Genomic DNA, 48,547 nt, shown 5'->3' with positions numbered 1-48,547 from the left:
CATGAATCGGCGGTTTCGAGGTGCAAGGTTTTTGGGGCTTTTTCAGGCTTTTCCTTGCACATAAGATACGAAAAATACCGCTTAATTCATTACCATAAAATGATTTAACTATTATTCAGCAGACCCTAAATAAGAACAAACAACAGACGGAAGTTCACGGCATCGATCGCAGATCAAGTTCTGACGAATGCAATGCATAGGTCTCGAAACAGCAGGGCAACAACCGCTTCTGAACAAAGTTCATCTGCTTTCGTGCCCTATGATGCGTATTGAATACCCCTTTCGGCCGCTCATGGGCGATATCGCTTGATGCGTGCCGCTGAAATGCTTCCGCAGCGACAATCGGCCCCAATCCGTTTGCCGTTCTGAGCAGTGGATCGACGTAGAGGCTGCGGTAACAGATTGCATCGCTGGCGACAGGCGAACGCTGAAGGCACATCCAGGCAACGACTCGGCCACTCTGGCGAATACCGACGCTCAATTCCGGAATCATAGCGTCGTCTTCGCCAAACGGCGACAGTCTCCGCGGAATGTCACCGGAATCGATCCGCTCCTGCAGTTTCAGGCGCTCCTCGCCCTGCATGCTGTCGAATGCAAAGAGCTCATAACCCGACGGTAGCGACGGAACTCTTTGCAGCCACCAGAGCGAACAATTCTTCCATGAACGGTTTCGGATTACTCCATCCACTGGAGGCGAGCAACCGCTCGAAGGGCTGGATCGACTCAAGTTTCGGGTTGTACTCCGTATGGATTGCGTGGTATCCGGCATCGCGGGATCCGCCTGTCAGGGTATCGAGCAGCCATCTCCCGATTCCTTTATGCTGCCACAAGAGATTGGTGAAGATTGAACGCAGCCGCAAGATCTTTCGGGTTCCTGCAGCCACTTCATCCCCGCCACGTATCTTCTCGGCCAGAACCAGCCCGACAGGTCGTCCATCAGTCCGGGCAACAAACGCCAGAGCGTCGCCTTCATCTCTCTGGCCGGCAACGGCCCTGTCAAGAAGATTCCGGCATGACTTGAACGTCAAGCATCCAACAATAGAAACATCTTCATGACGCAAGCGGTCGACAACGACGTCCGCCTCCGGCGAATACGGCGTTGCAAACATCTCCTCCCAGGAACCCGGAGCGTAGGCTCCCGCTTCAATCATTCCGTTTCCTTACCTGATTAAGGAAAATGCCTTGCCAAAACAACCCTCCTTCAAACTCATGATCAGCAAACCGAAAACGGCTTTATCGTTGTTTTCGCGAGATCAGTGAGTTCTTTGGATGTTGTGAAATACTCCCCGGCCGTCCCCCCGCACACATCCGGAGGAAGCATCTCTGCGCCGGCCTCGGCGATATCCTGCAGGGAGCAAGCATATCCTTCGCTCTGGATGCATGCGATCCTCCCATCTGCATCCTCGATGGCCATGACCTTCCGGCGGAACGCCTTGTCCGTCTTCATCCGTTCGATGAATGCTTTGGCCTGTTCTCTCGACATGAGGGTCTCCTTATCTTGATTGTAGCATCATCATCAAATAAACAACCCTGCGCCGCCCCTGGGGAACGCGCACGCCGCCGTTACCTGGCAGGGGGCCTCCCCGCAGTACGCCACCCGGTGGCGCCGCGGGCTCATGGGCGGCTTGGACGATCTGGTCTCGAAAATAGGCGGCTCGACCAGGTGCCGGGTTACCGCCGCTCAGGGATCCAATGCTCGACCTGACGAATCTGAAGCCCTGTACGAGGGAGGCTTGAGGTGCGGGCAGAGGAGCGGGATGATGGTCTTATAAATCATCCATGGTTAAGCTCCCGCACCAGCTGGGTAACGCCCCGGCCATTACCGAACCGGGATTGCCGCTGCCATCCTGAGCAACGTCATTTATCTCGTCCGCCGTGCACGAAAACCCTTCGCTGCGGATGCATGCGATCCTCTCTTCTGGATCCTCGATGGCCATGATCTTCCGGTGGAACGCGTCGTCCGTCTTCATCCGTTCGATGAACGCTTTGGCCTGTTCTCTCGACATGGGGGTCTCCCTGGTTTTTGGTTTGAACTATCCGGCTTTTAGTGCAGCATTACACCATAAAGATAAAAAAAACCAACAAGCGTTCATACATCCTTCCACAACCCTGCGCCGCCCCTCGAGGAGCGTGCCCGCCGCCGTTACCGCCGCTGGCTCATGGGCGGACCGGGCGAACGGGTAAGGGGCGGCACACCCAGGAACTGGGGCCAACTCCTCAGGTCCCTCCTCGTCGCCGGAGCCAGGGTACGACCTTGGTCCCGGAACGGTTTACGGCCGCTCAGGGATCGTATGGCCTGCCTGACGAATCTGCAGCCCGGTATGAGGGAGGCTAACGGTTCCCAAGTCCTGCATCTTTGGCCAATACGGTGTTGCAAGCAGCTCCTTCCAGAACAACCCCCGCGCAAACCTCCTGATCAGCAAACCGAATGCGGCGTGGTCGTTGTTTTCGCCAGATCACGGAGTGGATCAACCCAATACTGCGTTGTACATGAACGGCAGATTCCCAGGGGGCGGTCATTGGGTTTGCAGCCGTTGCCGGGGTTGCCGGTTCCGGCTCGCTTGCCGGTAGCCGTAACCCACAAACAGCAGGGAGAGCAGCTGCTGGATCAGCAGTATGTTCTTTCCCTGAAGGTACATGAGTGATGCCATGCTCGTATTCATCAGCATAAAGAACAGGTAGCCTTTGCGATCATGCTGCGTCATGAGGTAGCTCCCCATCAGAAAGCCGATCGTCACACCGATTTCCAGGCACTGGGACGCCGATACGATGCCTCCGTACTCCCGTATGCTTATGAGGCAGCCGAACAAAACGGCTAGATAGGTGAGGTATTTCACCCCTTGTTCAAGAGAGGGTGGTGCTTTGGGCGTGGAATATGCTTTATACAGTCCGAGCAGCATGGCCGGAATGCCGCTGGCTTCAATCGAGGCTGCTATCCAGTCGTTTTTGGCGATGAGCAAGAAAACCCAGGCCGGCACGCCGATCAGGTAGGCAAGCCATGCCAGGAGCGTAAGCTGGTTGTTCTTGATTTCATGCTCCGTCTCGGAGAGGGAAAAGAGGATTTTGTTGAAGAGGTACCATCCCCCTCCCCAGAGTTGCAGAAAAATGTCCACGGTTCTCGGTCGTTATGTATGTTGAGCCAACAACAAGCATCTGTCGTGTTCTATGGCGTGTGCGCCCGTCGCGCATTCTGGCCGTGTTAGAGGGGCGTTGGCTGAACAGATGCCGGAACAGATTCCGTTCATATGCGTCGTCCTGCGCGAGGAATCTGAGGGGGCGCTCAACGGGTTAATAGCAGCCGCAGCGCGCTTGGGCGTACTGGATGAAGTTCTTGCCTGAAAGACAGGTGCAGTTGTACGGTCCGTATGAGCTGGCTTCTCCGGCTCCCTGGACGCCGTCTGCGTCAATCGATACCAATTCGTTGATCTCCTCGGGTGTACATGCGTAGCCTTCATGCTGGATGCATGCCATCCTCTCTTCGGCGTCCTCGATGGCCATGACTTTCCGGTGGAACGCTTCGTCCCTCTTCATCCGTTCGATGAATGCTGTTGCCTGTTCTCGTGACATGGGGGTCTCCTTGTGGTTGGATGTGGTGAACGCCTGAGCGTTCGTAGTGTGCGATATTCGGACCTCACCTCCTGGCGGACTTCTCTAAAGAGGCGCCTCTTCGGCCCTCTGAGGGGAGGGCTTTCGGCTCAGCTCCATGCCGAACCGTTTGGCCGGGTCGGGGTTCCTGCGGTCCCAACCGCTCATCTCTTTGTGCAGGATCGAATGGTAAAACTCGCGCAGGGCGTTCACGTCCTCGTCGCTCAACTCTTCAATGGCCAAACGCCCGCCAAAGGCCCTGCTTATGGGCGGCTCGGCACGAAGGGGGGCGTGCATTGCCGAGAGATAGCGCCGGGCATGCGCCATGCCGGCCTCCGTGCCATTGACCGAGCCGCAGACGATGAAGGTGGCTGCGAGTTTTTCTTCGAGCCGTGCGTTCTCCGCCCCGAAAAATTCAAGCACCTTTTCATGGGCGCCCCCGATCCAAATGCCGGATCCGACAATAACGCGGTCGTACCGGTCGAGCACCGTTTCAGTCGAGACCTGCTCGATATCGACAAGGTCGGGCTTGCTTGCCATGCCCTCGCCGATCCATCCCGCCGTTTGCTTCGTCGCCCCGTATCGGGTGGCATAGAGTATCGCGGTCGAACGGCCGCTCTCCCGCCCGAAAGCCGCGGCCAAGTCAGCGCCGAACAAGAGCGCCGACAGGGCAAGCGTGGAATAGCGGGCCGTCCTCTTGAGGAACTCCCTTCTTGAGCAGGTATCGTTCTGCATCCGTACTGTTGTTGTGTTGTCGGTCGATAGCCGCCCAAAACGAAAGAGCCTCTCTCGGCGGCCGGAGGCAAATATACGCATCTTTGACGTTTTTTACACAATCGCGCGACGAAGGCGCGGAGGGAGGGGCGGCGGTACGGCCGAAGAAATCGAGGCCCTCTTCCGGGGGGCGGGTTGTTCGGCGGGTCTAGGGTGGGCTGGGGCGTTTCGGCTGTGTTGGAGCTCGAGCGGCAGCCGGGGCATCCCTGCTGCCGCGCCTTCTAGCATTCTGAGGCGCTTCGGCGAGGGGCGAGCAGTCCCGCTGCCCGCTCAGCCTCCGTAGGCACCCGATTCCATGGTGGGATGCGAGGGTGGCCTGCAGTGCTGAGGATGGCCGTGTTCGCGGTTTTCTGAAGCAGATGCCATTCATATGCGTCCGTTACAGAAGAAATCCGAGGGGCATAAATGGGTTACTCTTATCCCTGCCGCAAGCTCTATATGGTTGTTTGCGGCCTCATTGATCTCCTCCAGCGTGCACAGGAAGCCTTCGCTATGGATGCATGCGATCCTCTCTTCTGCATCCTCGATGGCCATCACCTTCTTCTGGAACGCTTCGTCGCTCTTCATCCTTTCGATGAACGCTTTTGCCTGTTCTCGTGACATGGGTCCTCCTTGGTCTCTATGGTTTGTGTCGTCGCGATATGTTGCGCTGCGACAGGTGACATACGGTAAACAACATCAAAACCCTGTCGCATCCTGAGCGGTGCGGGGGGCGGCGGAGGGCGGGAGTTCCGACGGCGGCGACGCTTCAGGAGGGGGCGTCTGGGGCAGGCGGAGCGTGAAGGTCGCGCCTTCGGCGAGGGTGCTTGTCACCTCGATCGTTCCGCCGTGGAGCTCGACGAGCTGCCGGACGATGGCGAGCCCCAGTCCCGTTCCCTCGTGGCTGCCGGCCGAGCGGCTGGAACGGTAGAAGCGTTCGAAGATCTTCTCCAGCTCCTCTTCCGCAATCCCTATGCCGGTATCGGCGACCCTCACTATGGTCTGCCGGCCGCTCTCCTGGAGCTCGATCGTGACGCGTCCCCTTTTCGGGGTGTATTTGAGGGCGTTCTGCAGGAGGTTCAGGAGGACCTGCTTGAAGGCGCCATTGTCGAAGGCGACGGGCGGGGCGGGCTCGGGGATCGTGGCGCTGAGGGCGATCCCGCTCTCGCGGGCGCTCCGCTGCAGGAGCCTCAGCGTCTCCCTGACGAGCGGCGCGGGATCGAGCCGCTCGGGCCGGTAGCGGTCCGTGCCGGCGTCGATCCTCGAAATGGTCAGGATGTCCTCGATGAGGATCGAGAGCCGGGTGCTTTCGGTGTGGATGATCTCGAGGAACTCCCTGCGGGTCTCGTTCTCGATCGTCTCGTTGCCTTTCAAAAGGGTGCTTGCGAAGCCCTGGATCGAGAAGAGCGGGGTGCGCAGCTCGTGCGAGATCGTCGAGATGAAGTCGTTCTTCAGCTGGAGGTTCTCCTTGAACTGGGCCTCCTGGCGCTTGCTTGCGCTGATGTCGCGCATGACGCTCATGAGGCACCGCCTGCCCTGGTAGCCGATCCGGGAGCTCTTGACGCTGACCGGGATCGTCCGGCCGTCGGGTGCGAGGAGCCGGGCCTCGGCGACCTCCAGCTCCCCCCGGGCATGGAGGGCGAACTCCTCGAGGATCCGCTCGCGCTCCTCCGGCGGGTGGAGCTCCTCGACCCTCATCTTCCGCAGCGCTGTGGTGCTCCTGCCCGTCGCCGTTTCGGCCAGGGTGTTGCACTCCATGATCCTTCTGGTTTCGATGTCGGCGATGAAGACGATGTCGGTGAGTCCCCCGTAGAGGGCGGCCAGTTCGCCCGTCTTTTCCAGGAGGGAGGCTTCGAGTGTTTTTTTGTCGGTGATGTCGAAGATCGCTCCGAGGTAGGAGAGCACGGCGCCCTCGCTGTTTCGGACCGCCTTCGCCCTCGAGAGCAGCCAGCGCGGGGCGCCGTTGGGTCGATGGACGCGGTACTCCAGGGAGATGTCCCGTTCTTCGGCGGTGGCCTCCTTGATGGCGCGGCAGGTCGCCTCCCGGTCTTCGGCCCAGATCGTGCTTTCCCAGAGTTCGTAGGAGGGGGTGGCGCAGCGGAAGCCGAGGCCGTAGAGTTCCCAGAGCTCGTCCGACCAGGTGTTGCGGCCACTTTCGAGGTTCCACTCCCAGATGCCGGCGCGGGCGGCCTTGAGGGCGAAGGCGTTCCTGGCGTCCCGTTTACGGAGCGCGGCTTCGAGCCGGTCGCATTCCGAGCGGAGGTGGGCGTTCTCCCTTTGGAGCTGCTCCTTGGAGGGTTCCGGGGCCGGGGCGGCGGGGTCTGTTCGGTCGGGGTGCGGCCTCATGGGTTCGGGGGCGTGGGGTTGGGATGGTGCTGCGGTCCGCTTCGGCGGCGTTGTTTGGGGTAATCTACGTAATCTTTGCCTGAAAATCCATGGTTGCGGCGGGAGGTTGTCGACGTCAGGGGCGAGGGGAGTGAGCGGCTTTTGGGGGGGGCTTCGGAGGGGCTGCACATTCAGGCATTATCAGATGCGGCGCCCGGGGTCTCCTCTTTCCGGGCGTTTCGCCTTTCCCCTCACCCGATAGCTCCCCAACCCCCTCCCCCCAAAAAACCTGTCGGAGCTGCCACCCGATGCCATACTGCGGGGAGCCGCTCTTTACTGGCCCCTTGCGTTATGAAACCGGCGGATGTGCAGGTTCCTGCGCCTGATGCTGTCCGTGGATGGCTGCAGGCTTGCGGTGGTTGAGAGCCTCTAGCCACAGGAGGTTGAACCCTCCTTCGGTTCTGCCGATGAAGCGTTTCTGGTTGGTATGGCCGGTACGCTTGGGTTCTTCCTGCAGCTGCTACATCTCCTTGATCGCTTTTTTCAGTTTCCACCGTGTATCGGCGAAGATGAAGCGCTCGTCGTTCACGGCGCGGCGATCGATGACCCCGGTTCCCCCCAAGATCGCCACTCCTGCTGAAGAACGGCTCCGGCGCGGGTATGCGCCCGAGCCGTGCGCGGCCCGAACCTTCCGCGCTCCGACCGAAACTGTCGCATCGCTTGCGGCTGCACCCTCCAGGCCCGCAGAACCCCAAGAGCGGGCCTTCTAGGCGTCAGCTGGCAAGCCGTGCTCCCTGCAGGCCGAACCTCCGCTTAATAGGCGCCCAGCCTCCGTGTCCTCGCCTTCGGGACCTCGCTAACGCTCCGGGGTGCGGCGCTGCGTGCCTTGCTCCGTCCACCCTTCCGCTGCCGCTCGGCCCTGCGGCTGCGGTACTCGGCACGGTGGCCTTCGAGTCCGGGGCCCGCAAACGCCGCATCTCCGGGGCCGAGTCCCTCGGGGGAGAAGCCGTTCTGGTTCCCGCAAGGCAGTTCTGGCGCGCACACCACCGGGCAGTTCGAAGAGGCGGCCGGGCACCGGGGGATCAGGAAGCGCTGCATCTGCAGCACGTAATGGGGGTGGTGGTGGCCGGGAGGGTTTTGGGCAACCGTGCGCATCGAACGATAGCGAGCCGTTCTGAACATCAGATGGCGTCCATGACTCGAATTACCGTGAACGCGGCCGACCTGGGGAGCGTCACCCGGAGGATCCGGCAGACGGAGTTTCAGGGGACCACCTCCATGCCGCTGCCCGACGAGGCCGCCATCGTCCGCATCATTGGCGAGGTGCAGGGCGAGAAGGTCATCGAGCGCGCAAACGAACCGCGCCGGGGGTTCGAGCCGGAACCCATCGACATGAGCGAATACGCGGGCATGTCGGAAGATGAACTCTGGAATGCGCTCATGGAGAAGGCCCGGCGGAAGTTCGGGCGGTGACGTGTGATTGCGATGAAATAGTTGTACTATAAATCGCCGAAGGTGTATGTCGCAGACAGCGGTATTCTTCACAGTCTCCTGAAGATCGGCAATCGGGACGATCTTCTCGCCCACCCGAAATGCGGCGCCTCGTGGGAGGGGTTCATGGTGCAGGAGCTTCTCCGGAGGACCGGAGCCGGGCGGGGCGAGGCTTTTTTCTGGGGCCTGCATGCAGGGGCGGAACTGGACCTCTTGATCGTAAAAAACGGCCGGCGGATTGGTTTCGAGATCAAGCTTACCCGCTCACCGAAGGTTACTGCTTCGATGCGCTCGGCCCAGAGGACGCTCGAGCTCGACCGCCTCTTCGTCATCTGCCATGCCGAAGGCCTGCCGTGGGCTATGGCCGAGGGGATAGAGGCCGTGCCCGCAACGCTGCTTGCCTCGCCGGAATGGCAGCCGCTGGAGCCTTAGCCGGCGGGTTGCCTCCACCCCATTGCCGCCGCCGTCACCGGGAACTGCTCCATGAAGATCTTGCGCACCGCATCTGCGATGTCGCGGTGCTCCTTCTGGGTCGAAGGGTCGGTGCGCACCTCGAGGTAGTGGATCCAGCTCCGCACCGACCCCTTCATGTAGAGTTTCGTTCGGGTGGCGAGCGGCAGGAGCGCCCGTGCGCACTCCTTGGCGATTCCCTTCTCGAGCGCCTCCTCGTAGAGCGCCATGCTGTCCGCAGCCATCTTCTCCTGCGCCCGGTCGAACCACGCCACCGTTTCAGGGGGAAGGTCGTCGAGGGAGTTCTGGCGGTTCTTCACGTCCTGGCGGCGCGGTTCGTAGCGCTCGATTGCCTGCGCCTGCGCATATCTTTGGCTGTTGTGGGTTACGATGCCGTTGGCTACATAGTTGTGGGACGGGTGGTCGACTTCCATATCGAAGGTCATCATTTCTCCGACATATTCCACTGACCTGACGTTGCTCCAGCGGATGGTCAGCGTGTTGCCCCTTCCTTTCTCCCGCCACTGCTTCGCATGGCCGGCAATGCGGTGGACTTCGTCATGGCATTTGGCGCAAAGCACTTCGATGTTGCTTTTCTCCCTGGCCAGATCGGGCCTTTCGGCTACCGTTTTGACGTGATGGAGTTCGAGGCGCTCATGGCTTCCGCATCTTGCACAGGCATAGGCTGCCGCTTTGAGGAATTCCGAACGGTTGGCGCAGCACCAGTCCGCGATGGCCAGTCGTTCCGTTCGATCCACGCCGCCTCTCCATAGGTTGGAGGCCGGTCCGCGTCGGGCAGAACGCCGCATTTTTTCGATGGTTTCCATGCTATGGCGCCCCCTGGTCCAGCGTATTCCTTTGTTCCAGATCGGGGTGTAAGAGGCAACCTCTTTTTTTGTGAACTGGAGCTTGTTGATCTTGAGCCACTTCCGGACGGTGTGTGTCGTCACGCCGGCGGCATCGGCAATGCCCTGCAGTCCGGTTCCTTCATGTATGGCCGTTTTTTTCTCTTCGCGCAGCCAGTCCGGGTCCTGATGGGCGGGGACGCCGTTGCAGGCAAACGCAGCTTCGGTGTTCGTCCATGTGGCGGAGTTGCCGATCAGGCAGAGTCCCAGTGCGTCCTCCATGGACTCAAACCCTTTTGCTGTAAGGAACCTGTGCTCCTTGGTTGCCGTAATGGTTTTTCCGTTTTCAAGGGTGAGGCGGAATACAGGTTTCGTGCCGGTTTTGACTACCTCTTTGATCGGTGCTGTGACGAACGTCCGGGTTGGTTCGTCGAACACTCGTACGCATCCCGGCATGTTCAAGCCTTTTTCCTGCAGCGTATACAGGTGTTCAATCGTACGCCGGTATGCGGCCCTTTTGCCTGTTCTTCTTCCGCTGGGAAGTTCAAGAGTGATTTCGGTGTCGCCCGTGATGCAGAATTCCTGGAAGCAGAACGATTTATGCCGGAGGATCTGTGGTGAAATGGCCCGCGAGGTGACGATCTCGACCGTCATGTCGGCCATCTCGAAGATGCTCCAGTGGCGGTTGCGGATGCAGTAGGCGAGCAGCTTCTCGTAGTCGGCGCTCTCCTGGTGCGGGCTCGATACCCTCGCGCAGTAGGCGATGAGTCCTTCCGGGGTGGTGTTCTGTCCTTCGAGGGCGATCAGGGGGGTGGTGACCGAAATGAGGCGTACCTGCATGGCGGGAACGGGTTTCGTGTTATGGAGGCTTGGGGAAATATAGGCAAACGGGGCGCAACCGGGGCAACGGCCCCCTGTTTTTTATCGCGGGCCGGGCCTGTCGGGTCGGCGCAACACGACGCTCCGCTTGCCATGGGGCGCGGTGGGATGGGGGCCTTTTTCGGGCGTGTCGATGAGCATCGGCCGGCAGGGGGCGGGGCGAAAGGCGCTGCGACGTCGTAGGCGGTTTGTGCCGTCCGGTTCGTGCGCCGGTGGGGTCATGCGGCTTCTCTCAGCCGGCGTTTTCTTGTCGCAACAAGTGCGGCGCCGCCGAGGCCGATGAGGACGAGGGAGGCGGGTTCGGGGACAGGGGAGGCGTAGAGCTGTATGTCGTCGAGGACGACGCCGGCGGAGCCTGATGTGCTGAGGCTTGTGAACGTCAGCGTCGTCAGCTCGGAATCCGCAACGAAGGTCGTGGTGTAGACGCTGAAGCGCATGTCGTCCGTTGCGTTTGCTGCGCCGGGTCCGGTTACGGTGACCGTGCTCAGCTCGCTGTCGCCTGTGGCGGTGGCACTCATGCTAGGGATATTGCCGGCCCATGGGTTGTCGGAATAGGCGAAGCTGAAGGTGTACTCCTCTCCGATGACGGTCGCGATCTCCTGGCTGATGGCGCCGGGTGAGGCGCCGTCGATGTCGAGGGCGTCCGTCCCGTTGTATCCGTATTCGATGATATCCACCGATCCCGTTGTGATCGTCCAGCCGGTAAGTTGGGTCGAGCCCGCGTAGTAATTCGCAGAGTAGTCATAGGGATGGAGGCTGAAACTGCCGTTCACGACGAGGTTCGTCACCTCGGCACGAGCATCCGTCGCGCAGGGGAGACTCAGGAGGGCAAGGGCGATGCGCCTGAGGGCCCGTGTCAAAAGAGAGGGGCTCATGGTGTGTCCGATGCCGGGAGTACGCGCCATGTCGGGGCTGGGGGACGACTCATGGTTTTTGGGGCAACTACAGGGTTCGTGTAAAATAGCGCAATGTCCCAAAACGAACAAGTTTCGGGGCGTTTCACAGAGGAGCCGATGGCCTTGCGCCGCTGCCTGAAGGCCGTGTCGGAGGGTTGGTGGCGACGTGTTCTGGCGTCCCGTCCTGCATGGCGGCGAAAAAAAATAAAAAAAAATAAAAACATGCAACCCGTTGTTCTGTAAGGGGTTATTGGTTCTCTTGGCGGGCGCTGTCCGGAATGCGGAATTTAGATCGCCCGGTCCCCCCCTATGTTGGTCGCAACAAGAATGCCGCCTATGAAGCTGAACCGGATGCAGATCGATGTGATCCTCAAGGGCATCGCCGGAGGGCTGGACAGGGAGGATGCCTGCCGCAAGGCCGGCATCGACAGGGCGAGCCTCTCCGAGTGGCTTCGCTGCGGTGCGGAGGATGCAGGGAGCGGGCGTCGTTCGCTGAACCGGGAGCTGTTCGAGCGGATCGCCGAGGCCGAGGTCGAATGCGAGGCGTGGCACCTGCGCAATATCAGCAGCGCCGCCGACCGGGACTGGAAGGCGAGCGCCTGGTTTCTGGAGCGGACGCGCCGCGAACGGTACGCGCGCCGCAGCCTGCCGCCGGAAATGGATGAAGAGGGCGACGAATTGACCGTCATCGGATGAGTTCCGTCGGCGGAACGTAAGCAACCACTAAACAGGGAGGGAGAATATGCGAGTATGGACGAATCCGTTATCGAGGGCTCTCATGCCGCTGCAGCTGATGCTCGATGGCCAGGGAGGCGGCGGCGCAGAGGGAGAGGAGCGGGAGGGCGCCGACGCACCCGGCTCCGCCGGTGAGGCGGCCGGCGGCGAGGCCGGGCCGCGTCATGAGGGCGCCCCGGAAGGGGCGGGCGGCCAGGAGGCACCGGCGGGCGAAAGCGGCGGAAAGAGCTATACGCAGGAGGATCTGGACGTGATCGTCGCGCGCAAGCTGGCGCCCTACGCCGGCATCGACGTGCAGGAGTACCGGGCGCTGAAGGAGGCTCGGGCGAAGCAGGAGCGCGAGGCGCTGGAGAAGAGGGGGGATTTCGACAAGATCCTGGCGCAGACGATGAAGGAGAAGGACGAGGTGATCGAACAGAAGGATCAGGAGATCGAGGATCTCGGCAGGCAGCTCACCCGTATCCGGGTGGACAATACGCTGCTCGAGGCCGCATCGGCACAGAACGCGATCAATCCCCGCCAGATCGTCCAGCTTCTCAAGGGCAACGTGCACTACGACCGGAAGACGGATACGGTGGAGGTGCGCGAAAACGGGGCTCCGCTCTACCGGAGCGGCAAGCCGGTCGCCGTGGCGCAGTACGTAGGGGAGTTCCTCTCCGCCAACGCGCACTTCATGCCGGCCGGGCCGTCGGGGAGCGGAGCTTCGGGCGGTGCCGGCGGTGCTGCGCCGGGGTCGGTCTATAAGCTCAGCGCCCAGGATGCGAAGGATCCTGCCAAGTACCGCACGGCGCGCGAGCAGGCCGAGAAGGCCGGCCAGACGGTCGTGATCGATCGGTGAGGCCGGGTGGGCGTTCCAGGGCGGGGGCGCGGTGTGCGGTGTGGAGCTACAACAACCATAAACCATAAGGAGCAACGAAGCGCATGGCCAACAATCTCAATCTGTACGATCCGCTGTTTTATGCCCAGGAGGGGCTGATCCAGCTGGAGAACGCGCTCGGCATGGCCGCGCGCGTGCATCGCGGGTACGACAAGGAGCCGCAGCAGAAGGGCAGCACCATCAAGATCAGCAAGCCGGGTACGTTCCAGGCGCAGGATGCGCCGTCGGTGGATCAGGATCTGCTGCCGGGCGATACCGAGATCCGGCTGGACCGGTGGCGGGAGGTGAAGTTCTCGATCTCGGACAAGGAGCTGAACTATACGGGCGAGAAGATCATCCAGGACCATATCCGTCCGGCGGCCTATGCGCTGGCCAACGATATCGACGTGGCCCTCAACGGGCTTTCGAAGTCGGTGCCGTGGTTCTACAATGCGGCCGAGACGACCGAGGTGAAGGATTTGACGCGGGTGCACCAGATCCTGTTCGACAACCGGGCGCCGATGAACGACGGGCTGCTCCATCTGGAGGTGGGCGGGGAGCTGCAGGCGGGGTTCCTGGAGCTGTTCGCCAATGCGAACTTCGCCGGGACGTCGAGCCAGGGGGTGCAGAAGACGGGCTATATCGGCGATCGGTTCGGCATGGAGATCTTCGGCAACCAGAACGTCGGCACCCACCTGAAGGGGACGGCGAGCACGGGGACGATGGCGGTGAACGGCGCTGCGGCGAAGGGGGCCGTGCTGCTGAGCATGGATGCGACGGCCGTGACCGGTACGCTGGTGCCGGGCGACAGCTTCAGCATCGAGGGCGATGCGCAGCGCTACGTGGTGGCCAATACGGTGACGGCGTCCGGCAATGCGTTCTCGGGGGTGATGATCTTCCCTCCGCTGGCACAGGCGGCTGCCGATAATGCGGTGGTGAGGGTGGATTTGACGAGCCATGTGGAGAACATCGCCTTCCACCGCAATGCGTTCGCACTCGGCATGGCGCCGCTTTCTGAGCTGGGCAATGCGTTCGGGGCGAAGGTGGAGAGCGTCTTCGACGCCAAGAGCGGTCTTGCGCTGCGCTCCAGGATGTGGTACGACGGGGACAACTCGAGGGTGAAGGTGGCGCTCGATGTGCTGTACGGGGTGAAGTGCCTGGACGGGAACCTTGCCTGCAAGCTGCGCAAGGTGTAGGTGGCCAATGGACTCGTGCGCTGGGCGGGCGGCCGGTTCGGCTTCCCGCCTGTCGTGCGGCAACTGTGAACGATCATGGCTTTTTCGACCGACGACGATCTGCGCTCGATGCTGCCGGCGATCTTCAACTACGGCGTCACGAGTTTCGAGGAGTACCACGCGCCGGCGGAGAAGGAGGTTGCGCGCGACGTCCGCCGGCTCTGGATCCCGCGACAGTACCGGGTGTCGTTCAGCGAGTTCGACCGGTTCCGGCTGGAGGCGGCGCAGTGGAGTCGGGCGGCCTGCTGCCGGGTGCTGGGGTGGCATGCGCTGGCGCGCCTTGCGACCGAAACCGATACGGAGGGGTTCGTTGCGATGATTGCGACCTACAGGGCGGAGTACCAGGCGGAGCTCGAGGCGGTGATCGCCGACGGGGTGTGGTACGACACCGGCGACGGGCTGGAGTGGATCGAGTCGGTGCAGAAGGCCGAGACAAGCCGGATCTGGAGGTAGCCGGGTGGCGCTCAAGAGCACCGCATACCTGCCGGCGGTCTACCATACCGGGATCCTGCGCGGCGATACGTTCCGGGAGCGGTTCAGTTTCAGGGTGGGCGGGGAGCCGCTGCTTCTTGCGGGCGCAGGGGTGCGGGTCCAGCTGCGCCGGCGCGCCGGCACGCTGGTGGGGAGCTTCGAGGTGGGGGCGGGCATCGAGATCGAGGGGGAGGCGCTCGTCTGGACGATCGAGAGCGGCGCGACGGCGGGGTATCTGCCGGGCGAGTACCAGTACGATATCGAAATCACCACCGGCACGACGGTGAGGACCTATCTCTCGGGGACCTTCACGGTAGAGAAGGATGTCACGGCATGAGCGATCCGGTCAGTGTTTCGGGTTCGGCTGCCATCGAGGTGACGGTGGCGTCGGTGGGCCCGCAGGGTCCGCCGGGGGCGGATGGCGCGGGCGTGCCGCCGGGCGGCGCAAAGGGCCAGGTGCTCGTGAAGAGCGGGGAGGGTGATGGCGAGGCGGTATGGGCGGACCCGCCGCCGCCGCTCGAAATCGACGGCGGGACGTTTTAGGCGTGTGCAGGGTCTCTAACAAGCAACCTGAAAGGAGTGATCAAGCATGGCAACCATCAGAATCAAGCGGGGCCTGAAGGCCAGCCTTCCCTCGAGCGGCATGGTGGCCGGCGAGCCGTTGGTGACGACCGACCGCGGCACCTTGCATGTGGCGACGGCGGCGGACGAGAAACTCCCGGTGGTGCCGGCGCTCGAGGACCTGCAGGCGCTGGCTTCGATCGAGGGGGAGAGCGATCTCATCATGCTGCACGATGCCAGCGAGGAGGCGGGCCAGAAGGAGAAGAAGATCACCTTCGCCGATTTCAAGAACGCGCTGAACATCCCGGAGGCCTCCACCGACGAGATGGTTGCCCTCGCTCCGGGCGGTACGTCGGGCTACCTCTTCGGCAGCGACGGCACAAACGGCGTGGTGGCGATGGGCGAGGGGCTCAGCTGGGCGCTGAACGCCGAGGGCACCCAGGCCGTGCTGTCGATCGGTACGATCGACGGCGGGACGTTCTAGGAACCCACGAAACCCGAACAATCAACAATGGCAAAGCCCATTCTCCTGAAGAAGTCCACCATCCCCGGCAGGGTGCCCGGGACGGAGGATCTAGAGGTCGGAGAACTTGCGCTCAATACCGCCGACCGGCTGCTCTTCTCCCGCCACTCCGACGGCACCGTCTTCACTGTCGGGGTGACGGCCTCGGCCGTCGAGGCGGCGCTGGGCTACATGCCCGCCGACGGTGCCGCCATCGGCCAGATCGCCGCCCTCCTGGAGGCGATATGAGCATCGCCTCTGAACTGGAGCGGATCGTCGGCGCCAAGGAGGCGATCCGGCTGGCCATCGTCGAAAAAGGGGTGCCGGTCGACGGCTCCGAGCCCCTGGAGGAGTATGCCGCGTATGTCGGGGAGCTTTCGGGGTACGGGGCGTGGGTGCGTCCGGCGGACTGGCTCCCGCTCGAGGCGCTCGGGGAGGGGGACGAGGGGCTCGTGGGGCTCGTGGCGGTGTTCGACTCGGAGGGGGAGGCGCTCTCGCTCTCGGCTTCGGGCGCCTACCGGGTCGAGTGGGGCGACGGGGTCGTCGAGGAGTACGCCGCCGGCGCCCGGGCCGATCATTTGTATGACTACGCGTCGCTTCCGGGTACGGAGTGCTCGCGGGGGTACCGCCAGGCGGTGGTGCGCCTCTCGGCGCAGGCGCCAGGTGCGCTCACCTCGCTCGACCTGCAAGAGCGCCCGGCGATCTTTCCCGGCGCCGATGCCGGCTCGCGCTGGCTCGATATCGAGGTCGCCGGCGGCTCGCTCTCGGCCCTTGCCGTCGGCGGTTCGACGGTGCGCACCTCGATGCTCGAGCGCTGCCGCTGCGCGAAGTGCGCCGTGACGGATCTCGGCGGGCTCTTCTCCCGCTGCGACGCGCTCGCTGTCGTGCCGTTCTTCGACGCCTCCGCGGCGACGGGCATGGAGGGGATGTTCTCCGGGTGCTCGTCGTTGCTGGAGGCGTCGCTTGTGGGCAGCAGGTCGGTGTCGACCGTGGCGTCGATGTTTTACGATTGCACGGCGCTGCAGCGGGCGCCGTCGTTCGACACCTCCGCCGTGACGGATATGAGCTCTATGTTCTACGGGTGCCGCTCGCTTCGCAGGGTGCCGCTCTTCGATACCGCTGCGGTGACGAGCGTGGAGTCGATGTTCGAGGGGTGCGGCGCCCTGCAGGAGCTGCCGCTCCTGCAGACGGGCTCGGTGACCGACATGGGCCGGATGCTGCGCGACTGCTGTTCGCTCCTCTATGTGCCGCCGTTCGATACGGCCTCGGTGGTGGGGATGCGGGAGATGTTCTACGGGTGCCGCTCGCTCCTCAGCGTGCCGCCCTTCGAGACGGGGTCGGTGACCGACATGAGCTACATGTTCGGCCGGTGCTCGTCGTTGCAGCGGGTGCCGTTGTTCGACACCGCGTCGGTGACGAACATGACGGCGGCGTTCAGCTATGCGTACGCCCTCGCGGAGCTCCCCGCGCTCGAGGCGGGGAGCGTGACGGCCTTCGGGCCGGCGATCTTCACCCCCGGCGCGTTCCAGGGGTGCGCTTCACTGCGCCGTTTCGGGCTGCAGGGGGTTGGGGCGACGTTCAGCGTCGCCGGCTGCGGGCTGGGGCCGGTGGCGCTCGACGAGCTCTACATGTCGCTGGCCGTGGTGAGCTCCAGGACCGTGACGGTCACCGGCAACTGGGGGACCGGCGGCGACCATCCGGAGATCGCGACGGCGAAGGGGTGGACGGTGACGGGGTAAAGGGTATCGAGAGAACACTGAGAAGAGGGGGAAAGTAGTATGGCATTCTACAAAAACGACGGGGGGGCGCTGCTCGAGGCGCCGAACTTCGTGCTCAACCGGGCCTACGAGCTGCGGGCGGAGAGCCATCTGGAGCAGGAGTATCCGGTGGACGGGTGGTGGTGGTTCGAGAGCGCCGGGGAGGCCTGCGGGTTTTTCGGGGTGCCGGTGCCGGCCCCGGCACCCGAAGAGGGTGGAGAGGCTGAAGCGGGTGAAGAGGGGGTGCGGCCATGACGCCGAGCTGGGTCGAGCATGTCGACCTGGTGCAGGCCATCCTGGTGGGGTGCATCGGGCTGATCTCGTGGTTCACGGCGCGGACCCTGAAGCTCGTCGATCGGAACCAGACGGAGCTGTTCGAGCGCATCACCCACCTGGAGCGGGAGTTCTACCGGCTGCAGGGGGAGCATGAGGCCAACCGGTTTTTCCGCATAACAAACCATCAGTCATGATCGATATGGAAACGAAACAGAAGAGGGCGCTCTCTGTGCTGCTCGACAACGGTCACGGCTCCGATACGCCGGGCAAGCGCTCGCCGGAGTGGGGGGACATGGAGCAGCTCTTCGAGTGGGAGTTCAACCGCGCGATTACAAAGCGCGTGGCGGCCGGGCTCGAGCGGCTCGGCATCGAGTGCGAACTCGTGGTGCCGGAGGAGGAGGACATCTCCATCACGGAGCGGATCGTGCGCGTGAACACGAGGGCGAGGAGGGCCTCCTCGGACGGCCGTGCTGCCATCCTTGTCTCGGTGCACGCCAACGCCTCGCCCGATCCGCTTCGGCCCGGCAGAGGCTGGGAGTGCTGGACCTCGCGGGGCCATACGAAGTCCGACGAACTGGCCGAGATGCTGTACCGGGAGGCGGCGCGCTATCTCTGGGGGTTCCTGCGCCGGAAGGACAGGCGCGACGGGGACAGCGACAAGGAGACGAACGCGTTCTCGCTGCTTTCCAGGACGATCTGCCCGGCGGTGCTGACCGAGAATCTGTTCATGGATAATCCCGAGGAGTGCCGGTTCCTGCTCGGCGAGAGCGGGAGGGAGGCCGTCGCGCGGCTCCATCTGCAGGCCATCGTCGAATACAACCGCCGCTTCGGCATCAACCACATCTGAGCCATGGGCGTTCCGGTTATCGGGGAGATCATCGCGGCGGTGGGTTCGGTCATCGACGAGCTCCATACGAGCGGCGAGGAGAAGAACGCCGCCGCGCTGGAGCGGCTGAAGCTCGTCCAGCGGCAGCTCGTCGGTCAGCAGGAGATCAACCGGGAGGAGGCCGGGCACGCGAGCGTCTTTGTCGCCGGATGGCGACCGATGGTAGGGTGGGTGTGTGCGGTGGCGCTGGCCTATGCGGCGATCCTGGAGCCGGTGGGGCGGTTCCTGGCGGTGGTGCTGTTCGGGTACCGGGGGGAGTTTCCGGCGGTGGATACGTCGGTGACGATGCAGGTGCTGCTCGGCATGCTGGGGCTCGGGGTGATGCGGAGCTGGGAGGGGAGCCGGGGGGTGAAGCGCAGCTCCCTTGAGCGATGAAGGTCACCATCCGCAAGGACCGGATGCTGCCGCACCAACGGGAGTTCTGGGAGTGCAGGAAGTTCCTGAACCTGCTCGTCGGCGGGTACGGGTGCGGCAAGACCCATATCGGGGCGCTGAGGGTGATCTGGCTGAGCTACCTCAACCGGCCCTATCCGGTGCTCTACGTCAGTCCGACCTACCCGCAGGCGCGCCGCACCATCATCTTTACCCTCGAAACCCTGCTCTCGGAGGCCGGGGTCCGCTACAGCTACAACAAGAGCTATCATGAGATCCGCATCCCGGGCTGGGGCGGGCTGATCTGGATCGCCAGCGGCGAGATCCCCAATTCGCTGAAGGGGCCGAACGTGGCGGCGGCCGGCATCGACGAGCCGTTCATCCAGAAGCGGGAGACCTTCGAGGTGATCCTTTCGCGCGTGAGGGAGAACAAGGCGCCGCACAACGAGATCTTCCTGACCGGGACGCCGGAGCAGCTCAACTGGGGCTACGAGGTGGCCATGAACGACGAGGGGCGCTTCGACATCCAGGTGACCTACGGGCGCACGGAGGACAACACCCACCTGAGCGCTCAGTTCATCTCGATGCTCAGGAGCGCCTACGACGAGAATCAGGTGGCGGCGTACATGAACGGGATGTTCGTGAACCTGACGAAGGGGAGGGTCTACCGCTATTTCGAGAGGACGGAGCATGTCAGGGCGGCGGAGTCCCTCCGGCCGGGGCCGGAGGAGGCCGTCCAGGCGGGGATCGATTTCAATGTGGAGTACATGACGGCGGAGCTGTTCGTCCGACGCGGCGACCGGCTCCATTTCTTCGAGGAGATACGCCTGGCCGATGCCGATACCTACCTCCTGGCCGACCTGCTGCACGGGAAGTATCCCGGCATAACGCTCTATCCGGACGCGAGCGGGAGCAGCCGGAGGACGAGCGCGAGGAAAAGCGACCACACGATCCTGCGCGACCGGGGGTTCCGTGTCCTGGCGCCGAAGGCCAATCCGGCGGTGAAGGACCGGGTGAATGCGGTCAACAACCTGCAGCGGACCGGCCGGCTGACGGTCGGCGACTGCCCCCATCTGGTGAAGGATCTGGAGCGGGTGGTGTGGAAGAGGGGGGAGCTCGACAAGCATTCGGATCCGAAGCTCACCCATGCGAGCGATGCGGCGGGGTACGCCGTCAGTTACCTCTTCCCGGTGAGGATAGAGCGGCCGTATGAACAGCCAACCGTCTGGAGGGTATAGCTATGGCTACTGCGAACAGCGCGCTTCCGTCCCTTGCCTCGCTTTTCGAGAAACATCCGCTCTACGGGGCCTACAGTGCGGAGTGGGAGTATTACCGAGAGAGCTACCAGGGGGGGAAGGCCTACCGGGATGCACGGCTGCTCTATCCCTACCGGTTCGAGAAGGATGCGCGGGGGGCTTCGATGTACGAGGAGCGGCTCGGCCAGACGCCGCTCGACAACCACGCGGAGAGCACCCTGCACACCTACTCGTCGTTCCTGTGGAAGAAGAAGCCGCAGCGGGACCTGGGCGTGCTCGCCGACGATCCGGAAACCCTGGCGATGCTCCGGAACGCGGACCTGGAGGGGACGCCGCTCGACGAGTTCATGCGGGCGGTGCAGATCCATACGGGTATTTACGGCCATGCGTGGATCGTCGTCGACAAGGCCCCGCACCGCTGCCGCACGCTTGCCGAGGAGCGCCGCAACGGGATCCGCCCGTACCTGGTGCGCTATGATCCGCCGAGCGTCTACAACTGGGTGATCGAGCGGACGGCGGCGGGGGCGGTGGAGACCGCCTACCTGAAGGTGGTCGAGGAGGAGCAGGGGGCCGGCGGGGTGAGCTCGAAGACGGTACGGATCTGGACGCGGGAGCGGACGGAGGCGTACCGGGTGGGCGGTAATGCGAACAGGGTGGAGCTCCTCCACAGTGCGCCGAACCCGATCGGGATGGTGCCGGCCATCTGCCATTACGGGCGGAGCCGGCTGCATCGGGGGGTCGGGGCGAGCGAGATCAAGGATGTGGCGCGGCTGCAGCAGAGCATCTACAACGATCTGTCGGAGCTGGCGCAGACGATCCGCAACACCAACCATGCGACCCTCGTGAAGAACCCGGAGGACGATCTGGCGGGAGGGGCCGGCGGGGTGGTGGTGATGGCGGAGAGCACGGAGGCGGGCAAGAAGCCCTATCTGCTGCAACCGCAGATCTTCCAGCTGGACGGTATCATCAAGAGCATCGAGAAGAAGGAGGAGATGATCAACCGCATGACGCATCTGGCGCCGGTCAGGAGCGTCAGGACGCAGGCCGAGAGCGGCGAGGCGATCAAGACGGAGTTCCAGCTGCTGAACGCATTGCTTTCGGAGATGGCCTCGGGGCTGCAGATGACGGAGTACCGGATGCTGGAGATCTTCTGTCGGTGGCTCGGAAAGGAGCGGGAGGGGGAGCGGGTAATCATCAAGTACCCGGAGAAGTTCGAGCTGCGGGACCGGCAGCAGGACCTGAACCTCCTGAAGGAGGCGGGTGGGCTGACGGTCAACAGCCCGACGTTCCAGCGGGAGCTGCAGAAGCTGGTCGCCTCCATCGCGCTGGAGGACGATGCGCAGCTGGAGGAGATCAACGGGGAGATCGAGGGAAGCGGCTGAGACGGCTTCCATGGCGAGCGAGCGGCGGTGGGCTGCTGCTCGAGGGCGGGGAGGGGGAAAAGAGAACGCCCGGAAGGGAGGTTCCGGGCGCTGCGGGTGGGGGCTTCAGGCGGCCTGCTGCAGCAGCTGGCGTTTCCTGATGAAGGCGACGGCGAGGCCGCCGATGCCGAGCAGGAGGTAGGTCGAGGGTTCGGGGACGGGGCTCGCTTCAAGGGCGGCACCTAAAAGGGAAGAAGAGCTCCCTAGGGTTATTGTGCCACCGTCGTAACTGCTGATGTCAAATGTAATGTAGTTGGTATCCCAGTGCGTGTCCTCCGGGAATGTAGTTGGTGTGCTCCCACTCACCGCTGTGCCGTTAATTGTGACTACTGGTGCCAACAGCGAGGAGTCCAGATAGTATAACGTTAGCGTGTCATATCGGCCGGTCGGCACATTTGACATAGTGACCGTATTGTAAAAATAGCTATTGTCGAAGATAGTGGTGTTATAAGCGCTAGATTGGTAGTAGACTTGTATGCCATCGTCGTACGTTACAACATGGTTGGTAGCATCGAGCGAGGTAGGGTTGTTCCAAGTCCTATCAAATTGGTTGAAAGTAGTGCCAGCAGAGTTCGCGCTAAAATTGAGATAGATTATGTCTGCCTCCGCCCTCGCCGGCGAAAGGTACAGTGCGCCGCTCAAGGCGATGACGGCTGCGAAGGTCTTCGCCAGCCGTGAAACCATTTTAGGGTATTTGTCTTGCATGCTAAGGTGTTTTTTTAGAATACGTTGACGGTGTTCGATAGTATTTGCCCTCTCAATGCTTGTCCATTCTTGCATGATGGCGCCGGATCGCTTCCGGAGAAAGATATGCTATTAATGTAGTATAATGCGGAGAAAAAATGCAAGAGAAACTGCCAAAAATCTTGTTTTATCGGGGCTTTAGCTGCAAGCGTCCCCTCCCGTTGACGGGCTTGAATTCCTTGCTGTTGCGTTGTTGAAGAATTCAATTCTTCGCCGGGCGGCACGCAATCGCCGCTCGGGGAGATGACGCGCAGCTGGAGGAGATCAACGGGGAGATCGAGTTGAATGGCGGGTGAGTATCTGGGCGTGGCATCCTGATCCCGTGTACGTAGTATCCTGCGGTTAGGTTGTCATATCCACCCCGACCGTAAGCTCCGCCCCTCGGCAACGAGCCTGCACCGTCTTCGGGTGACGCGCACGCCGGCTTTGCCTGGCAGGGAGCCTCAGTGATGAGGCTCCCCGCAGTACGTTGCCTGTTGGCACCGCTGGCTCATGGGTGGACTGGGCGATGCCGGCGGTGTGTCACGGGCAGAGGGGAAAACAAACGTGAGCAGCCCGAACGGGAATGACGCTGCAGCGGGGTGAAGCGCTTCATCGGCAGAACGGAAAAAGGCTTTGACTTAGGGGGGGGCGGCGTGTGGCGACGAATCCCGCACAAGGCTTCGTGATTTCGGGGCATCTTCGACCCAAACAGTTCCTCAGCGGTTCCTCAGCGGTTCGGATGTCATACCCGCCGCCTCCTCGAGGGCGTTGGCCTCTCGGGCCATAAGACTGTTCAATACCCTTCTTCGTTCAGTTTTCGGTACTCCTCGCATCCCGCCTGGTGTCCATTGTCACAAGCCTTGCCAAACCACTCTTTTGCCTGTCGTTTATCCTGCCTCACGCTGCTGAGCATGGGCTGATTGATGCGGACTACGGTGGGGGGAGAGGAGGGGGGGGTCGAGAGGAGGGGGGGCATCATAGTAAAAAGCCCCGGTTCTTGCCGGGGCTTTTTTTATTTCTGGTCGATCGGTGGGTGATCTTTCGGCAGCAGCAGTTTCATCGCCTCCAGCATCAGCCTTCCGGCACTTTCGAAATCGTGTTGCCGTCGTTCGGCACTCTCCAGCAGCATCGGCCCCTCTCCGGTTAGCAGCCAGTGCAGGTTGACCCCTTTTGTTCCAATATTTGCGATAAGGTGATCGATCTTTGGCTTGCTTCGACGACATCTCCAGTTTGAAATCGTCGTTTCCTTCTCTCCTATTATATCTCCTAAGGCCCTGTTTCCGCGAGCGTTAAGGGCCTCTTCCAGTCTTTCGACGATAATCTTGCTGTCCATTGTGCCGTAAAAATAGGTTGTTGTTTTCTTGTATGTAATCCAATTTCTACGCAGAATATCCAAAGAAGGAAGGAGAATTCATAGCGGAATGTGCAAACAGAGGAAAAAATGGGGACAGCCGGCGACCATCGTCGGCAGCTGCGCGGCGGGAGCGCGAGGAGCTGCTTGGCCGGATAACAGCCCGATAGGGCAGGAGGTATGAGGAGAGAAGCGGTCATGGCCGGCACGACGGCCGAGGGGGAACGGGGCCGACGAACGGGTCGCAGCGTTCCTCGGCGGCAATGAGCAGGCCGTAATCTCGATAGCATTCGTCACAAGCGGGCAGGGCGGAGGGCTCGCTGCAACACGCCGGGAACCGGGGTGCAACAGGAGGGAAGGATGAGCATGACAATGGCAGCAGCGACAGAAAAAAACATGGAGACTCGGGTGCCGGCAACACCCTGCCGGGAGATCGTGCTGCAGATGCAGCTCTCGCAGGACGCCATCGCCGAGGCCTGGATGCTCTATCTCAAAGTGCAGGGGCTCGACCCCGTGATGGTCAGCGTGACGGCCGGCGAGTCGGGTATCAGCGCCAACGTCCACATACTCGGCCTCGAAGAGGCGGCGCGCCGGTGAGGGCGCGCCGGTTCACGCAAACCATGCTGACGCAGGCCATCGTGATCCTCTTCGGCATCTCGGCAGGTGGCGGCGGGGCATGGTGTGCCGAGGCCGGGTTCTGGGCGTCGGCGATCCTGCTCGTCATCCAATGCAGCACACTCAACAACGACGTATGAACGACTCGGCGCAGCGCCATATCCGCCTCGAGCGGATCAGCCTCAGGAACTCTACGGGCATCGAGGCCTTCGGCATCACGCCCGAGGGCAGGGGTGCCGCCATACGGGGCGGCACCGGCACCGGCAAAAGCACGGTGGCCGACGCCCTCGGCTGGCTGCTTTTCGACAAGAGCCAGGCGGGGGAGCAGGTCTTCTCGTTACAGACGCTCGAGGCCGGCAACGAGGCGCTGCACGGTCTCGAGCACTCGGTCGAGGCGACCCTTTGTGTCGGGGGTGCGGCCACGACGCTCAAGAAGAGCCTGAACGAGCGGTGGAGCAGGAAGAAGGGGGCCGCCGCGCCGGAATGCATCGGTCATGAAACCCTCTACCATATCGACGGCGTCCCGAGGACGAAGGCCGAATACGACGAAGCCGTCCGGGCGCTCTGTCCCGAAGAGCAGCTCAGGCTCATCACGAGCGCTTCGTATGGCACTTCGTATTCCAATGCTCTCAAATGGCCGCAGCGGCGCCGCCTGCTGCTCGACATCGGCGGCGAGGTGAGCGGCCAGGAGGTCGTCGACGCCCATGAAAATCTCGGGGAGGGTCTCGGGGAGGGGTTCGGGGAGGTCGAGGCCGTCTTCGACGGCCACACCCTCGACGAGCGGATGAAGAGAGGGCGGGCGGCAATCCTCTCGGGCGATACGGCCGATATCGGGGCGAAGATCACGGAGCTGAAGGAGGGCCTCCGCAGCGGGAGCCTGCAGCGGGAAGATGCACTGCAGAGGAGCGCCCGGCAAAAGGATGCCGCACGTGCCGAGGTCGAGGCCTTCCGGCGTGTGATTGAGGACGCCACGGCCGCCGCGGACTATGCCGCTAGTGCCGTCGGTACCCTTCAGGAGGAGATCGAAGGGCTGCGGGCAAAATGGAGCCGTGAGCAGGCCGCGGTATACGATGAAGGATCCTGCCCCTTCTGCGGCCGGGAACTCCCGGCCGGGGAACTTCGCCGGTGCTTCAGCCAGGAGAAGGCCAGGAGGCTCAAAGCGATCGAGGCCGGTGTCGCTGCCAGTGCCAAAGAGAAGGCGCGGCAGGAGGCGACGCTGGCCGTCCTCTGTGAGAAGATCGAGTCCGGCAGGCGCCGCATGCAGGAGGCTGAAGCGCGCAGCGCGGCTCCGGTGCCGCCCTGCGAGCTTCAGCCGCGCGCCAGGGAGCGTGGGATCGCGGAGCTCGACAGGGAGATCTCGGGCATCGAAGCCGAACTCGCCCGTGACGACTCGATGGCCGAAACCGGCGAAACCCTCGTCCCTTCGCCGGGCGGCGCCATGGTCCCCTGGAGCGACGCCGGCACCGGCGCAAGGCTGGAGGCCGGCCCGGAGACCAGGCCCGTCGCCGACAGGGCGGGCCGGGAGTTCAGCATGAAGGAGGAGCCGGAGTGAACGAAGAGCGGATTACGGGGGGTGCTCCCTCACGTGAGGCGCTCGAGCGGGAGCATGCTGCAACCATGCGGCGCCTCGATCTCCTCAGAAAGGAGTTTGCCGACTATGTCAGAATCCAGTCCGAGGCCGCCGTGCCGCCGGATGTGGCCGATTCGGTCGCCATGATCGAAAAGACCTTCAAGCGCCTCATGCAGCACGCCGAGCAGAGCGCAAGGCGGCGCTACGCCGCCCGGCTCGGCGAACGCTGAGGCCGCTGTTCCCCGCATACGTATCTCACAACCAAACCCTGTCGCCTATGTTGATCAAAAGAGGAAACGGAAGCTATGTCCAGATGTCGACGAGGCCCCTGGAGAGCCGGCCCGAGTATTGGACGGAGTGCCGGGGGTTCGGCCACGGCTTTTCGCAGCAGCTCCATCTCGATGAGCAGGAGCTGCTCAGGAGGAGGGGGGAGTTCATCGTCTACGAGAGCTGTCGGAACCGGCACTGCATCGATGTGATCGGTAAGGGGGCCGGATTCATCGACAGCACCCGTGCGGGCGTCTTCAGGCGCTTTTTCGAGTGGGCCGATGCCAAAGAGGATCGAAAGGAGGGTCGATGAGGGCGGGGGAGGCCGTCGGCGGCAGCGGGGCGGCGGAGGGCTCCGGCGGATGGGTGAAGCTCCACCGGCAGCTGGCGCAGTGGGAGTGGTATACCGACGCCAACACCTTCCGGCTGTTCGTGCACCTGCTGCTCATGGCCAACCATGCCGACACCCGGTGGCGCGGACAGCGTGTCCGCCGCGGCCAGGTGCTGACGGGGCTCGAGCAGCTCTCGGGCGAGCTGAGGCTTTCGGTGAAGAGGGTACGCGTCGCGCTCGAGCACCTCGTTTCGACAGGCGAAGTGACAAACCGTTCGACAAACCGCTACCGGGTGATAACCATCACCAACTACAGCTTCTTTCAGGGCGGAGTAGAGCCGAAACGGCAGGCCGGAAGGCGGGCGGAGGGGAAGGAGGATGGGCCGAAAGAGGGCAGGCAAAGGGCAGCATCCAAGAAGGGAAAGAATGAAAAGAACGAAGAGTCCCTGGGGAAGGGCGAAGCGGAGGGGCTCTTGAATCCGGGGTTTTCGGAGGGGTTCATGCATGGGGTGTGGGCGTTCTACGCCGCCAACAAGAGCCGTCCGTACCGGAACGCCAGGGTCCAGAACGTCGCCCTCCGCCAGCTCCATGAGATGAGCGGGGGGAGCGAGGAATGCGCCGGTGAGGCGCTGCGCCAGACCCTTGCCAACGGCTACCAGGGCTTCACCTGGTACTTCAGCCGCAACCAGCAACCAAACCTGGAGGGAGGCAGTCATGGCAGAGGAGCAGAGGGGCCTGCAAAGAGCGACCACGCAGCGCTCATGCAGGCAATCGCAGATCGCGCGAAGGGAATGGGATGAGCGGGCCTCGCAGGGTGAGGTCATGGAGATGCTCGCCGAGGTGCAGCGCTCGAAGGGGAAGTGGTACAGCGAGGTGATGGCGCGCTTCTACGCCTCCGCCGTCGCCGAACGCACGAGAGAGCATCTCGATGGGCTCGTGGGGGCGGTCAGGGGGACGGGGATCAACCGCTCGGATCTCGTCGTGGTGGCGCGCCGGCTGCGGCAGGGGGAGTTTTCGGGAACGACCTATATGCCGCTGCCCGACGAGGCGGCCATCATCCGCACGGTGCGGGAGGTGCAGCGCGAGGGGGTCGGTAGGCGGGCCGCCGAAGAGAGGGCGCCGCTCGAGCTCGAACCCGTCGACATGAGCGAGTACGAGGGCATGAGCGAGGAGGAGAGCTGGAACGCCCTTGTTGAAAAGGCTTACCGGAAGCTCGGCGGCCGGTAGCATCAATCCAACCCCAGAGCCCGAAGCGTATGAGCCAGCCCGGAATCCACCGCCCCCCGCTCAGAGCCGCCGTGGCGCCGGCGCGGCTGCCGGAAGACGGGGAGGAGCGCTCCCTCCAGAAGGCCTCGAGGATGGTGGAGCAGAAGCTGCTGGCCGGCAGGACCTGCATCATCGGCCGGTGCACGCACAGCCGCCGCGGGCGGCTCTATGCGGATGTGCTCGGAATGGGGCGGGTGTACGGGAACAGTCTTGAGGAGCTGGAGCGGGCGGTGGTGGAGGGGCCGCTGTACAGGGTGTAGCTTCTCCGGGCGATACGCGCGTGCCCGGCACGGGCTCGGGCGTCGGGGTTTGCGGTGGCGCATAATTTTTGTATGTTCCCGTATGCATTCGTGTGTTTTTGTGTGGGGCGGTGCGGCGTTCTTGCCGGCGGCCCCTCCCAACCACAGTACGGGAGGATAGGATGACGATCTCCAAAACGATCAGGCTGCTGGCGCTTTCGGCGCTGCTTCTCCTTGCCCCGCGTCCGGCCCTTCTGGCTGCGGTCGCCTACATCAACCTCGGCGGCGGGCCCGTCGCCGGCGGCGACGACGCCTACTTCGGTATGGACTGGGCGGCGGGCTCGATGGTCCAGGGTCCCGGTACCGCCCTGTACAGTGCGTCGGGTTTCGACTACGTCCTCGGAAGGGCGGTTGCGGACGACTATTTCAATATCTCGACGCCCGACATGCAGTCTGCCGGCGGGATTTTCGCCACGGGCATCCTCGACGACGCCCGGAACACCGTCTCGTTTACCAACCTGGACGCCGCCGGAACCTATACCCTCACCGTCCTCTCCTCGAGCGCTACGCTCTCGAATACAGAGGGGCTCGCGGCGGTGGGCGAGGTGACGGTGGTGGGGTCGGGTGTCTATAGCACCACCTACGCCATCACCGGCACGAGCGCGCAGTCGCTCACCTTCTTCGACTCCTCATCCTCATATGATCCGACGTCGCCCGGCGTCCTGTTCGCGCTCAGCATCGAGGGCGAGCCCTCTCCCGTGCCGGAGCCCGCTCCGCTGCTCCTTTTGGGGGTTGGGGGGCTTGCCCTCTTCGCCCTCGGGCGGCGGGGCCGGATGGCGGAGCCGGCGCGGGGCTCTTGAGCGGCGTTGAGAGCTTCGGTCGCTCTTGTTCCTTTCGCCTTTTCGTCACTCTTTTCGTCACTCTTTTCGTCACTCTTTTCGTCACTCTTTTCGTCACTCTTTTCGTCACTCTTTTCGTCACTCTTTTCGTCACTCTTTTCGTCACTCTTTTCGTCACTCTTTTCGTCAATAAAAGCGGATGCGAAACGCCCTGAGGGGGGGCAAAGGGGGTGCGGAGGGGGTTGCGTGGGGTGGTTGCCGAACGCGCCGGAACGCGGGCGCCTGTAGCGGCATGTGTTGAAGAGAGGGTCTGTTCTTCAGCGCGCCTGTCGTTTTTTTTCTCTCCGTTCTTCCTTCCCTCCCCGTTCCCTTGTTCTTCCCTCTGCTCTCGTTCTCCTGCTTCTGCTCCCGCTCTCCGTGTAGCCGCTTCTCGGCGCCCGTTGGCGTTCCGGCCCTCGGGGCTCCGGCGCCGTGCGCCGCTTCCGGCTCGCCCTCTTCATGCGTGGGGGGGCTGGTCCATGGCCGTCGTTGGGGGGGAATGCTCGTTGGGGGGGAATGGTCAGGAGAAGCTGGTGAGGGTGATGAGGTAGAGGAGGCCGATGTAGAAGGGCCAGTAGAGGTAGCGGAAGATGAGCCCGTTGCGGTAGGCGAAGAGCGGGAAGCGGTGCTCTTCGGTGAGGGCGATGGCGATGAAGATGTTGGCCAGGATGGCGAAGTAGATCATGAAGTAGATCTTCTCGACGTAGAGGATGTCCTCGGCCACCACCTCGCCGCGGGCGTTTTTGACGGCGAAGATGAGGAAGAGGGTGAGGGTGGCGCCGATGACGGAGGTGCGCATGGCGTCGAAGTTGAAGCGTTTGCGCCCTTCGGCGTCGTTGGTGATCATGCGGATGCCGGAGTAGAGGATGGTCAGGATGACGAAGACCGGGATCAAAACGGAGACGAAGGTGCCGACCCAGTCGCGTCCCATGGAGACGTTGAGGACCAGGTCCTTGAGGTAGCGGTCGCCGTCGGCCAGTCGCTGGCCGTAGTCGATGCCGTAGGTGTGGCGGCTGAGGGTGAAGTAGGTGTCGTCGATGCGCCATCCCGGTACGGAGAAGTTGTCGGCCACGAGGGTGCGGGCCGAGGGGGAGAGGAGTTTGTAGGCCGCCAGGTCGGGGATGAAGAGGACGGGCGAGAAATCCTTCGGGGGTCGGATCCTCAGCGTGATGTCGAGCCGGTCGAAGGGGTAGAGGCTGGTTTTGAAGTCCTGGCGGATCCGGGTGGTGAAGGAGCGGCCGACGACGGTGTGGCCCCCCTCCCTGATCCGGTACTCCTCCTGCAGCCGGGTCTCGATCTGGTCGGGGAAGCGCAGCCCTTCGGCGAGGGCCGGATCCGTTCCGTCCGGTATCCGCTGCCAGAGGATGCCGGAGAGGTCGGCCGTCTGGCTGGCCTCGTCGAGGCGGGCCGAGCGGAGCAGGATCCCGGTCTCGATCGCCTGCGGCTCGGGGGCTCCGCTTCTGCGGGCCTGCCGGCGTTCCGCTTCGAGGTGGCGCTCGACCTGGAGCGTCGTGGTGATGCACCCCTCGGCGTAGGGCGAGGGCTTGCCCCGGGCGACCTGCAGGGTCCAGAGGGCCAACAGGCCGGCAAGCAGGAGCGCGGTCGAGAGGAGGGAGAGGCGGCGTATCCCGGAAAGGGAGGGTCCGGAGCGGCTGAAGAGGAAGAGGGTCAGTCCCGAGAGGAGGAGGAGGGCGACGGCGGCGCTCAGCAGCTGCAGGCTGCGCCGCTTGAGCACGGCGTCGGAAACGGAGAGCTCGCCGGTGACGAGTGTCACGCCGCTCATCCATCCGGTCCGGGCCACCGGCTCGAACCGGACGAGGGAGGGCTGCCGGGAGAGCTCGTTGGGCTCCAGCACGGTCGTCGGCTCGCCGTTCCTGAAGGCGGCCGCGACGGCGGCGGCGTTGCCGGCCGAGTAGGCGGCGGCTGCGTGCCGGAGGATGTTGAACCCCCGGACCAGCAGCTCCCGGGAGGGGTGGGCGATGAGCGCGCCTTCGCGCTCGGCGATGAAGCGGTAGCCGTAGCTTCCCATGTCGCGGCGGTTGAGGAGGCTTGTGAGCTGCTCCATCTGGACCCCGGCCTGGATCCAGCCGATCGGTTGTTCCTCCTTCGGCGCGATCGGCAGCAGGTAGGCGGCCGTCATGGCGTGCTTTCGGCCGTCCCAGCGGGCGGGCTGCCATCCCGCTGCCGGCGCCGCTTTTGGCGTCTCTGCGGGCCGGGCCCGTTCGGTGAGGGTGAGCCGGAGGCGCCTGAAGACCGGTTCGAGCTCCTTGTGTTCGAGGGCGCGCCGGAGCCCCGAGGCCGAATCGACGAGGCAGAGCTCGAGCGATACCTTCCAGGGGCTGTCGGCCTCGCGGCGGTAGACGAGTTCGACGAACCGGCGTTCGTCGAAGGGCGAGGCCTCGAGCGCCTCTTGCAGCTCCGCCGTGTAGCGCTCGACCTCCCGCGCGTAGGATTCGATGCGGCGCGCGTCGGCCATGGTGCCGTTGACGGCCCTCGCCTCGATCGTCTTGTGGTTGGTATGCAGCAGGAGGGCGAACGAGGCGCCGAGGTAGAGGGTCGCGGCCGCGACGGCGAGGGTGAGCCCGAGGAGGAGGCGCTTCGGGAGGGGGCGCAGGAGGAGGGGGCGCGCTCCGGTGGTGGGCGGGCTTGTCTTCACCGTTCCTTCCCCCTCCCTCCGCGGTTCGTGGAGGCCATGGCGAAGGCGGGCAGGATCAGGGCGCAGAGGCCCGTCAGGGTGAAGGCGAGCATCGAGCGGTTGCGCATCGAGTAGAGCTCGTCCATGGGAATCCAGCCGACGAGCAGGTACTCGTCGGTGACCCGGTACCTGCAGTAGCTCTCCGTTCCCTCCACCCGTGCGCGGCACTCGCCCGCTTCGCCCTTGATACGGTGGCGTTCGAATCCCGCTTCGGCGATCTGCCTGCCCAGCAGCGTTTCGCTGCCGGCGCTCTGGATCGTTCCGTCCAGGTCGGCGACGAGCAGCGCCCCGCTCTTGCCGATGCGCATGTCCGTCGCGATTTTTGCGATGTCGGCGGCCTCCATCGCCCGCTGGAGGCGCTCGGGCCGGTAGCCGGTCTGCACGATCCCCCTCCGCTCGATGCGCGCTACGCCCGTGTACTGGAAGAGCTCCTTGTCGATTCCCTTCGGCATGGGGCGCTGGGCGAGGGCGAATGCGGGGTAGTCGACGGCCAGCATGAAGACGGCCGACTGCGGGTCGGAGTCGTAGCGGTAGCCGACGTAGCCGGGCTTCGTCGAGGCCGTGAGCACCCCGCGCTCGTCGGCGACGTGCAGTTCGTCGACGTTGAGCATCTTCCGGTAGGCTTCGAGCCGCGAGGGCGAGGAGAGGAGCGTGGGGTCGAGGGCGATGGCGGAGGCGAACGCCCGCGTCTTGGCGATCGACTGCTCGTCGGATTCGGCCCGGAGGGCCTCGAGGGTCCGCCGGTTCCGTTCGATCCGTCCGGCCGCGTCGTCGAGGTTGAGCGAGATCTCCCGCGAGGCGTCTTCCTGGGCCAGCTCGGTCTGCAGGACGAAGAGGATTGTGGAGGCTCCGAGGAAGAGGATCGTGGCGATGAGCGGCATAAAGCGGAGCAGTCCGGCCGGGAGTCGGGGGGGCATCGGAAGAGGGCGGTTTAAGGGGTTGTTCAGGGGATGGATTCGGTGGTGGTCGGGGCGGTTTGGCTGAGGCGTTGGCGTCGGGCGGCGTATCGGGTTGTGTGTTTCGGTGCTGTCGGGTTGTGTGTCGGGCGCTTCAGGGGCGCTGGCGTGATCGCCCCGGCTTCGAGCCGGTGGGGGTACGCTGGAGTCAAGATAGGGATACGCCGTTTTTCTGCCTCCCTTCGTGTGTTACGGTTGTGTGAATTGTGGTTGCGCTGCGGGGGTCGGGGCGGTGTCCGGGCCGGTTGCGGTCCCGAAACCCTCGCGCAGTAGGCGATGAGCCCCCCCGGGTGTGCTCTCCTCTCCTTCGAGGGAGAAGAGAGGGGGGGGCGGGGAGGGAGGGAGGGAGGGAGATGAGGCGTCCCTGCATGGCCGGGTGGGGTTGCACTCGGTGAACGGTGACGGCAAGCTTTCCTGGGAGCATCCCGGGGCTGTGCGGTCACGGTCGATGCTGCTCGGTTGCCGATGCGTTTTTTTTGTTTTTGAAGTGAAAAGAGGTAAATTAGCGCACGGTTCGGCTCTGTTGGAAAGATCCGGCAGGTTTGGTTGGTATATGTGTATTTTGTATATATCTGCGCCTGCAGGGCTTTCGTTCCGGCTCCGTTCCGCAGGATTCGTCGCGTTTTTTGTTCGTGTTTTGTCTGTGTCGGCGGCCGTTGTAAGAGGCCGCAATGGGATGTGCTCATCTGCCTTTTTTAGTCGGAACGGTTCGGCCGCTGTGACTGAAGGCGGCGAAGCCGTTCCGGCCGGATCGATCCGGCTCCGTTTCCCTTTTCCCGTTACCTCATGCACGCCCCCATTCCCTCGTCCATCCTCTCGACTGTTCCGTTCCCGTCCGGCGCGCTGCTCGTCGTGCCCTTCGCGGTGACCTCGTTCGTCGCCTTCCTGCTCGTCGCCACCGCCGGGCTGCACGGGAGGCATTCGTTCGACAGCAGCGAGGGGGTGCAGAAGGTCCACGTGGGGGATACGCCGCGCATCGGCGGCCTGGCGATCCTCCTGGGGCTCGTGGCCGCCCTGCTGCTTGTCCCCGCCGGGTCGTCCCGGCTCTTCTTGCTCACGCTGGTGGCGGCCGTTCCGGCGTTCGTCTCCGGTTTCGTCGAGGACATCACGGGCCGGGTCGGCGTCAACGAGCGCCTCCTGGCTTCCATGCTGAGCGGTTTTTTCGCCTGGCTGCTGACCGGCTACCGCCTCGACCATGTCGCCCTTCCCTTCGTCGACCCCCTCCTCTCCCTTCCCGTCATTTCCGTTGCCTTCACCGCGTTCGCCGTCGGCGGCGTGGCCAATTCGCTCAACATCATCGACGGCTTCAACGGCCTGGCCGGCGGTTCCGCCGCGATCGGGTTCGGGGCGCTGGCCTTCATCGCCGCCCAGGTCGGCGATTCGGAGCTCGCCATGCTGGCCCTCGCCGTCCTGCTCGTCCTGCTCGGCTTTCTGCTGCTGAACTTCCCGTTCGGCTTGATCTTCATGGGCGACGGCGGCGCCTATCTGGTCGGGTTCCTGCTGGCCTGGGTCTCGGTCATGCTGCCGGCGCGCAACCCGGAGGTCTCCGTCTGGGCGCCGGTGCTCGTTGCGGCCTACCCGGTCGTCGAAACCCTCTTCAGCATGATCCGCCGGCTCTCCCGGCGCATGAGTCCGGGGGAACCGGACCGGGCGCATCTGCACAGCCTCATCCACCTCAATATCGTCGAGCGGTATTTCTCGGGTCTCGATCCCCGGCTCTCCAACGGCCTGGTCTCTCCCTTCTGCTGGACGTTCGCGGCCGCTCCGGCCCTGGCGGCCTGTCTCCTCTATGGCGACGCGTCGCTCTTGCGGCTGCTCTTTATCGGGCTTTTTTTCTTCTACGCCCTGCTCTACCGTTTTGTCGTGACGCGCCGTGTGCAGAGCCCTTCCGGGGCGGCGGCCGGGCGGTGAGCCCGGGTGCCGTTCCGTCCTCGTCGTTGTGTGCTGTCGCGGCGGTGCGTTATATTAGTTTGCTATTGCATTCTCTGTCGGTGTATCGCGCGCTGAATGCGTTTCTCTCTTCCTGAACCCAGATCCGATATTGCCATGAACCAGATCCTGAAGAAGGGCTCGGCCCTCCTCCTTGCCGGCCAGATGCTCCTTGCTCCGCTCGCCGCTTCCGCCGAGTCCTTCTCCGGCGGCTCCTCCTTCTCTTCGCCCTCCTCTTCGCGCTCGTACAGCGGCTACAGCCCGTTCGTGCACCCGTCTGCCCAGCAGCCGGGCTCCCCGAGTTTCGGTGTGCCGCTCGACACCTATTTCACCGACAACACCGGCAATATCCTGATGTACGTCAACGTGCTCGGCGAGGTCCAGAAGCCGGGGTTCCAGGTGATGCGCCAGGATGCCGACCTCGGCAACGTGCTCGCCATGGTCGGGGGCCCGAACGACCGGGCCAACCTCAAGAAGGTGAAGGTCATGCGCTACCGTCCCGAGAAGGGCGAGCCGGTCGTCTATACGGTCGATCTCAAGGAGTATTTCAAGACCGGTGAGCGTTCGGGCTTCGTCCAGCTGAAGCCGAACGACACCGTCGTCTTCCCGAAGGACCGCGGGCTCAAGTTCGGGCAGGTGGCGCAGTATACCGGGCTGGCGGTTTCGGTGTTGACGCTCTTTTATTTGATCGATAACAACAATTAAGAGTTGGGTGCGAGCTCCTGCGCCGGTTTTCGTTCCGGAGTTTTCCTTTTGTATTTGTGCCGAGGCGTAGTGCGCCTGCGGGTCTATAGTTAGTGTCTATAGTGTCTATCATAATCCATGGTAAGTCCATGGTCTTCAATACGCCGTAAATGAGTCAGCCGTCCCTATCACAATCCAAGCCGTCGATAACTCAAGCCGCGGCCGGTCATTTCGAGCCTCAGGTCTCTGTTCAGGAGTTGCTTCAGCTCTTTTGGGTCAAAAAGAGGCTTATCGGCTTAGTGATTCTTCTGGTCATGCTGGGAGGGGTGCTGTTCCATTTCTCCCAGACCCCTGAGTACCGCTACCCGGCCATGGTGCTCATCAAGAAAAGCGGCGACGATAAAATTGGGGGCATCAACCCCTATATCTCATTATCCGGTTCGCTGGGCAATGACATCGTGCTCATGCAGTCTGCTCCGCTGGCCGAAGAGGTCGTGCGCGACCTGTACGACGAGCCCGGTCGGCAGAAGCTGGAGCTTTTCGGTGAACGACCCTATACGGCGCCTCTGGCAGACTTCTTCGGAATCAAGTCCGAACCAGTGGATTTCGGGTCGATGCCTCGTGAAATGATGTTCAAGCTCCTTGCGGCGAGGCTCCAGGGCCGGGTGGCGATATCGAGTGCGAAAGAGACCGATATCCTCAACGTGACGGTAGCCAGTCCCTACGCCGACGAGGCGGCCCTGCTCACCAACGCGCTTTGCAAGGCCTATATGCGCAAGGACATCGAGTGGAACGCCGACCGGGCCATGCAGGTGAAGGGGTTCGTCACCGAGCAGCTCGACAAGCAGAAGGCGGAGATCAATGACGTCGACGCCCGCCTTTCCGCCTACATGAAGCGGGAGAACATCTACGAGCTCACCGGCAACGCCCAGAGCCTTCTTACCCGTCTTGTGGAAGCGGAGTCCCGCTACAACGATGCCAAGTCAGAGCAGAACATCCTGCGCAAACGCCGGGACTTCATCGTCACGAAGCTCTCCGAGGAGGAGAAAGCCTTTATGGCCAAGGTCTCGAAGAGCATCGACCGGCAGGCCGGCGAGCTGAAGGCGCGCATCCGCAACGAGGAGAAGTCCCTGATCGGGGTGGAGAAGGAGCCGAGTGCAGAAAGCCGCCAGCAGCTCGAGCTGCTCAAGCAGCGCCTGCTGGATGTGACGCGCAACAGCCTGGCCGGCGAATTGGCCTACTCCTCCGCGGCGCGCCAGTACCAGTTCGACCTCATCTCCGAGCAGCTCCAGATCGATGTCCGCCTGGCCGAGCTCAGCTACGTGGCAGAAGAGTACCAGCGCGTGAAGGGGGTCTATAACGCTCAGCTCAACCAGCTTCCCGTCAAGCAGCTCACCTTCGCCCGTCTCCAGCGTGACCGGGAGGTTCTCACCAACACCTACACCTTCCTCAAGGGCAAGCTCGAGGAGTCGCGCATCCAGATCGCCTCCGAGGTCGGCAAGGTGGTCATCGTCGGCGAGGCCTATCCGCTCGGCGGGCCGGTTTCACCGAATATGAAGAAGAACCTGCTGGCCGCGCTCATCCTCGGCCTCGGCCTCGGTGGGGTTCTGGTCTTCGTGCAGGAGATGCTTGATCATTCAGTGAGGGATGACCATTTCCTGGAGAATCACGGCTTCGTCCCGCTGGCGCTCATCCCCTTCGTCGGCGAAACAGAGCAGAGAGGGCTTCGGGAGCGTCTTTCGGCTCTTCTCAAGGGCGTTGCCGCTCGCCTGCCCGCGTTGCCGCTGCCGCTCGGCGGCGCTGCGAAGGCGGAGAGGCGCTCGTCCGGCGGGTCGAAAGGTAAAAGCAGTCTCGGCAAGCCGCTTCCCGACGGTTCCGGCCGCAAGCCGCTCCTCATCGTCGACCGGCTTGCTTCGCAGCTTGCCGAGTCTTTCCGGGAACTGCGTACGAACGTGGTCTTTTCGCAGGCCGATCGGAACATCAAGAGCCTGCTCATCACCGGTACGGAGGTCAGTGAGGGCAAGTCGACCGTCTGCGTCAACCTGGCCACCGCCTTCGCCCTCACCGGCAAGCGGGTGCTCGTCGTCGACTGCGACCTTCGCCGTCCGAACCAGCACCGGCTGGTCAATAGCAACAAGTCGCCCGGTCTCGTCGACTACCTGGCCGGCGTGCAGGGCGACGTGCACTCGCTGATCCAGCCGACCACCCTGCATGAGAACCTCTTCCTTCTGGCGGCCGGCAGCGCGGCGCCGAATCCGAACGAGCTTTTGGGTTCGAACCGGATGACCGAGCTGGTCGGGGAGCTCGAAAAGGAGTGGGACTATGTCCTGCTCGATTCGCCTCCGGTGCTCCTGCTCAGCGATGCGGCGCTCATCTCCCAGGCGGTCGACGGCATCATCATGGTCGTGCGGGTGGGGCTCACCAACAAGAACCTCCTGAGGGAGGTCCAGAAGATCGAGTACTTCAAGAAGAACCTGCTCGGCGTGGCCGTCATCGGTCCGGTCGACCCGATAGGGACGAGCGGTTTCGGGCGCTACTACGGCCGGTACGGCTACAAGGGCTACTACGGCTACCGCCGGAGCAGCTATACCTCGTATCTCGAAGCGCCTGAGGAAGAGCGGGCGGGGTAGCGGGCGCAGGTTTGGTGGCGAGTAGATCTTGACGAGCACATCTTGACGAGCACATCTTGAAGAGTAGATCTTGAAGAGTAGATCTTGAAGAGTAGATCTTGAAGAATACATCTGTCGAACAGAAAACGTTTTATGCAGTCAGCAGTGAGTGATTTCCCAAAGAGCTTCCCCAGGATCTACGTCGCAGGCCACCGGGGCATGGTAGGCTCGGCCATCGTCCGCCGCCTGCTCGCATCCGGTCATCCCGAGTCAGGCATCATCACCCGGACGCATGCTGAGCTTGATCTGACGGAACAGGCGGCGGTGCGGGAGTTCTTTGCCTCGGAAAAACCCGACCAGGTCTATCTCGCAGCCGCCAAGGTCGGCGGCATCCACGCCAACAACACCTTCCCGGCCGAGTTCATCTACCGGAACCTGATGATCGAGGCGAACGTCATCGATGCGGCGTATCGCACCGGGGTGGAGAAGCTGCTCTTCCTGGGGTCGAGCTGCATCTATCCGCGGGAGGTTTCGCAGCCGATGCGCGAGGATGCGCTGCTGACCGGCGTCCTTGAGCCGACGAACGAACCCTACGCCATAGCGAAGATCGCCGGCATCAAGCTGTGCGAGAGCTACAACCGCCAGTACGGCACCGACTACCGCAGCGTGATGCCGACGAACCTCTACGGTCCCGGCGACAACTACCATCCCGAGAACAGCCATGTGATCCCGGCGCTTGTCAGGCGGTTCCATGAGGCGAGGGTGAAGGGTGATGGGAGCGTGGTGATATGGGGGAGCGGCAAGCCGAGGAGGGAGTTTCTCTATGTGGATGACATGGCCGCGGCATCGGTGCATGTGATGAATCTCGACAGGGCGGTGTATGAAGCGCAGACAAGCCCGATGCTGAGTCACATCAATGTTGGTTGCGGTTCAGATCTTACCATCAGGGAGTTGGCCGAAACCATAGCCGACGTGGTTGGTTATGAGGGGGAGATCACGTTCGATATCACGAAACCCGACGGCACGCCGAGGAAGCTCATGGACAGTTCACGGCTCAAGGGGCTCGGCTGGACGCCTGAGATTACGCTCAGGGACGGCCTGCGGGTCGCTTACGATGATTTCGTCAAGAATTATACGCATACATGAAGAAAGCACTCATCACCGGCATCACCGGCCAGGACGGATCGTACCTTGCTGAACTCCTGCTTGAAAAGGGCTACGAGGTGCACGGCATCAAACGTCGCTCCTCGTCCTTCAACACCGAGCGTATCGACCACCTCTACCAGGATCCGCACACCAGCAAGACGAACCTGCACCTGCATTACGGCGACCTCTCGGACAGCAGCAACCTTACCCGCCTCATCGCCGAGATCAGGCCGGACGAGGTCTACAACCTCGCCGCCCAGAGCCATGTTGCTGTGAGTTTCGAGTCGCCGGAGTATACGGCGGACGTCGATGCCCTCGGCACGCTCCGCCTGCTGGAGGCGATACGGTTCCTGGGGCTTGAAAAGACATGCCGGTTCTATCAGGCAAGCACCAGCGAGCTCTACGGGCTCGTGCAGGAGATCCCCCAGAGGGAGACCACCCCGTTCTATCCGAGGAGCCCGTACGCCGTGGCCAAGCTCTACGCCTACTGGATCACGGTGAACTACCGGGAGGCCTACGGGATGTACGCCTGCAACGGCATTCTCTTCAACCACGAATCCCCCCGCAGGGGAGAGACGTTCGTCACGCGCAAGATCACCCGGGCGCTTGCCAACATCAGCCAAGGACTCGAAGAGTGTCTCTACATGGGCAACCTCGACGCCAAACGCGACTGGGGGCACGCGAAGGACTACGTCAGGATGCAGTGGATGATGCTGCAGCAGGAGGAGGCGAGGGATTATGTGATCGCCACCGGGGTGCAGTACAGCGTGCGGGAGTTCATCGAGAAGGCGGCTGCAAGGCTGGGTATTGCGATTCGGTGGGAAGGGAAGGGGAAAGAAGAGGTCGGCGTCGTTGCTTCGACTGGCGAGCAGGGTTCCGGGCCGGGTGTCGGGTCGGTTGTGGTTCGCATCGATCCGCGCTATTTCCGTCCCTCCGAGGTCGAAACCCTGCTGGGTGATCCGGCGAAGGCCAAGGACGAGCTCGGCTGGATCCCGGAGGTTGCGCTGGACGAGATGGTCGAGGAGATGGTGGCGCATGATCTTGACCAGGCAAAGCGCCATGCGCTGTTGAGGGCGAACGGCTATGAGTTGACAATGGCCTGTGAGAATTAAACAGCTTTTCATTCCTTCATGTCCCAAGTAGCAATGCGCAAAGAAGAATCGGAAGGCTCAGCCGCTGAACTTCCTGTTACGGTTTACACCCCTGATTCACTCCTTGCCCACCCATCAAAAATGCTGTGTGCTTTAGCGGGCGCGGGGGCTTGGTGTGTTGTCATCACCATTCGCGCTCCTACCTTATCAGCCGGAACGGAAAAAATACAACGACATGATCCCCTTCAATAAGCCGCATATCACCGGTAAAGAACTCTGGTACATAGCCCAGGCTCATGCCAAAGGCCAGTTGGCCGGCGACGGAAGCTTTACGAAAAAGTGCCAGCAGTGGCTGGAGGAGACTACCGGGTGCAGGAAGGCCTTGCTGACCCATTCCTGTACGGCAGCACTTGAAATGGCGGCAATCCTTGCTGATATCCAACCCGGGGATGAAGTGATCATGCCATCATATACCTTTGTATCGACCGCCAATGCGTTTGTGTTGAGAGGAGGTGTACCCGTATTTGTTGATATCCGGCCTGATACCCTCAATATCGACGAAACGCTCATTGAAGCGGCGATTACACCAAGAACCAAAGCAATCGTTCCGGTTCACTATGCTGGCGTCGGATGTGAGATGGATGTCATCATGGATATAGCCAAGCGACACAAGCTGCTGGTAATCGAAGACGCGGCACAGGGGGTTACAGCGTATTACAAAGGCAAAGCGCTAGGTTCCATCGGGGATCTGGGTGCATTGAGTTTTCATGAGACAAAAAATATTATCTCAGGGGAGGGCGGAGCATTACTGATTAATAATCCGTCATTGATCGAGCGTGCTGAGATTATCAGGGAAAAGGGTACCAATCGAAGCAAGTTCTTTCGTGGCGAAGTGGACAAGTACACCTGGATTGATATCGGCTCATCCTATCTGCCGGGTGAGATTATTGCTGCATTTCTTTGGGCACAGGCAGAAGAAGCTGACAAAATCAACCATATACGCTTGAGGCAATGGGATGTATACCACAATGAATTCGAAGAGTTGGAGCAGAGGAGAGTTTTGCGTCGGCCTTTGATTACAAAGGGATGCGAGCATAATGCACACATGTATTATGTATTGACTGATACTCATACACGAAGAAACTGCATGATAAAAGCATTAAAAGAGCAGAGGGTGCATACGGTATTTCATTACGTCCCTCTGCACAGTTCACCTGCAGGGAAAAAATATGGACGAGTGCATGGAGCGATGAAAAATACAGAGGAACTTGCTGACAGGGTTGTAAGAATGCCACTTTGGGTAGATTTGTCGGATACAGAGCAGGAAAGAGTTGTGGAGTTGGTTGCTGCAACAATGGACGCATGTGAACGAGGGTAAAATGATTTTGCATGTAGCAACATTAGATAAGTTTATTAACCCTTTCATAGAGTTTTTGAGGGATCACTTTGATGATTTTGATAGACACATGTTCTATCTCTGGGGTGACAGAAGTCAATATCCTGTGGAGAAAAGGGATGATGTTAGGTTCGGGGAGGATTTAAATAACAAGTTACTGGCGTATGGCGACTTATTGCTTAAAATGTATCGTGCTGACAAAATTATTTTGCATGGATTGTGGAATATAAATGTTGTAAAAATACTGGCGTTTAATCCATGGTTGCTGAGAAAGTGTTATTGGGTGATATGGGGAGGAGACCTGTATTCGTTTAAATTGGCTGAACGTGACAAGGCATGGGAGAGGCGGGAAGTATTTAGGCGCTTTGTGATAAAGAGGATGGGGCATCTTGTGACTTACATTGAGGGTGATGTAGAGCTTGCAAGGAAATGGTATGGAGCAAGAGGCAAGAGTCACGAATGCCTGATGTATCTGAGCAATGTGTTCAATGGCTTGGATGTACCTCCTAAAAAAAGCGCAACAATCAATATTCAGATCGGTAACTCTGCCGATCCGTCGAATGAGCATTTTGAGATGCTCGAAATCTTGGAGAAATATCGAGATGAAGATATAAGGATTTATGCTCCATTATCTTATGGTCCCAAGGATCATGCATACAAGGTAAAGACTAGGGGTAAGGAAATATTTGGCGAAAAGTTTGTGGCATTATTGGATTTTATGCCGTATGAAGAGTATCTGAGGTTTTTAGGAGAAATTGATATAGCCGTATTCAATCATAGGCGCCAGCAGGCGATGGGGAATACCATCACTCTTCTTGGACTAGGCAAGAAAGTTTATATGAGGAGTGATGTGAGTCAGTGGAAACTGTTTGATGATTTAGGTGTGCGTGTCTTTGATGTAAGAAATTTCTCGCTGGTTGTTTCGTATGAGTTTAATGCTGACAAGAATGTCGAGAATGTGCACAAGTATTTTACTGAAGAAACTTTAAGATTACAAGTTAAAGAACTTCTGAAATGAGCTACTATTCATGTGATGAGCTTGTAAGAATGGGTTTCCAAAATGTTGGCAAAAATGTTTTGGTGAGTACAAAGGCAAGTATATATAATTGTGATTCAGTTAGTATTGGAGAGAAATCTCGGATTGACGATTATTGTGTGATTTCTGGGAATGTCACAATAGGTAAGCATGTTCATTTGGCGGCGGGCTGTTTAGTGGCTGGTGGCGAAAAAGGCGTTTGTATTGAAGACTTTGCTGGATTAGCTTATCATGTAATGGTATTCTCGCAGTCTGATGATTACAGTGGGATGACCTTGACAAATCCAACAGTTCCAGATGAGTATAAAAGAGAGCGGAAGTTAAGAGTTGTATTGGGTCGACATGTTATTGTTGGGGCAGGTAGCATTGTTTTTCCTGGGGTTTCTATTGCTGAAGGTTGCGCAATTGGAGCACTATCTTTATTGCAGGATTCTACTGAGCCATGGGGGGTTTATGCTGGGCGACCAGCTGTGAGGGTCAATGAAAGACGCAGGAAATTACTTGAACTTGAAGCAGGTCTCTTGTTAAAAGATGAGTGAGTTGACAAAAATCGCCCCACAGTCTATTGGGCACCTCGATTAACTGAATTTTGAGATATCATTCCTGCCAGGTAGTTCTGGCTGGAACACATTCAATCTAGAAAAATACTGTTCTTTGACTGATTTTGAGCTGAAAAGCCCCCATTAACGGCCTCTTGGGCGCACTTATCCCAAGGAGGCGCCATGGATTACCCTATTGAGCTGGATGCAGCGCATCATATTGTAGGTCAGATTGGCCAGGCCGATCTTCCCTGTCGCGCGCGCGTAGCCGATGGTCCGAATGTACATGGCGTTCATCGTGTTTGTCATGAACCCGAAGATATGTTCGACCCTCGCGCGGTAACGGGCAGTGAGCCGGTTAGTGCTTTTCTGGCTCTGGGTAAGCTTATGGTACCGGTTGCCTTTTTCCTGGACCATGTTTGTCATGCTGCACGCCTCGATGGCCTCTTCCTGACCCACATAAGCGGCGTCTGCGAACAGGCTCTGTCCAGCATCGGCTTTGTCCAGAAGCGTTTCAAGTTCCTGAGAGTCGTGGACTGAGGCGTCGGTCACCATGTAGTCGGCGATGAACTTCGTGCCGCCGTCGGCCTTGATGTGGTTCTTGTAGCCGTAGAAGTTCATCTGGTTCTTCTTTGTCCAGCGGGCATCACGGTCTTTCTGGCGGAGCTTGTTGGGCTTCTGTTTCCAGGCTTCGGGAGTTTCGCCCTTCATGATCTGCCGGTTTTCCTCACGGCTGTTGCGCTGACGGGGAACTTCAACGAAGCTGGCGTCGACGATCTTTCCGGTGTTGGCGAAAAGCTGCTGCTCGTCAAGGGCTTCGTTGAATCGGTGGAACAGCGCTTCGATGACGCCTTCCTGGATGAGGGTTTCGCGGAACTTCCAGATGGTCTTCGAATCAGGAACCTTGTCGCTCGATTTCAGGCCGAGAAAGCGCCTGAAGCTCAGCCGGTCTGTGATCTGATACTCCATCTGGTCATCCGAAAGGCTGTAGAGGCTCTGCAGGATCAGGATCTTGAACATCATCGTGCGATCGAACGGAGGGCGGCCCATTCTACTCTTGTTGGACGGCTTGGTAAAGGCGACATCGAGAACAGGAGTGAAGATGTTCCAGTTGATGTACGACTCGAGTTTCACCAGCGGATCCTTCAGTTTCGTCAGGCGTTCCAGGAGAAAATGCTCGTCGAAAAGGCCCAGTGGATTGATGTTCTTCATGGCAGAGGGGGAAATGGAGTGGATTCTGCCATAAAATACGGGATTCGGGCCTTTTTTTGGTAAGCTATATTGCTTTTTTATAACAATTTATCGCATCAGAGATTTTTTCGAGATCCCCTTAAGTTGTGTTATCCGGAAAATGAAGTCTACTATGATGAACTATCAAGATAAAGTGGTTTGTTTTCTTGATATTCTTGGATTCAAAAAACATGTGAATGATACAATTGTTAGGGGCGGAGAGGAAGATCTGGAGCGTACTGATCACCTTATTAAGGTGTTTAATCTAATAAGGGAAATTCTTGATATAGATCAATCAGAGGAACGTTTCGGTACTGAGGTTACTCAATTCTCTGACTGTGTTGTGATTTCTTTCAATATTACAGAAGAGAGTGGTGTTTTTTATGCTCTTCTTGACATTATGTGGGTTCAGGTTAATCTTGCTCTTAATGGCATTCTTTGCAGGGGAGGTGTGGCCCAGGGAAAACTCGTGCATACGCCGAAAGTTTTGTTCGGTCCTGGAATGGTTAACGCTTACGAACTTGAATCAAAAGCAGCGGTATATCCAAGAGTGATATTTGGCGAGTCTATTATTCAGTTAGGAATACAGGCGCATGGAGCGCAAAATCGTCCTGATCAAGAGGCGAATAGCATAATGAATTTGCTTAAAAAGGACTTTGACGGCATGTATTATGTCGATTACATAACCGGTGCCCAGCAAGAACTTGACGCTCCAGAGTTTGATTATCCGGAATACCTGTCTAAACTACAAAAAATTGTGGCTGAGGGGCTCACACTGAAAGATCCCTCTATACGTATTAAATACCAGTGGTTAAAAGAAAAGTTACAACCTCACATCAATGGCATTAAGTCTTATGTGGCGTTGGAACTACCAGAAGGAAGCGATCTTCGTGAGGCATATGAATCTATTCCAGATCTTTAATCCCAATTCATCAGACATTACGATATCTACATAGTTTCTTATGATCAGTCATACACATACGAACAGACGCCCACATAACTGGCTTGTATACAATCTCGGGGATCGTTCCTTAGAAAAGTACATCCCGTACTACCAAGGCGTGATGTATGACCTCGGCTCAGGCGAGTCGCCGTATAAGGACTTCTTTCTCCAGCACGCCGATCAATATGTCGCTGTTGATTGGGCTGAAAGTCTGCACGATTTGAAGGCAGATATTCTGGCTGATCTCAATAAACCCTTATCGATTGAATCCAGTGTCGCAGATACTGTGATCTCTCTTTCCGTGCTCGAACACCTTCATTCCCCTCGTACTTTGCTTGCAGAGGCATACAGGATCCTGCGGGGGGGGGGGGGGGCAGAATGATTCTCCAGGTACCTTTTCAGTGGCATGTGCATGAAGCACCGCATGACTATTTCCGATATACCCCTTATGGCTTGAAGCACCTCTTTGAAGAGGCAGGTTTTGTAGATATCAACGTTGAGCCGCAAACCGGTTTCTTTTCGATGATAACTCTCAAAATGAATTATTTCAGTCTCCGTTTCATCCGGGGCCCAAGGCCATTGCGCTATCTCATCAAGGCCGGATTAATCCCTTTCTGGTATCTCGGTCAGGTATGTGCTCCATACCTCGACAAACTCGACAGGAACTGGGCTCATGAAACGACAGGGTATTATGTGACTGCCAGGAAGGCGTGAAAGTTTAGTTAACCAAATTGTTATGATAATGATGAGACATTTTTACTTGTGAGCCTAAAGAAAAAGGCTCTGAAAGGAGGTTCATGGACGTCGCTTGCAATGCTGTCTTCTACGGTCCTCCAGTTATTAAAAATCTCTGTTCTTGCAAGGTATTTATCCCCCGATGATTTTGGCCTGATGGCCATAGTGATGGTCTTGGTAGGTTTTTCTCAGGCATTTGCTGACATGGGAATCAGTAATGCCATCATACATCGCCAGAATATTACCCATGATCAACTGTCGAGCTTGTACTGGCTGAACCTGATGAGCGGGATTGCGCTTGCATTAGTGTTAGTTATTCTATCTCCCTTTATTTCGTTGTACTACAGTGAACCCGACTTGGTGCTGCTGACCGTTGTGGTGTCGTCGGTTTTTGTGATTACTGCTTTTGGCCAGCAATACCGGATTCTTTGTCAGAAAGAACTTCAGTTTGCTACCATTGCTCTTATCACTATTACCTCTGAGATCATCGGTACAAGTGTTGCTATCTGGCTTGCATGGTCAGGAATGGGGGTGTGGTCTCTAGTAATCTCAATGCTGGTAACTGCTGGCGTGGCCAGTGCAGGGTTTCTCCTGGTAGGGTTGCAACGGCATCATAGGCCATCATTAGTTTTTCGGCATTCAGAGCTGAAAGGGTTTTACGGTTTTGGGTTGTATCAGATGGGGGAGCGTTCTATCAACTACCTTTCGGCTAATATTGACAAGATTCTTATTGGTAAGTTTGTGGGGATGGGAGCTCTTGGCTTTTACAATATGGCTTCGCAGCTGACACTATATCCACTCCGGAAGATCAACCCGGTTGTTAACACGGTGGCTTTTCCGATGTATGCTAAGTTGCAGCATGACCCCGAGAGTCGATCCCGCTACTATGCAGTCAGTGTGAAGTTACTGAGCCTTGTAACGGTGCCCATACTCGCGTTTCTCTTTATCAATGCACATGATGTGGTGCTACTGGTATTCGGTGAAGGTTGGTCGCAAACTGCTGTATTGGTTCAGGTGATGGTGTTTATTGGCGTGTTGAAAGCTATTGGAAATCCTGGTGGAGCACTTCTTCTGGCAATGGGCCGAGCTGATGTAGGTTTCTGGTGGAATCTTGCCTGGGCCCTGATTGTGTCACTTTGTCTCTATATTGTTTTGGTGATGTCACCTTCAGCAGAGAGCGCAGTGTTCGTTCTTCTCGGGCTTTCTCTGACTGTCGGATTGGTATGGCATATCCTGGTCGCTCGTATCGGGGCATTGGATTACAAGCCGGTTGTTGTTCATCTTCTCAAGATATTTGTTGTCGCATTCGCTATAGGTGCAGTTTCTGTAACACTGGTTGGCCTGATTGATAGCTTATCGTTGATCGCACGCATCGGTGTCTTGGCAGGAAGTTACGGTCTGTTGTATGGTCTCTATTTGATGGTGGTAGAGCGAAAGTTTTTGTTGAACATTTTCAGAAATAAGTAATGCCTGGGATTTTCGGTTTTTCTGCTTTGGATAGTGACAAGACTGCATCAGGGATAGAGGCAATGAGTGAGGCGATGTACCTCTATCCGCATTTCAATCAGGATCAATCATTCCGTGATGAAGATGTTGCTGCGAGCAGGGTGCATCTTGGCAAAATAGGTATGCCATCATCACCTTTTTGCGATGAGACCCAAAACAGGGTCTGGATAGAAGGAGAGGTCTACAATCTCCCTGAAGTTGTCAAGGATGCCGGCTGGCAGAAGGAGTCAAGGGTAACGAATGCAGATTTTCCTGAGTGGATTCTGTACGCGTACCGGAATAATCAACTTGAACAATTTCTCAACAAGGTTGATGGATACTTTTGTGCTGCATTGTACGATCAAAAAGCACGAAAAGTGAAATTGATTTCGGACCGGTGCGGCATGCGCATGTTGTACTGGTATCATAGAAATGGAGTCTTTGCCTGGGCGGGAGAGGTGAAAGGGATTTTAGCATTACCTCAGGTTGATCGAAGTATTGACAGATTTTCGTTGCCATGTTTTATGGATCTAGGCTATTTGATGGGGGAGCATACGTGGTTCGAGCATATTCGGTTGATAAAGCCTGCTACAATTCTTGATTATGATATTGCTGCTAATACTATTGAGCAAAAGTATTACTGGACATGGGGAGAGATCAAGCAGTCTCAACTCAGTTTTGATGATGCAGTCGATGCATTGCATGAGGCGTTCATGACATCGGTGCAGCGGCGATTCAATCCGGATGAGCTAATCGGAATTAGCCTGAGTGGAGGACTTGATTCGAGGGCGATTTTTGCGGCTGTAAACAAGCTTTATCCTGACTATGAAGGGTATGCCTATACTTTTGGCGTGCCTGGTTGTGATGATATTGAGATTGCCAAACAGGTTGTATCACGGTCTCAGTGGCGACACGAACAGTTTCATTTTACCAGTGGTAATTGGTTTGAGCCCCGTATGCAGATGATCTGGAACACAGATGGTATGATGGATATGAAGCATATGCATGGTGGGGAATTTATCTCTCAAGTGATAAAAAATGTTGATATAAATTTGAATGGTTTTGGGGGCGGCTTACTGACAGGTGAGTGGATAGATGTAGGATTTTTAATATCAGAGAAAAAGGTAAAGTGGGGAAGGGATATCTTTAAAGGCCCTTCGTCGAATTTAGTGGGTCGCTCTTCGGCAAACTACTGCATTGTCAGATTGCCATGTCGAGCTTCCCGCAGTAAAACAGGATTCGGGTTCGGTAGCTTTCGAAGCTGTGGAACCCACGGGC

55 protein-coding genes and 1 pseudogene are annotated in these 48,547 nt (G+C 60.0%); 38 read left to right on the top strand and 18 right to left on the bottom strand.

Features of this window, described 5'->3' with window-relative positions:
* Positions 1–154 precede the first annotated feature (154 nt).
* The 10 genes from E0L29_RS10415 to E0L29_RS10370 all read right to left on the bottom strand — a co-directional run bounded on the left by E0L29_RS10415 (position 155) and on the right by E0L29_RS10370 (position 7,845).
* A complete protein-coding gene (locus E0L29_RS10415; protein ID WP_131358687.1) occupies positions 155–583 on the bottom strand; it encodes a hypothetical protein in 429 nt (142 codons plus the stop codon).
* A 19-nt stretch (positions 584–602) separates the two neighbouring features.
* On the bottom strand, positions 603–1,151 hold the full coding sequence (locus tag E0L29_RS10410; RefSeq protein WP_131358685.1) for a GNAT family N-acetyltransferase: 549 nt from the start codon (positions 1,149–1,151) through the stop codon (positions 603–605).
* A gap of 62 nt (positions 1,152–1,213) precedes the next feature.
* Positions 1,214–1,483: a Nif11-like leader peptide family natural product precursor gene (locus tag E0L29_RS10405; protein WP_131358683.1), complete on the bottom strand. Its 270-nt coding sequence runs from the start codon at positions 1,481–1,483 to the stop codon at positions 1,214–1,216.
* A 283-nt stretch (positions 1,484–1,766) separates the two neighbouring features.
* Positions 1,767–2,006, bottom strand: coding sequence for a Nif11-like leader peptide family natural product precursor (locus E0L29_RS10400; protein ID WP_131358681.1), 240 nt, complete (start codon positions 2,004–2,006; stop codon positions 1,767–1,769).
* Positions 2,007–2,516: 510 nt separating this feature from the next.
* Positions 2,517–3,113 (bottom strand): hypothetical protein, encoded by a 597-nt coding sequence (locus tag E0L29_RS10395; protein ID WP_131358679.1) that lies wholly within the window; start codon positions 3,111–3,113, stop codon positions 2,517–2,519.
* Between the two features lie 175 nt (positions 3,114–3,288).
* Positions 3,289–3,567, bottom strand: coding sequence for a Nif11-like leader peptide family natural product precursor (locus tag E0L29_RS10390; RefSeq protein WP_131358675.1), 279 nt, complete (start codon positions 3,565–3,567; stop codon positions 3,289–3,291).
* An 84-nt stretch (positions 3,568–3,651) separates the two neighbouring features.
* Complete coding sequence (locus E0L29_RS10385; protein WP_165498888.1) at positions 3,652–4,320, bottom strand: flavodoxin domain-containing protein; 669 nt, start codon at positions 4,318–4,320, stop codon at positions 3,652–3,654.
* Positions 4,321–4,725: 405 nt separating this feature from the next.
* The gene (locus E0L29_RS10380) at positions 4,726–4,962 is read right to left on the bottom strand and encodes a Nif11-like leader peptide family natural product precursor (protein WP_131358668.1); all 237 of its coding nucleotides are present in this window, start codon (positions 4,960–4,962) and stop codon (positions 4,726–4,728) included.
* 75 nt (positions 4,963–5,037) lie between these two features.
* Positions 5,038–6,684, bottom strand: a complete 1,647-nt coding sequence (locus E0L29_RS10375) for a PAS domain-containing sensor histidine kinase (protein WP_131358665.1) — start codon at positions 6,682–6,684, stop codon at positions 5,038–5,040.
* A 792-nt stretch (positions 6,685–7,476) separates the two neighbouring features.
* Positions 7,477–7,845, bottom strand: a complete 369-nt coding sequence (locus tag E0L29_RS10370) for a hypothetical protein (protein WP_131358662.1) — start codon at positions 7,843–7,845, stop codon at positions 7,477–7,479.
* 12 nt (positions 7,846–7,857) lie between these two features.
* Here E0L29_RS10370 and E0L29_RS10365 point away from each other — a divergent pair, with 12 nt between their 5' ends.
* Both E0L29_RS10365 and E0L29_RS10360 read left to right on the top strand, forming a co-directional pair.
* Positions 7,858–8,136 carry a hypothetical protein gene (locus tag E0L29_RS10365; protein ID WP_131358659.1) on the top strand — a complete coding sequence of 93 codons (279 nt, stop codon included), beginning with the start codon at positions 7,858–7,860 and terminating at the stop codon, positions 8,134–8,136.
* A gap of 42 nt (positions 8,137–8,178) precedes the next feature.
* Positions 8,179–8,586, top strand: coding sequence for a DUF4143 domain-containing protein (locus tag E0L29_RS10360; protein ID WP_131358656.1), 408 nt, complete (start codon positions 8,179–8,181; stop codon positions 8,584–8,586).
* On the opposite strand, the gene thyX is transcribed toward E0L29_RS10360, so the two are convergent.
* From thyX to E0L29_RS10340, 3 genes and pseudogenes are all read right to left on the bottom strand, one after another.
* The gene (gene thyX, locus E0L29_RS11555) at positions 8,583–10,022 is read right to left on the bottom strand and encodes an FAD-dependent thymidylate synthase (protein WP_278248916.1); all 1,440 of its coding nucleotides are present in this window, start codon (positions 10,020–10,022) and stop codon (positions 8,583–8,585) included. The genes E0L29_RS10360 and thyX overlap by 4 nt on opposite strands.
* A gap of 18 nt (positions 10,023–10,040) precedes the next feature.
* A pseudogene (locus E0L29_RS11705) lies at positions 10,041–10,289 on the bottom strand (FAD-dependent thymidylate synthase); the annotation flags it as partial.
* A 257-nt stretch (positions 10,290–10,546) separates the two neighbouring features.
* The gene (locus E0L29_RS10340; protein WP_131358653.1) at positions 10,547–11,233 is read right to left on the bottom strand and encodes a DUF642 domain-containing protein; all 687 of its coding nucleotides are present in this window, start codon (positions 11,231–11,233) and stop codon (positions 10,547–10,549) included.
* A gap of 327 nt (positions 11,234–11,560) precedes the next feature.
* Here E0L29_RS10340 and E0L29_RS10335 point away from each other — a divergent pair, with 327 nt between their 5' ends.
* The 15 genes from E0L29_RS10335 to E0L29_RS10265 all read left to right on the top strand — a co-directional run bounded on the left by E0L29_RS10335 (position 11,561) and on the right by E0L29_RS10265 (position 21,513).
* A complete protein-coding gene (locus E0L29_RS10335) occupies positions 11,561–11,920 on the top strand; it encodes a hypothetical protein (RefSeq protein ID WP_131358650.1) in 360 nt (119 codons plus the stop codon).
* A gap of 46 nt (positions 11,921–11,966) precedes the next feature.
* Positions 11,967–12,797, top strand: a complete 831-nt coding sequence (locus E0L29_RS10330; protein ID WP_131358647.1) for a hypothetical protein — start codon at positions 11,967–11,969, stop codon at positions 12,795–12,797.
* Positions 12,798–12,880: 83 nt separating this feature from the next.
* Positions 12,881–14,011: a P22 phage major capsid protein family protein gene (locus tag E0L29_RS10325; RefSeq protein WP_131358644.1), complete on the top strand. Its 1,131-nt coding sequence runs from the start codon at positions 12,881–12,883 to the stop codon at positions 14,009–14,011.
* 75 nt (positions 14,012–14,086) lie between these two features.
* A complete protein-coding gene (locus E0L29_RS10320) occupies positions 14,087–14,503 on the top strand; it encodes a hypothetical protein (RefSeq protein ID WP_131358641.1) in 417 nt (138 codons plus the stop codon).
* A gap of 4 nt (positions 14,504–14,507) precedes the next feature.
* Positions 14,508–14,858: a hypothetical protein gene (locus E0L29_RS10315; RefSeq protein WP_131358638.1), complete on the top strand. Its 351-nt coding sequence runs from the start codon at positions 14,508–14,510 to the stop codon at positions 14,856–14,858.
* Entirely contained in the window at positions 14,855–15,064 is a 210-nt protein-coding gene (locus E0L29_RS10310) for a hypothetical protein (protein WP_131358635.1), read from the top strand. Before E0L29_RS10315 ends, E0L29_RS10310 begins: the two co-directional genes overlap by 4 nt.
* A gap of 46 nt (positions 15,065–15,110) precedes the next feature.
* Positions 15,111–15,566: a hypothetical protein gene (locus tag E0L29_RS10305; RefSeq protein WP_131358632.1), complete on the top strand. Its 456-nt coding sequence runs from the start codon at positions 15,111–15,113 to the stop codon at positions 15,564–15,566.
* A 27-nt stretch (positions 15,567–15,593) separates the two neighbouring features.
* Positions 15,594–15,833, top strand: a complete 240-nt coding sequence (locus tag E0L29_RS10300; RefSeq protein WP_131358629.1) for a hypothetical protein — start codon at positions 15,594–15,596, stop codon at positions 15,831–15,833.
* Positions 15,830–17,323, top strand: a complete 1,494-nt coding sequence (locus tag E0L29_RS10295) for a BspA family leucine-rich repeat surface protein (protein WP_131358626.1) — start codon at positions 15,830–15,832, stop codon at positions 17,321–17,323. Before E0L29_RS10300 ends, E0L29_RS10295 begins: the two co-directional genes overlap by 4 nt.
* A 39-nt stretch (positions 17,324–17,362) precedes the next feature.
* Entirely contained in the window at positions 17,363–17,596 is a 234-nt protein-coding gene (locus E0L29_RS10290) for a hypothetical protein (protein ID WP_131358623.1), read from the top strand.
* Positions 17,593–17,811, top strand: a complete 219-nt coding sequence (locus tag E0L29_RS10285; protein WP_131358621.1) for a hypothetical protein — start codon at positions 17,593–17,595, stop codon at positions 17,809–17,811. The genes E0L29_RS10290 and E0L29_RS10285 overlap by 4 nt, the downstream gene beginning before the upstream one ends.
* Complete coding sequence (locus E0L29_RS10280) at positions 17,808–18,464, top strand: N-acetylmuramoyl-L-alanine amidase (RefSeq protein WP_207387786.1); 657 nt, start codon at positions 17,808–17,810, stop codon at positions 18,462–18,464. Before E0L29_RS10285 ends, E0L29_RS10280 begins: the two co-directional genes overlap by 4 nt.
* 3 nt (positions 18,465–18,467) lie before the next feature.
* On the top strand, positions 18,468–18,878 hold the full coding sequence (locus E0L29_RS10275) for a 3TM-type holin (RefSeq protein WP_131358618.1): 411 nt from the start codon (positions 18,468–18,470) through the stop codon (positions 18,876–18,878).
* The gene (locus tag E0L29_RS10270) at positions 18,875–20,113 is read left to right on the top strand and encodes a phage terminase large subunit (RefSeq protein WP_131358615.1); all 1,239 of its coding nucleotides are present in this window, start codon (positions 18,875–18,877) and stop codon (positions 20,111–20,113) included. The genes E0L29_RS10275 and E0L29_RS10270 overlap by 4 nt, the downstream gene beginning before the upstream one ends.
* Positions 20,114–20,115: 2 nt before the next feature.
* Positions 20,116–21,513: a hypothetical protein gene (locus E0L29_RS10265; protein ID WP_131358612.1), complete on the top strand. Its 1,398-nt coding sequence runs from the start codon at positions 20,116–20,118 to the stop codon at positions 21,511–21,513.
* Positions 21,514–21,618: 105 nt separating this feature from the next.
* On the opposite strand, the gene E0L29_RS10260 is transcribed toward E0L29_RS10265, so the two are convergent.
* Both E0L29_RS10260 and E0L29_RS10250 read right to left on the bottom strand, forming a co-directional pair.
* On the bottom strand, positions 21,619–22,257 hold the full coding sequence (locus E0L29_RS10260; protein WP_165498886.1) for a PEP-CTERM sorting domain-containing protein: 639 nt from the start codon (positions 22,255–22,257) through the stop codon (positions 21,619–21,621).
* A 1,033-nt stretch (positions 22,258–23,290) separates the two neighbouring features.
* Positions 23,291–23,611 (bottom strand): helix-turn-helix domain-containing protein, encoded by a 321-nt coding sequence (locus E0L29_RS10250; RefSeq protein WP_131358606.1) that lies wholly within the window; start codon positions 23,609–23,611, stop codon positions 23,291–23,293.
* A 378-nt stretch (positions 23,612–23,989) separates the two neighbouring features.
* Between E0L29_RS10250 and E0L29_RS10245 the strand changes: the two genes are divergently transcribed.
* The 9 genes from E0L29_RS10245 (at position 23,990) to E0L29_RS10210 (ending at position 28,777) form a co-directional block, all read left to right on the top strand.
* Positions 23,990–24,226 (top strand): hypothetical protein, encoded by a 237-nt coding sequence (locus tag E0L29_RS10245; protein WP_131358603.1) that lies wholly within the window; start codon positions 23,990–23,992, stop codon positions 24,224–24,226.
* Between the two features lie 23 nt (positions 24,227–24,249).
* Positions 24,250–24,384, top strand: a complete 135-nt coding sequence (locus E0L29_RS11700; protein WP_278248914.1) for a hypothetical protein — start codon at positions 24,250–24,252, stop codon at positions 24,382–24,384.
* Positions 24,381–25,796 (top strand): hypothetical protein, encoded by a 1,416-nt coding sequence (locus tag E0L29_RS10240; RefSeq protein WP_131358598.1) that lies wholly within the window; start codon positions 24,381–24,383, stop codon positions 25,794–25,796. The genes E0L29_RS11700 and E0L29_RS10240 overlap by 4 nt, the downstream gene beginning before the upstream one ends.
* The gene (locus E0L29_RS10235) at positions 25,793–26,044 is read left to right on the top strand and encodes a hypothetical protein (protein WP_131358595.1); all 252 of its coding nucleotides are present in this window, start codon (positions 25,793–25,795) and stop codon (positions 26,042–26,044) included. The genes E0L29_RS10240 and E0L29_RS10235 overlap by 4 nt, the downstream gene beginning before the upstream one ends.
* 47 nt (positions 26,045–26,091) lie before the next feature.
* Complete coding sequence (locus E0L29_RS10230) at positions 26,092–26,394, top strand: hypothetical protein (protein WP_131358592.1); 303 nt, start codon at positions 26,092–26,094, stop codon at positions 26,392–26,394.
* On the top strand, positions 26,391–27,212 hold the full coding sequence (locus tag E0L29_RS10225; protein ID WP_131358589.1) for a hypothetical protein: 822 nt from the start codon (positions 26,391–26,393) through the stop codon (positions 27,210–27,212). The genes E0L29_RS10230 and E0L29_RS10225 overlap by 4 nt, the downstream gene beginning before the upstream one ends.
* Positions 27,127–27,639 carry a hypothetical protein gene (locus E0L29_RS10220; RefSeq protein WP_131358586.1) on the top strand — a complete coding sequence of 171 codons (513 nt, stop codon included), beginning with the start codon at positions 27,127–27,129 and terminating at the stop codon, positions 27,637–27,639. The genes E0L29_RS10225 and E0L29_RS10220 overlap by 86 nt, the downstream gene beginning before the upstream one ends.
* A gap of 29 nt (positions 27,640–27,668) precedes the next feature.
* The gene (locus E0L29_RS10215) at positions 27,669–27,938 is read left to right on the top strand and encodes a hypothetical protein (RefSeq protein WP_131358583.1); all 270 of its coding nucleotides are present in this window, start codon (positions 27,669–27,671) and stop codon (positions 27,936–27,938) included.
* Between the two features lie 161 nt (positions 27,939–28,099).
* Positions 28,100–28,777, top strand: a complete 678-nt coding sequence (locus tag E0L29_RS10210) for a PEP-CTERM sorting domain-containing protein (protein WP_131358580.1) — start codon at positions 28,100–28,102, stop codon at positions 28,775–28,777.
* Between the two features lie 538 nt (positions 28,778–29,315).
* Here E0L29_RS10210 and E0L29_RS10200 read toward each other — a convergent pair.
* Together E0L29_RS10200 and E0L29_RS10195 are read right to left on the bottom strand one after the other, a co-directional pair.
* Positions 29,316–31,451 (bottom strand): hypothetical protein, encoded by a 2,136-nt coding sequence (locus tag E0L29_RS10200; protein WP_131358577.1) that lies wholly within the window; start codon positions 31,449–31,451, stop codon positions 29,316–29,318.
* A complete protein-coding gene (locus E0L29_RS10195) occupies positions 31,448–32,407 on the bottom strand; it encodes a hypothetical protein (protein ID WP_131358575.1) in 960 nt (319 codons plus the stop codon). Before E0L29_RS10195 ends, E0L29_RS10200 begins: the two co-directional genes overlap by 4 nt.
* Positions 32,408–33,232: 825 nt before the next feature.
* Between E0L29_RS10195 and E0L29_RS10190 the strand changes: the two genes are divergently transcribed.
* The 8 genes from E0L29_RS10190 (at position 33,233) to E0L29_RS10155 (ending at position 42,876) form a co-directional block, all read left to right on the top strand.
* Positions 33,233–34,357 (top strand): glycosyltransferase, encoded by a 1,125-nt coding sequence (locus E0L29_RS10190; protein WP_131358572.1) that lies wholly within the window; start codon positions 33,233–33,235, stop codon positions 34,355–34,357.
* Positions 34,358–34,492: 135 nt separating this feature from the next.
* Positions 34,493–35,080, top strand: a complete 588-nt coding sequence (locus E0L29_RS10185; protein WP_242664369.1) for an SLBB domain-containing protein — start codon at positions 34,493–34,495, stop codon at positions 35,078–35,080.
* A gap of 149 nt (positions 35,081–35,229) precedes the next feature.
* Positions 35,230–37,689, top strand: a complete 2,460-nt coding sequence (locus tag E0L29_RS10180) for a polysaccharide biosynthesis tyrosine autokinase (RefSeq protein WP_131358566.1) — start codon at positions 35,230–35,232, stop codon at positions 37,687–37,689.
* Between the two features lie 132 nt (positions 37,690–37,821).
* Entirely contained in the window at positions 37,822–38,814 is a 993-nt protein-coding gene (locus tag E0L29_RS10175) for a GDP-L-fucose synthase (protein WP_131358563.1), read from the top strand.
* Positions 38,811–39,926 (top strand): GDP-mannose 4,6-dehydratase, encoded by a 1,116-nt coding sequence (gmd, locus tag E0L29_RS10170; RefSeq protein ID WP_131358560.1) that lies wholly within the window; start codon positions 38,811–38,813, stop codon positions 39,924–39,926. Before E0L29_RS10175 ends, gmd begins: the two co-directional genes overlap by 4 nt.
* 214 nt (positions 39,927–40,140) lie before the next feature.
* Positions 40,141–41,283 carry a dTDP-4-amino-4,6-dideoxygalactose transaminase gene (rffA, locus tag E0L29_RS10165; protein ID WP_131358557.1) on the top strand — a complete coding sequence of 381 codons (1,143 nt, stop codon included), beginning with the start codon at positions 40,141–40,143 and terminating at the stop codon, positions 41,281–41,283.
* A complete protein-coding gene (locus E0L29_RS10160; RefSeq protein WP_131358554.1) occupies positions 41,270–42,319 on the top strand; it encodes a TDP-N-acetylfucosamine:lipid II N-acetylfucosaminyltransferase in 1,050 nt (349 codons plus the stop codon). The genes rffA and E0L29_RS10160 overlap by 14 nt, the downstream gene beginning before the upstream one ends.
* Positions 42,316–42,876, top strand: a complete 561-nt coding sequence (locus E0L29_RS10155; protein WP_131358546.1) for an acyltransferase — start codon at positions 42,316–42,318, stop codon at positions 42,874–42,876. The genes E0L29_RS10160 and E0L29_RS10155 overlap by 4 nt, the downstream gene beginning before the upstream one ends.
* A 165-nt stretch (positions 42,877–43,041) precedes the next feature.
* Here the strand turns inward: E0L29_RS10155 and E0L29_RS10150 are convergent, their stop codons facing one another.
* Complete coding sequence (locus E0L29_RS10150; RefSeq protein WP_131358543.1) at positions 43,042–44,088, bottom strand: IS5 family transposase; 1,047 nt, start codon at positions 44,086–44,088, stop codon at positions 43,042–43,044.
* 151 nt (positions 44,089–44,239) lie between these two features.
* On the opposite strand from E0L29_RS10150, the gene E0L29_RS10145 reads away from it, so the two are divergent.
* From E0L29_RS10145 to E0L29_RS10130, 4 genes are all read left to right on the top strand, one after another.
* Positions 44,240–45,028 (top strand): hypothetical protein, encoded by a 789-nt coding sequence (locus tag E0L29_RS10145; RefSeq protein ID WP_131358540.1) that lies wholly within the window; start codon positions 44,240–44,242, stop codon positions 45,026–45,028.
* Positions 45,029–45,068: 40 nt separating this feature from the next.
* Positions 45,069–45,431, top strand: coding sequence for a methyltransferase domain-containing protein (locus tag E0L29_RS11755; RefSeq protein ID WP_207387785.1), 363 nt, complete (start codon positions 45,069–45,071; stop codon positions 45,429–45,431).
* Between the two features lie 380 nt (positions 45,432–45,811).
* Positions 45,812–47,251, top strand: a complete 1,440-nt coding sequence (locus E0L29_RS10135) for an MOP flippase family protein (protein WP_131358537.1) — start codon at positions 45,812–45,814, stop codon at positions 47,249–47,251.
* Positions 47,251–48,547 (top strand): asparagine synthase-related protein (locus tag E0L29_RS10130; protein WP_207387784.1); only part of this gene is annotated, 1,297 nt, incomplete at its 3' end. The genes E0L29_RS10135 and E0L29_RS10130, both read left to right, overlap by 1 nt.

It is taken from the genome of Chlorobium sp. N1 (genome assembly GCF_004332115.1).
Taxonomy (GTDB): Bacteria; Bacteroidota; Chlorobiia; order Chlorobiales; family Chlorobiaceae; genus Chlorobium.
The sequence above is the reverse complement of the archived record's forward strand: the minus strand, read 5'-3'. Positions and strand labels throughout refer to the sequence as shown.

What these genes read in the sequence shown, in the direction of transcription:
- E0L29_RS10260 (WP_165498886.1), bottom strand. Translation starts at nt 22,257, where the DNA reads ATGCAAGACAAATACCCTAAAATGGTTTCACGGCTGGCGAAGACCTTC.
- E0L29_RS10325 (WP_131358644.1), top strand. Translation starts at nt 12,881, where the DNA reads ATGGCCAACAATCTCAATCTGTACGATCCGCTGTTTTATGCCCAGGAG.
- E0L29_RS10245 (WP_131358603.1), top strand. Translation starts at nt 23,990, where the DNA reads ATGAGCATGACAATGGCAGCAGCGACAGAAAAAAACATGGAGACTCGG.
- E0L29_RS10390 (WP_131358675.1), bottom strand. Translation starts at nt 3,567, where the DNA reads ATGTCACGAGAACAGGCAACAGCATTCATCGAACGGATGAAGAGGGAC.
- E0L29_RS10265 (WP_131358612.1), top strand. Translation starts at nt 20,116, where the DNA reads ATGGCTACTGCGAACAGCGCGCTTCCGTCCCTTGCCTCGCTTTTCGAG.
- E0L29_RS10195 (WP_131358575.1), bottom strand. Translation starts at nt 32,407, where the DNA reads ATGCCCCCCCGACTCCCGGCCGGACTGCTCCGCTTTATGCCGCTCATC.
- E0L29_RS10185 (WP_242664369.1), top strand. Translation starts at nt 34,493, where the DNA reads ATGAACCAGATCCTGAAGAAGGGCTCGGCCCTCCTCCTTGCCGGCCAG.
- E0L29_RS10365 (WP_131358659.1), top strand. Translation starts at nt 7,858, where the DNA reads ATGACTCGAATTACCGTGAACGCGGCCGACCTGGGGAGCGTCACCCGG.
- E0L29_RS10330 (WP_131358647.1), top strand. Translation starts at nt 11,967, where the DNA reads ATGCGAGTATGGACGAATCCGTTATCGAGGGCTCTCATGCCGCTGCAG.
- E0L29_RS10310 (WP_131358635.1), top strand. Translation starts at nt 14,855, where the DNA reads ATGAGCGATCCGGTCAGTGTTTCGGGTTCGGCTGCCATCGAGGTGACG.
- E0L29_RS10210 (WP_131358580.1), top strand. Translation starts at nt 28,100, where the DNA reads ATGACGATCTCCAAAACGATCAGGCTGCTGGCGCTTTCGGCGCTGCTT.
- E0L29_RS10215 (WP_131358583.1), top strand. Translation starts at nt 27,669, where the DNA reads ATGAGCCAGCCCGGAATCCACCGCCCCCCGCTCAGAGCCGCCGTGGCG.
- E0L29_RS10320 (WP_131358641.1), top strand. Translation starts at nt 14,087, where the DNA reads ATGGCTTTTTCGACCGACGACGATCTGCGCTCGATGCTGCCGGCGATC.
- E0L29_RS10225 (WP_131358589.1), top strand. Translation starts at nt 26,391, where the DNA reads ATGAGGGCGGGGGAGGCCGTCGGCGGCAGCGGGGCGGCGGAGGGCTCC.
- E0L29_RS10150 (WP_131358543.1), bottom strand. Translation starts at nt 44,088, where the DNA reads ATGAAGAACATCAATCCACTGGGCCTTTTCGACGAGCATTTTCTCCTG.
- E0L29_RS10250 (WP_131358606.1), bottom strand. Translation starts at nt 23,611, where the DNA reads ATGGACAGCAAGATTATCGTCGAAAGACTGGAAGAGGCCCTTAACGCT.
- gmd (WP_131358560.1), top strand. Translation starts at nt 38,811, where the DNA reads ATGAAGAAAGCACTCATCACCGGCATCACCGGCCAGGACGGATCGTAC.
- E0L29_RS10280 (WP_207387786.1), top strand. Translation starts at nt 17,808, where the DNA reads ATGATCGATATGGAAACGAAACAGAAGAGGGCGCTCTCTGTGCTGCTC.
- E0L29_RS10410 (WP_131358685.1), bottom strand. Translation starts at nt 1,151, where the DNA reads ATGATTGAAGCGGGAGCCTACGCTCCGGGTTCCTGGGAGGAGATGTTT.
- E0L29_RS11700 (WP_278248914.1), top strand. Translation starts at nt 24,250, where the DNA reads ATGCTGACGCAGGCCATCGTGATCCTCTTCGGCATCTCGGCAGGTGGC.
- E0L29_RS10295 (WP_131358626.1), top strand. Translation starts at nt 15,830, where the DNA reads ATGAGCATCGCCTCTGAACTGGAGCGGATCGTCGGCGCCAAGGAGGCG.
- E0L29_RS10335 (WP_131358650.1), top strand. Translation starts at nt 11,561, where the DNA reads ATGAAGCTGAACCGGATGCAGATCGATGTGATCCTCAAGGGCATCGCC.
- E0L29_RS10230 (WP_131358592.1), top strand. Translation starts at nt 26,092, where the DNA reads ATGTTGATCAAAAGAGGAAACGGAAGCTATGTCCAGATGTCGACGAGG.
- E0L29_RS10145 (WP_131358540.1), top strand. Translation starts at nt 44,240, where the DNA reads ATGATGAACTATCAAGATAAAGTGGTTTGTTTTCTTGATATTCTTGGA.
- E0L29_RS10305 (WP_131358632.1), top strand. Translation starts at nt 15,111, where the DNA reads ATGGCAACCATCAGAATCAAGCGGGGCCTGAAGGCCAGCCTTCCCTCG.
- E0L29_RS10220 (WP_131358586.1), top strand. Translation starts at nt 27,127, where the DNA reads ATGGCAGAGGAGCAGAGGGGCCTGCAAAGAGCGACCACGCAGCGCTCA.
- E0L29_RS10155 (WP_131358546.1), top strand. Translation starts at nt 42,316, where the DNA reads ATGAGCTACTATTCATGTGATGAGCTTGTAAGAATGGGTTTCCAAAAT.
- E0L29_RS10340 (WP_131358653.1), bottom strand. Translation starts at nt 11,233, where the DNA reads ATGGCGCGTACTCCCGGCATCGGACACACCATGAGCCCCTCTCTTTTG.
- E0L29_RS10190 (WP_131358572.1), top strand. Translation starts at nt 33,233, where the DNA reads ATGCACGCCCCCATTCCCTCGTCCATCCTCTCGACTGTTCCGTTCCCG.
- E0L29_RS10370 (WP_131358662.1), bottom strand. Translation starts at nt 7,845, where the DNA reads ATGTTCAGAACGGCTCGCTATCGTTCGATGCGCACGGTTGCCCAAAAC.
- E0L29_RS11755 (WP_207387785.1), top strand. Translation starts at nt 45,069, where the DNA reads ATGATCAGTCATACACATACGAACAGACGCCCACATAACTGGCTTGTA.
- E0L29_RS10275 (WP_131358618.1), top strand. Translation starts at nt 18,468, where the DNA reads ATGGGCGTTCCGGTTATCGGGGAGATCATCGCGGCGGTGGGTTCGGTC.
- E0L29_RS10380 (WP_131358668.1), bottom strand. Translation starts at nt 4,962, where the DNA reads ATGTCACGAGAACAGGCAAAAGCGTTCATCGAAAGGATGAAGAGCGAC.
- rffA (WP_131358557.1), top strand. Translation starts at nt 40,141, where the DNA reads ATGATCCCCTTCAATAAGCCGCATATCACCGGTAAAGAACTCTGGTAC.
- E0L29_RS10240 (WP_131358598.1), top strand. Translation starts at nt 24,381, where the DNA reads ATGAACGACTCGGCGCAGCGCCATATCCGCCTCGAGCGGATCAGCCTC.
- E0L29_RS10400 (WP_131358681.1), bottom strand. Translation starts at nt 2,006, where the DNA reads ATGTCGAGAGAACAGGCCAAAGCGTTCATCGAACGGATGAAGACGGAC.
- E0L29_RS10285 (WP_131358621.1), top strand. Translation starts at nt 17,593, where the DNA reads ATGACGCCGAGCTGGGTCGAGCATGTCGACCTGGTGCAGGCCATCCTG.
- E0L29_RS10290 (WP_131358623.1), top strand. Translation starts at nt 17,363, where the DNA reads ATGGCATTCTACAAAAACGACGGGGGGGCGCTGCTCGAGGCGCCGAAC.
- E0L29_RS10270 (WP_131358615.1), top strand. Translation starts at nt 18,875, where the DNA reads ATGAAGGTCACCATCCGCAAGGACCGGATGCTGCCGCACCAACGGGAG.
- E0L29_RS10385 (WP_165498888.1), bottom strand. Translation starts at nt 4,320, where the DNA reads ATGCAGAACGATACCTGCTCAAGAAGGGAGTTCCTCAAGAGGACGGCC.
- E0L29_RS10415 (WP_131358687.1), bottom strand. Translation starts at nt 583, where the DNA reads ATGCAGGGCGAGGAGCGCCTGAAACTGCAGGAGCGGATCGATTCCGGT.
- E0L29_RS10300 (WP_131358629.1), top strand. Translation starts at nt 15,594, where the DNA reads ATGGCAAAGCCCATTCTCCTGAAGAAGTCCACCATCCCCGGCAGGGTG.
- E0L29_RS10405 (WP_131358683.1), bottom strand. Translation starts at nt 1,483, where the DNA reads ATGTCGAGAGAACAGGCCAAAGCATTCATCGAACGGATGAAGACGGAC.
- E0L29_RS10175 (WP_131358563.1), top strand. Translation starts at nt 37,822, where the DNA reads ATGCAGTCAGCAGTGAGTGATTTCCCAAAGAGCTTCCCCAGGATCTAC.
- E0L29_RS10180 (WP_131358566.1), top strand. Translation starts at nt 35,230, where the DNA reads ATGAGTCAGCCGTCCCTATCACAATCCAAGCCGTCGATAACTCAAGCC.
- E0L29_RS10375 (WP_131358665.1), bottom strand. Translation starts at nt 6,684, where the DNA reads ATGAGGCCGCACCCCGACCGAACAGACCCCGCCGCCCCGGCCCCGGAA.